Origin of the sequence: Providencia burhodogranariea DSM 19968 (assembly GCF_000314855.2) — a bacterium.
In the GTDB taxonomy this organism is placed as follows: Bacteria; Pseudomonadota; Gammaproteobacteria; order Enterobacterales; family Enterobacteriaceae; genus Providencia; species Providencia burhodogranariea.
The window spans coordinates 198292-255962 of the sequence record NZ_KB233224.1 but is presented as its reverse complement, the minus strand read 5'-3'; the positions used below and the strand labels follow the sequence as shown (position 1 = coordinate 255962).

Annotated in this window: 46 protein-coding genes and 1 pseudogene (2 of these 47 only partly in view); 19 read left to right on the top strand and 28 right to left on the bottom strand. The window is 39.1% G+C overall.

Going from position 1 to position 57671, the window contains the following annotated elements; genetic code table 11:
* Positions 1-973 carry the 5' portion of a cellulose biosynthesis protein BcsE gene (gene bcsE, locus OOA_RS15140; RefSeq protein ID WP_008913038.1) on the bottom strand. 563 nt of this gene lie to the left of the window's left edge, so the window shows 973 of its 1536 coding nt (coding positions 1-973); its start codon is at positions 971-973; the stop codon falls past the left edge of the window.
* Between the two features lie 234 nt (positions 974-1207).
* Between bcsE and bcsR the strand changes: the two genes are divergently transcribed.
* The 7 genes and pseudogenes from bcsR (at position 1208) to OOA_RS15110 (ending at position 14367) form a co-directional block, all read left to right on the top strand.
* On the top strand, positions 1208-1402 hold the full coding sequence (gene bcsR / locus OOA_RS21400) for a cellulose biosynthesis protein BcsR (RefSeq protein WP_071524244.1): 195 nt from the start codon (positions 1208-1210) through the stop codon (positions 1400-1402).
* A 5-nt stretch (positions 1403-1407) separates the two neighbouring features.
* Positions 1408-2144: pseudogene (bcsQ, locus tag OOA_RS21395) on the top strand (cellulose biosynthesis protein BcsQ).
* The gene (gene bcsA / locus OOA_RS15130; RefSeq protein ID WP_008913035.1) at positions 2145-4748 is read left to right on the top strand and encodes a UDP-forming cellulose synthase catalytic subunit; all 2604 of its coding nucleotides are present in this window, start codon (positions 2145-2147) and stop codon (positions 4746-4748) included.
* A gap of 194 nt (positions 4749-4942) precedes the next feature.
* Positions 4943-7219 carry a cellulose biosynthesis cyclic di-GMP-binding regulatory protein BcsB gene (bcsB, locus tag OOA_RS15125; protein ID WP_008913034.1) on the top strand — a complete coding sequence of 759 codons (2277 nt, stop codon included), beginning with the start codon at positions 4943-4945 and terminating at the stop codon, positions 7217-7219.
* Between the two features lie 12 nt (positions 7220-7231).
* A complete protein-coding gene (bcsZ, locus tag OOA_RS15120; RefSeq protein WP_008913033.1) occupies positions 7232-8326 on the top strand; it encodes a cellulose synthase complex periplasmic endoglucanase BcsZ in 1095 nt (364 codons plus the stop codon).
* Positions 8326-11838 (top strand): cellulose synthase complex outer membrane protein BcsC, encoded by a 3513-nt coding sequence (gene bcsC / locus OOA_RS15115; RefSeq protein ID WP_008913032.1) that lies wholly within the window; start codon positions 8326-8328, stop codon positions 11836-11838. Before bcsZ ends, bcsC begins: the two co-directional genes overlap by 1 nt.
* Positions 11839-12408: 570 nt before the next feature.
* Entirely contained in the window at positions 12409-14367 is a 1959-nt protein-coding gene (locus tag OOA_RS15110; protein WP_008913031.1) for an EAL domain-containing protein, read from the top strand.
* A gap of 299 nt (positions 14368-14666) precedes the next feature.
* Here OOA_RS15110 and paaY read toward each other — a convergent pair whose 3' ends face one another.
* The 13 genes from paaY to paaA form a co-directional block, all read right to left on the bottom strand.
* A complete protein-coding gene (gene paaY / locus OOA_RS15105) occupies positions 14667-15260 on the bottom strand; it encodes a phenylacetic acid degradation protein PaaY (protein WP_008913030.1) in 594 nt (197 codons plus the stop codon).
* 131 nt (positions 15261-15391) lie between these two features.
* A complete protein-coding gene (paaX, locus tag OOA_RS15100; RefSeq protein ID WP_008913029.1) occupies positions 15392-16330 on the bottom strand; it encodes a phenylacetic acid degradation operon negative regulatory protein PaaX in 939 nt (312 codons plus the stop codon).
* 161 nt (positions 16331-16491) lie between these two features.
* On the bottom strand, positions 16492-17790 hold the full coding sequence (gene paaK / locus OOA_RS15095) for a phenylacetate--CoA ligase PaaK (protein ID WP_008913028.1): 1299 nt from the start codon (positions 17788-17790) through the stop codon (positions 16492-16494).
* 228 nt (positions 17791-18018) lie between these two features.
* Positions 18019-19221 carry a 3-oxoadipyl-CoA thiolase gene (gene pcaF, locus OOA_RS15090; protein WP_008913027.1) on the bottom strand — a complete coding sequence of 401 codons (1203 nt, stop codon included), beginning with the start codon at positions 19219-19221 and terminating at the stop codon, positions 18019-18021.
* Entirely contained in the window at positions 19218-19658 is a 441-nt protein-coding gene (paaI, locus tag OOA_RS15085) for a hydroxyphenylacetyl-CoA thioesterase PaaI (RefSeq protein ID WP_008913026.1), read from the bottom strand. The genes pcaF and paaI overlap by 4 nt, the downstream gene beginning before the upstream one ends.
* Positions 19655-21193, bottom strand: coding sequence for a 3-hydroxyacyl-CoA dehydrogenase (locus OOA_RS15080; protein WP_008913025.1), 1539 nt, complete (start codon positions 21191-21193; stop codon positions 19655-19657). Before OOA_RS15080 ends, paaI begins: the two co-directional genes overlap by 4 nt.
* Before the next feature lies 1 nt (position 21194).
* A complete protein-coding gene (paaG, locus tag OOA_RS15075; protein WP_008913024.1) occupies positions 21195-21989 on the bottom strand; it encodes a 2-(1,2-epoxy-1,2-dihydrophenyl)acetyl-CoA isomerase PaaG in 795 nt (264 codons plus the stop codon).
* Position 21990: 1 nt separating this feature from the next.
* Complete coding sequence (paaF, locus tag OOA_RS15070; RefSeq protein ID WP_008913023.1) at positions 21991-22764, bottom strand: 2,3-dehydroadipyl-CoA hydratase PaaF; 774 nt, start codon at positions 22762-22764, stop codon at positions 21991-21993.
* A gap of 8 nt (positions 22765-22772) precedes the next feature.
* The gene (gene paaE / locus OOA_RS15065; protein ID WP_008913022.1) at positions 22773-23831 is read right to left on the bottom strand and encodes a 1,2-phenylacetyl-CoA epoxidase subunit PaaE; all 1059 of its coding nucleotides are present in this window, start codon (positions 23829-23831) and stop codon (positions 22773-22775) included.
* A gap of 10 nt (positions 23832-23841) precedes the next feature.
* On the bottom strand, positions 23842-24351 hold the full coding sequence (paaD, locus tag OOA_RS15060) for a 1,2-phenylacetyl-CoA epoxidase subunit PaaD (RefSeq protein ID WP_008913021.1): 510 nt from the start codon (positions 24349-24351) through the stop codon (positions 23842-23844).
* A 4-nt stretch (positions 24352-24355) separates the two neighbouring features.
* Complete coding sequence (gene paaC / locus OOA_RS15055; RefSeq protein WP_008913020.1) at positions 24356-25114, bottom strand: 1,2-phenylacetyl-CoA epoxidase subunit PaaC; 759 nt, start codon at positions 25112-25114, stop codon at positions 24356-24358.
* A gap of 10 nt (positions 25115-25124) precedes the next feature.
* Positions 25125-25412, bottom strand: coding sequence for a 1,2-phenylacetyl-CoA epoxidase subunit PaaB (gene paaB / locus OOA_RS15050; RefSeq protein WP_008913019.1), 288 nt, complete (start codon positions 25410-25412; stop codon positions 25125-25127).
* Between the two features lie 22 nt (positions 25413-25434).
* Positions 25435-26373: a 1,2-phenylacetyl-CoA epoxidase subunit PaaA gene (paaA, locus tag OOA_RS15045; protein ID WP_008913018.1), complete on the bottom strand. Its 939-nt coding sequence runs from the start codon at positions 26371-26373 to the stop codon at positions 25435-25437.
* 323 nt (positions 26374-26696) lie between these two features.
* On the opposite strand from paaA, the gene paaZ reads away from it, so the two are divergent.
* A complete protein-coding gene (gene paaZ, locus OOA_RS15040; protein WP_008913017.1) occupies positions 26697-28757 on the top strand; it encodes a phenylacetic acid degradation bifunctional protein PaaZ in 2061 nt (686 codons plus the stop codon).
* 106 nt (positions 28758-28863) lie between these two features.
* Complete coding sequence (locus OOA_RS15035; protein ID WP_269078053.1) at positions 28864-29652, top strand: class I SAM-dependent methyltransferase; 789 nt, start codon at positions 28864-28866, stop codon at positions 29650-29652.
* Between the two features lie 50 nt (positions 29653-29702).
* Here the strand turns inward: OOA_RS15035 and OOA_RS15030 are convergent, their stop codons facing one another.
* The 3 genes from OOA_RS15030 to proP all read right to left on the bottom strand — a co-directional run bounded on the left by OOA_RS15030 (position 29703) and on the right by proP (position 33101).
* A complete protein-coding gene (locus OOA_RS15030) occupies positions 29703-30014 on the bottom strand; it encodes a monooxygenase (RefSeq protein WP_008913015.1) in 312 nt (103 codons plus the stop codon).
* Between the two features lie 113 nt (positions 30015-30127).
* Entirely contained in the window at positions 30128-31573 is a 1446-nt protein-coding gene (gene phrB, locus OOA_RS15025; protein ID WP_008913014.1) for a deoxyribodipyrimidine photo-lyase, read from the bottom strand.
* A 25-nt stretch (positions 31574-31598) separates the two neighbouring features.
* Positions 31599-33101: a glycine betaine/L-proline transporter ProP gene (gene proP / locus OOA_RS15020; protein ID WP_008913013.1), complete on the bottom strand. Its 1503-nt coding sequence runs from the start codon at positions 33099-33101 to the stop codon at positions 31599-31601.
* 529 nt (positions 33102-33630) lie between these two features.
* On the opposite strand from proP, the gene OOA_RS15015 reads away from it, so the two are divergent.
* Together OOA_RS15015 and poxB are read left to right on the top strand one after the other, a co-directional pair.
* On the top strand, positions 33631-34065 hold the full coding sequence (locus OOA_RS15015) for a hypothetical protein (RefSeq protein ID WP_008913012.1): 435 nt from the start codon (positions 33631-33633) through the stop codon (positions 34063-34065).
* 368 nt (positions 34066-34433) lie between these two features.
* On the top strand, positions 34434-36161 hold the full coding sequence (gene poxB, locus OOA_RS15010; protein ID WP_008913011.1) for a ubiquinone-dependent pyruvate dehydrogenase: 1728 nt from the start codon (positions 34434-34436) through the stop codon (positions 36159-36161).
* Between the two features lie 1912 nt (positions 36162-38073).
* On the opposite strand, the gene OOA_RS15005 is transcribed toward poxB, so the two are convergent.
* Complete coding sequence (locus tag OOA_RS15005) at positions 38074-38973, bottom strand: DNA-3-methyladenine glycosylase family protein (protein ID WP_008913010.1); 900 nt, start codon at positions 38971-38973, stop codon at positions 38074-38076.
* 287 nt (positions 38974-39260) lie between these two features.
* Here OOA_RS15005 and OOA_RS15000 point away from each other — a divergent pair, with 287 nt between their 5' ends.
* From OOA_RS15000 to OOA_RS14980, 5 genes are all read left to right on the top strand, one after another.
* Complete coding sequence (locus OOA_RS15000; protein WP_008913009.1) at positions 39261-40298, top strand: isopenicillin N synthase family dioxygenase; 1038 nt, start codon at positions 39261-39263, stop codon at positions 40296-40298.
* Positions 40299-40318: 20 nt separating this feature from the next.
* Complete coding sequence (locus OOA_RS14995; RefSeq protein WP_008913008.1) at positions 40319-41128, top strand: MetQ/NlpA family ABC transporter substrate-binding protein; 810 nt, start codon at positions 40319-40321, stop codon at positions 41126-41128.
* Positions 41125-41916: a methionine ABC transporter ATP-binding protein gene (locus OOA_RS14990; RefSeq protein WP_008913007.1), complete on the top strand. Its 792-nt coding sequence runs from the start codon at positions 41125-41127 to the stop codon at positions 41914-41916. The genes OOA_RS14995 and OOA_RS14990 overlap by 4 nt, the downstream gene beginning before the upstream one ends.
* Positions 41913-42572 carry a methionine ABC transporter permease gene (locus OOA_RS14985; RefSeq protein ID WP_169316245.1) on the top strand — a complete coding sequence of 220 codons (660 nt, stop codon included), beginning with the start codon at positions 41913-41915 and terminating at the stop codon, positions 42570-42572. The genes OOA_RS14990 and OOA_RS14985 overlap by 4 nt, the downstream gene beginning before the upstream one ends.
* A gap of 330 nt (positions 42573-42902) precedes the next feature.
* Positions 42903-43523, top strand: coding sequence for a LysE family translocator (locus OOA_RS14980; RefSeq protein WP_008913005.1), 621 nt, complete (start codon positions 42903-42905; stop codon positions 43521-43523).
* Positions 43524-43608: 85 nt separating this feature from the next.
* On the opposite strand, the gene OOA_RS14975 is transcribed toward OOA_RS14980, so the two are convergent.
* The 4 genes from OOA_RS14975 to OOA_RS14960 all read right to left on the bottom strand — a co-directional run bounded on the left by OOA_RS14975 (position 43609) and on the right by OOA_RS14960 (position 49411).
* Positions 43609-46122, bottom strand: a complete 2514-nt coding sequence (locus OOA_RS14975) for a PEP/pyruvate-binding domain-containing protein (RefSeq protein WP_008913004.1) — start codon at positions 46120-46122, stop codon at positions 43609-43611.
* Positions 46106-46984 (bottom strand): phosphatase PAP2 family protein, encoded by an 879-nt coding sequence (locus OOA_RS14970; protein WP_008913003.1) that lies wholly within the window; start codon positions 46982-46984, stop codon positions 46106-46108. Before OOA_RS14970 ends, OOA_RS14975 begins: the two co-directional genes overlap by 17 nt.
* 1 nt (position 46985) lies before the next feature.
* Positions 46986-48047: a lysophospholipid acyltransferase family protein gene (locus OOA_RS14965; protein ID WP_008913002.1), complete on the bottom strand. Its 1062-nt coding sequence runs from the start codon at positions 48045-48047 to the stop codon at positions 46986-46988.
* Positions 48048-48166: 119 nt separating this feature from the next.
* Positions 48167-49411: a lipase/acyltransferase domain-containing protein gene (locus OOA_RS14960; RefSeq protein WP_008913001.1), complete on the bottom strand. Its 1245-nt coding sequence runs from the start codon at positions 49409-49411 to the stop codon at positions 48167-48169.
* A gap of 285 nt (positions 49412-49696) precedes the next feature.
* On the opposite strand from OOA_RS14960, the gene OOA_RS14955 reads away from it, so the two are divergent.
* The 3 genes from OOA_RS14955 to OOA_RS14945 all read left to right on the top strand — a co-directional run bounded on the left by OOA_RS14955 (position 49697) and on the right by OOA_RS14945 (position 51242).
* Entirely contained in the window at positions 49697-50251 is a 555-nt protein-coding gene (locus OOA_RS14955) for a DUF2569 domain-containing protein (protein WP_008913000.1), read from the top strand.
* A gap of 39 nt (positions 50252-50290) precedes the next feature.
* Entirely contained in the window at positions 50291-50653 is a 363-nt protein-coding gene (locus OOA_RS14950) for a DUF488 domain-containing protein (RefSeq protein WP_008912999.1), read from the top strand.
* Positions 50654-50726: 73 nt separating this feature from the next.
* Positions 50727-51242 (top strand): DUF2569 domain-containing protein, encoded by a 516-nt coding sequence (locus OOA_RS14945; protein ID WP_008912998.1) that lies wholly within the window; start codon positions 50727-50729, stop codon positions 51240-51242.
* A gap of 79 nt (positions 51243-51321) precedes the next feature.
* Here OOA_RS14945 and OOA_RS14940 read toward each other — a convergent pair whose 3' ends face one another.
* The 6 genes from OOA_RS14940 to nfuA all read right to left on the bottom strand — a co-directional run.
* Entirely contained in the window at positions 51322-52893 is a 1572-nt protein-coding gene (locus OOA_RS14940) for an ATP-binding cassette domain-containing protein (RefSeq protein ID WP_008912997.1), read from the bottom strand.
* 328 nt (positions 52894-53221) lie between these two features.
* Positions 53222-54730: a glycerol-3-phosphate dehydrogenase gene (gene glpD / locus OOA_RS14935; protein WP_008912996.1), complete on the bottom strand. Its 1509-nt coding sequence runs from the start codon at positions 54728-54730 to the stop codon at positions 53222-53224.
* Positions 54731-55056: 326 nt separating this feature from the next.
* Positions 55057-55815, bottom strand: a complete 759-nt coding sequence (locus tag OOA_RS14930; protein WP_008912995.1) for a DeoR/GlpR family transcriptional regulator — start codon at positions 55813-55815, stop codon at positions 55057-55059.
* Between the two features lie 27 nt (positions 55816-55842).
* Positions 55843-56688 carry a rhomboid family intramembrane serine protease GlpG gene (glpG, locus tag OOA_RS14925; protein WP_008912994.1) on the bottom strand — a complete coding sequence of 282 codons (846 nt, stop codon included), beginning with the start codon at positions 56686-56688 and terminating at the stop codon, positions 55843-55845.
* Positions 56689-56704: 16 nt separating this feature from the next.
* Positions 56705-57028, bottom strand: coding sequence for a thiosulfate sulfurtransferase GlpE (glpE, locus tag OOA_RS14920; RefSeq protein WP_008912993.1), 324 nt, complete (start codon positions 57026-57028; stop codon positions 56705-56707).
* A 230-nt stretch (positions 57029-57258) separates the two neighbouring features.
* On the bottom strand, positions 57259-57671 hold the 3' portion of the coding sequence (gene nfuA, locus OOA_RS14915; RefSeq protein WP_008912992.1) for a Fe-S biogenesis protein NfuA. It continues 166 nt past the right edge of the window; the window shows 413 of its 579 coding nt (coding positions 167-579); its start codon lies beyond the right edge, outside the window — the gene reads right to left on this strand; it ends in the stop codon at positions 57259-57261.

Here is a 57671-nt window from a genome sequence, read left to right as displayed (position 1 = left end):
AAGATGTTCCATTATGAACCACTAAATTTGCGCCACATGCTAATAATAGTCGTTCATCACTAAACCGAATACAAGGCTGACTCTCAATTATTGCTATTTTTAAATTGTTTCCTCTTGTTGATCGTATCAAGTGAATTTTCTCTGCTAGTTCATCGATTTCAACTATTTTATTGATAGAGAAAACCAATGTCGCAGAATAAGACTTTTCTGCAATCTCAACAAGTTCATGATTTGTATTTATTAAATTCCAATTATCTGAATGTAAAATTTTATCGTCAATAATATTTTTATGAACATAGTAAATATTTTCATCGCTACGATAAGTAATAGTATTTCTACTTTTTGTATCTAATGTGAAATTACCATGTTGATATTGAAGATTTATAGCTAAGTTTGACAATATAGACGACTGAGTCAACCAGTAGTGAATTTTATATTCATAACCTAGATCAACTGTAGATAATGAAGAAAACCCGCTTAATATTCTAAATTTACCAGATAATAATTCTGATAATTTAATTAAATTAGGGTTTTTGCTAATAAAACAAACGCTGCAATTAAATTTAATGGCAGCTAATTTAATTTTTTTTAATAATTTATGTACGTTATCATTGGTTAGGTAGTTAAGATCATTTTGAGGAATATATAAAATAGCTAATGAATTTTTTTGCGATTTTATGCAGTTAATGTACTTTTTATAATCTAGTTTTTCTTTATTAAATCGTTTAAAAAACACTTGCTTACTGTTTTTATGATATTCTTTTTCGTTATTGTTATTTATATAATTATTCAATTCACTGGAAATGTTAATCAAGTAACTTTTATTATTATTTGATTTAACTAATTGATTAACTATGTTGTTTATATCAGATTTGCTATCAATACTTAACCAGTATATTTCATTGGTCATCATATTTTGAGCAGTATCATCAAGATGGCTGATCCCTAATGTATAGGTAATGATGTTCTTCATATTTGTATATTCTTATTAAGGTGACATGATTATAATTGATCGTAATTGTAATAATATGTATCATAGTTAACAACAAATGTGTCTAAGTGTAACATTATATGTCTTAGCCTACAATTATTCGCCAATCAGCATTTTTGTTAAAATCAGTTAATGGTTAAAAAATTAACAATTAATTTACTTAAAGTTTTTATTCGAACTTTTAGGTATAGCAGGCATTTATCTAGATAAAATAAAATGAAAAACCAAAAAATTATAATAAAAAGTAATGAATTGTCACGTTATGAATATACGGATATAGAAAATCTTAAGTACGTATTTTCATTTAGTGAGTTGAGTTATCAAGATATAAGTGAAAATATCAATTTAAAGAGGCTTGCTAGTAAATGGCCGTTGTTATTAGATAGCTCTGAAACTATTTCTCGGGGATAATTAGGATGCCTATTATTTCACTTAAGGGTGTCCGTGGTGGCGTCGGGTCAACAACTTTATCTGCAGCCTTAGCATGGGAATTACATAAGCTAGGCGATAGCGTTATTATTATTGATATGTCACCTGATAATTTATTACGTCTGCATTTTAACAGCAATTTTAGTGATGCCTCTGGATGGGCAAATGCTATATTTGAAAATAAATGCTGGGAAAGTACCGCGTGGGAATACCAAGATAATCTATTGTTTATGCCCTTTGGAAATCTAGCTCGAAAAGAAAAAAAACAATATTGGAAAGTGAAAACATATTTCAATTTTGGTCTTCAAATCTAGATAAATTGAAAGATAACAGTGACTATAAGTGGATTATTATTGATCTCCCAACAAATGATGGAGACCTTTTCACTTTACTTGAAAATTATGCAGATATAGCAATTAATGTTGCTGTACCTGAAACGAATTGCCATTCTAGGATATTCCAGAATCAATCTGAATATAAAAACCATATATTGATAAATAAATTTGATATTAGAAGTGAGTTACAAAGCGATATATATCAATATTGGCTCCACTCATTACCTAATATTATCCCAGTAACTATTCATCATGATGAAGCGATGCTTGAAGCGGCAGCATCAAAATGCCCAGTTGGGCAATACCGCCCGGAGTCGCTTGGTGCAAGTGAAGCATATGCGTTAGCTATTTGGTGCTATACATTATTACAGCCAAGGGATGCATTATAAATGTCTAAGTACGGTTATGATACTTTACAAGAGGTATCCTTTTTTGCGATTAGACAACGGTATCGCATATATAGAGCTAACCAAAGCTCATTTTTTGCATCTATTATCATGTGCTTAGGTTTGTTTTTTCTTGGCATGATCTGTAATACGAATTCTGAAGCTTGGCGGAAATTAAAAGCAAAGCATCAATATTATTATGCAAATATTAACCCTATTAGCCCAAAGCCATTAGATTTTCTTCGTTACTTTACTCAATCAGTATGTCTATTGGTTTTTAAATTTCCGTCAAAGCAACACTCTAATACAGCGCTACTGAGATCATTTTTTGTGTTTTGTAATCGCTATAGAACACGCTTTCATCATTGGCTAGGAAAATTACCAAATAAATTTGAGTTAGGCGTTGGCTCTGATGAGAAAAAAATAGTCCGTTTTTCTCAATTATCATTAACCAAGAAAAGTGTATATTTATTAACTACCACATTAATAATATTGGTTGCATTATTGTGCATAACTCAACCTTTTGATCTGTTGTCGCAGTTCATTTTTGTTATTTCATTATGGTTTTTTGCCATGGTGATCCGCAGAATACCTGGTCGATTATCTTCATTAATGATGATTGTTCTTTCATTAATTATCTCCTGCCGTTATATCTGGTGGCGCTATACATCGACTCTGAATTGGGATGACCCAATAAGTTTAATTTGTGGGTTATTACTCCTTGGCGCTGAAACATATGCTTGGTTTGTACTTATTCTTGGCTTCGTACAAACTATTTGGCCTTTAAATAGAAAACCTGTTCAATTACCTGTGGAAAGTGCATCTTGGCCAACTGTGGATATTATGGTTCCTACGTACAATGAGCCATTAAGCGTTGTTAAACCGACGATTTATGCATGCTTAGGTATCGACTGGCCAAAAGACAAAATAAATATTTATATTCTTGATGATGGCGGAAGAGATGAATTTCAACAATTCGCTCAAGAGGCTGGTGTTCATTATATTGCACGACCAACTCATGAATATGCAAAAGCCGGTAATATCAACAATGCACTAAAAGTTGCCAAAGGTGAGTTTGTCACTATTTTTGACTGTGACCATATTCCAACGCGCTCATTTCTACAATTAACAATGGGTGCATTTCTTAAGGAACATCGCTTAGCTGTTGTTCAAACTCCTCATCACTTTTTTTCGCCGGATCCCTTTGAACGTAATATTGGCAATTTCCGCAAAACACCAAATGAAGGCGCTCTTTTCTATGGTTTATTGCAAGATGGTAATGATACGTGGGATGCGACTTTCTTTTGTGGCTCCTGCGCAGTTATTCGCCGTACTGCATTAGATGAAGTTGGTGGAATAGCAGTAGAAACTGTGACAGAAGATGCCCACACATCATTAAAACTTCATCGTCGAGGATGGAGTTCGGCTTATATAAGGATCCCATTAGCAGCAGGCTTAGCAACGGAAAGTTTATCTTCTCATATCGGCCAAAGAATCCGCTGGGCAAGAGGGATGGTACAAATTTTTAGGTTAGATAATCCTTTATTTGGTAAGGGTCTTAAACTTATTCAACGATTATGTTACGTAAATGCGATGATGCATTTTCTTGCAGGGATCCCGAGGATTATCTTTCTAACGGCACCTCTCGCATTTTTACTTTTTCATGCTTACATTATTTTTGCTCCAGCACTCGCAATTGCTTTATATGTGATACCTCATATGGTACTTGCAAGCCTAGCCAACTCAAAAATTCAGGGTAAATATAGGCACACCTTGTGGAGTGAAATCTATGAAACTGTCTTAGCTTGGTATATCGCAAGGCCAACAACGGTTGCTTTATTTAATCCTCATAAAGGTAAATTTAACGTAACTGCAAAAGGTGGATTAATTGACAAGGAGTATATTGATTGGACAATTAATAAGCCTTATCTCTTTTTAGCATTCTTAAATATTGTTGGGCTAATTTTTGGTATATGGCGTTTAACGGTAGGTTCCGTAGATGAAATTCCTACAGTGATAATGAGTATGCTATGGGTTGTATATAATATGATTATACTTGGTGGCGCCGTTGCTGTTTCTTTAGAAGCAAAACAAGTACGTACATCTCATCGAATTAACATTTCTATGCCGGCTATCATTATAAATTCAACCGGCCACTTATATCCTTGCGTTTTATCTGATTACTCGGAAGGTGGTGTGGGTATTAAATTATCTGTTTCTGGTGTAGTTAATGTTGAAGATAAAATTAGTTTGATATTAAAGCGAGGACAGCGTGAATTTTTATTTCCTGCTGAAGTGGTTCGACTCAACAATAATGAGGCGGGTTTACAGCTTAAATTAGAAAATCAACAACAATATATTGATTTTATTCAATGTACTTTTGCACGTGCAGATACTTGGGCATTATGGCAAGAGAACTTAAAGGAAGATAAACCTATTCAAAGTATGTGGGATGTTTTCAAATTAGGCTTTAAGGGATATCAAATTCTTTCTGAAAAGTCACCTACATTTATTAACATACCTTTTAAGGGATTTGTTGGGATGGTTAGCTGGTTAAATAGCTTCGTACCAAATTATAGTAAACAACGCACTAATTTAGATAATTGATGCTAACTATACCTAAATTAATTCGAGTTGCATGCAGGCAATAAATACAGCTATTCCTAAAACCACATTAAATATGTGGTTCTGGTCGTTGAGTGGTTTTTATTCACTGTGTACACAATACAGCTTGAAGTCTTACGGTGTAGCCGATCAGTTCAGTTATGACCTTGTATAAATTTATAATGATGATATTAAAAATGAGAAAAAAAAGTTTATTAATAATGGCTGCGATACTGAGTATGGCTAGCTCCAGTTATGCAGCTCTTGAATCAATTGGAAGCAACCTTACTCAAGATAATTTGACTCATGTTCCTGAATCGGATATTCAATCGGTTATTGTACCTACATGGGATATAGATTTATCTTTCGCAAAAATTTCGCCTATAAATGGACCTATTCATTTAAAAGGCGTTCAACCAGATGAAAATGTTCAATTTGGTGTACGTAGTGATCAAATGGTGACCAGTGCGCTTTTAAATTTAGAGTTCACGCCATCCCCTTCTTTATTACCCATAGAATCACAATTAAAAGTTTTTTTAAACGACGAGTTAATGGGTGTATTAGCAATTAAAAAAGAAGACCTTGGCAAAAAAACCAAAGCTAGCTTGCCCATAGACACACGTTATATAAAAGATTTTAACCAAATTCGGATGGAGTTTGTTGGCCACTATCGTGATATTTGTGAAAACCCTGCTAGTACAACGCTATGGTTAGATGTCAGCCAAGCAAGTAACTTGAATATGAATGTTGAAGCGCTTGCGTTGAAGAACGATCTCTCAAATTTCCCAATTCCTTTTTTTGATTCAAGAGATTTAGGTGAACTGACTTTACCTATTATTTTTAGTCAAGCTGCAAGTATTAAACAGCAAAATGCAGCAGCAATTCTGACATCGTGGCTTGGTACCAAGGCAAAATGGCGTAATCAGAATTACCCTGTATTTACAGATGAATTACCAGATCGCCATAGTGTTGTATTTATGACGAATGAAAAGCGCCCCAAATTTCTGGCTGACTTCCCTGAAGTTCAAGGGCCTATGATTGAAATGATTAGTCACCCGGATAATCCGTATATTAAATTATTGCTAGTTCAAGGTCGTAATGACGATGATTTAATACAGGCCGCCAAAGGGATTGCTCAAGGTGAGCTGTTGTTCCGTGGCTCAGCAGTAAGCGTTGATAAGATTGATATGTTGTCGCCTAGGGTTCCTTACGATGCACCAAACTGGGTAAGAACAGATAAACCAATTTCCTTTGCTGAATTAGTGAGTTACAAAGGTCAACTACAATCAACGGGGTTGAATCCTAAACCTATTTCTGTTGATTTAAGCTTGCCACCTGATTTGTTTACTTTCCGTGATTCAGGAATTGAAATGCGGTTGGACTATCGTTATACCGCGCCAAATACAGAAGATGGTTCTAAAATGTTGGTTAGCCTTAATGATCAACTGATTAAATCTCAAGCGCTTTTACCGAATCAAAAAGAGGTCTCATTATTAACGCGCCTCCCATTTGTACAGGGATTATTTTATCCTGATAACAGCTTAGATATTCCTGCATTAAAATTAGGCGAAAAGAATCAATTAAAATTTACGTTTAATTATAGTAATCCGATCGCAGGCGGTTCAGCGGAACAATGTGTTACTTATCAACCGATACCGAATACAGTCACTATTGATGAAAACTCAACTATCGACTTTTCAGGTTACCGCCATTATATGGCCATGCCCGATTTACGTGCATTTAGCCAGTCAGGATTTCCATTCTCGCGTATGGCAGATCTATCAGAAACGATTGTCTTAACATCCTCTCAAGCGTCCGCTGAACAGGTTTCCACGCTATTAAATACGATGGGAATGATTGGTGCACAAACGGGTTTCCCTGCGATCAATGTTTCACTAACAGATGATTGGAATTCAGCAAAAAATAAAGATGCCGATATTCTATTCATAGGGGAAATGTCTGATGAATTACTCAAAAATGATCAAAATTTAGAGCTATTACTAAATAAAACAAAAAGCTGGATAAAAATGCCAATGAGACCAGCACCTATTTTGGCGGTGAGTCCAAGAGCAAATGATAGTGCGGTGAATAGCCAAACTACAGTTACTTCTCAAGGAAATATTGCGGCTATTATTGGTTTTCAATCTCCGTTTAATGAGCATCGTAGTATAGTCGCCTTGCTTGCTGATAATCCTAAAGGATTCTCTTTATTAAATAATACGATAGCTGATAGCGGTCAAAGAAACTTTGTGTCAGACAGTGTTTCAGTTATTAGAGATTCTGGAGTGAATAGTGTACGCGTAGGTGAAATATACTATGTGGGTTATTTGCCATGGTGGGAAAAAGTTTGGGCTGTATTTATGACACATCCTATTTTACTTTCATTTTTAGCAGTTGCTGTCGTGATTATTTGTGGGCTTTTATTATGGAAAATCATGAGTTCAATCAGTCGACGCCGTTTATTGTCCAAATAGTAGGTTAAAAAGATGAGAATAGTTATCTCTTGCATACTATCTATTTTATTCACTGTGAGTTTAACTTCAGCTCAGGCCAGCACTCAATGGCCTGAGTGGGATTACTTTAAACAGGAATATATCAGCTCTGATGGGCGGGTAATTGATCCAAGCACTGAAAATAAAGTCACAACATCAGAAGGGCAAAGCTATGCTCTGTTTTTTGCTTTAGTTGCAAACGATAAAGAAGCCTTTCAAAATTTACTTGAGTGGACAGAAAATAATTTATCTGAAGGAGATATAACCTCAAATTTGCCTGCTTGGCTGTGGGGTAAGCAATCTAATGGCAACTGGGGGGTTATTGATAGTAACTCTGCTTCAGATTCTGATGCATGGATTGCCTACTCGTTACTAGAAGCTGGGCGTTTATGGAATATTGATAAATATAAGTCGAAAGGGCTTTTATTATTAAAACGAATCGCTAATGAAGAAACAATGGATATTCCAGGGCTTGGCTGGATGCTATTACCCGGAAAAGTTGGCTTTGTACATGGTAATGAGTGGAAGCTAAATCCAAGTTATCAGCCACCACAACTCATGGCTCGTTTTGCACAAGTTGGTAGCCCATGGAAGGAAATTGAAAAAACCAGTATACAGTTATTGCAGAAATCATCGGTTAAGGGTTTTGTACCTGACTGGATATGGTGGAAAGAAGGAAAAGGGTTGCAGAGAGTTGAAGGAACTCAAGGCATGGGAAGCTATGACTCAATACGCTCTTACTTATGGATAGGTATGTTACCGGAAAACAATGAAGAAAGAATATTATTAATAAAACAGTGGCAGCCCATGTTATCGCTTGTTTCTGATTTAGGATACCCACCAGAAAGAGTTGATGTAAGTACGGGAAAATCTCAAGGTTATGGAAATGTAGGTATGGCTTATGCGTTATTACCGATTGCGATAGGTAATACAACCGTTGCTTCTATTTTAGAAAAAAAAATCGAAACGGATATTCTTGGAGACGATGTCTATTATAGCTATGTATTGAAGTTATTTTCACAAGGTTCGACAAAGAAATATTTTACCTTTGATAAGCAAGGCCAGTTAATCCCAAATTGGAAGCAATAATGAACAAGCTCTCTTTAATCTTTAGTGTATTGGCTATTAATACACTTCTCAGTTCATCTTTATATGCTAATAATTCTCCACAGCAAATCTCGCTACTTACACAAATTAAAAATGGTGAGAATGCATTTAGGGAGGATATTGTTGAAGAGGCATTATTTAGATTAGAGCTTATTGATGCAAATAACCCTGATTTTATTGCGGCTAAAGTTCGCTATTATCTTCGCCAAGGTGAAACTGAAAAAGCAGATGAGCTAATAGTTTCATTAAAAAAGATATCTCCCAATTCTGATGCTTTGAAGGAAGCTTTAGTAGGTCAACATTTGTCTAGTACAGATGGGATTAACTTATTACAAGAAGCTAGACAAGCGGTTAAAGATGATAATCACGCACTGGCGGTTACATTATACGATAAATTATTTGAGGGTACTTACCCAACAATTAGTTTGCATATTGAGTATCTGAACGTTTATTTTTATGCGCCCAATAAGAAAGAGGAAACTTTAGAAAAATTAAAATCGCTTTATGAAGAGAATCCTGATAATGCTTTGGTTATTGAAACTTTAGCACGACGATATTTTTATTTTGGTAAAACAGAAAATTCGTTCTCACTTTTAACTCAATTATCGGGAAAAGGAAAAGAGAATGAACTTATTGCGGCTAACTTATGGTTATACGAGGTTCAAAATTGGCCAACAAGTACTAAAAGTATTTCTGCATTAGAAAGGATGATAGGGCTTTTTCCTACAGCAAAAGAGCAGCGAGAATCAGCTAAAAAGATACTTTTAAAACAACAGCAACAGATGAAGGATCCTGCTTTTTATTCTCGTGCGGAGGGAATGCGAATATTAGGTAGTAAGTCAGCTAAAGAACAAAAACTAGCTTTGCCTTTGTTACTTAAAGGATTGAAAAATAAGTCAAATGATGCTGAATTACTTGGCGAAATTGGTCTTATTTATTCACAGCAAGGGCAATATAATCAAGCCGTAAAATTTTTATCAGCAGCATTAAATGCTGATAAAAATCATAAAGATAGTATTTATTGGCGCGAGGGATTGAACTCTAATAAATATTGGTCATTAATTTCATTTGCTGACAAGGCTATTGAAGATGGCCAATATCAGAAGGCACAATCTTATTTCTTTACTGCGTTAAAAATTAATCCCAAAGGTATACAAGCACTCATTGGGTTAGGCAATACATATGCTCATGAGAAAGAGTTTCAAAAGGCTGAACAGTATTATTTATCTGCTTTCCAATTTGATGAAAAAAATATTAATGCAATTCAAAGAATAACTGAGCTATATTTTTTACAATCATCAGATAAAGCCTATCAGTTCTTAGAATCATTATCTCCAGCTCAAAAACGTCTTGTTAATGATAAAGGCCCTTATTTATACTCTAAAGTGCTTGGAGATCTTGCCGAGCAAGCAGATAAAAAGAAAGATACTGATATTGCAATTAAGGTTAGGCAGCAGATTCTACAGTTGGATCCTGATAACCTATGGAACTCATACCATCTAGCAAAAAGTTATTATACTCTTAATGATGCTCAGAAAGCTGAGAATATTATTCAAGCAGTGACCCGTAATAACCCTAATAATCCTGATGCTTTTTATATTAAGTCGTTGTATTACTTTACAAACGATCAATCGAATAATGCGTTGAAAGTCATCAATTCGTTACCTCGCAGTCAGTGGAATGAAAATATTGAAGAACTTCATCAGCAATTAGAATTTAATCAAGTTCTCGTTGATGCATTAAAGCTCAAGCAAGCAGGGCATGAGCAAGAAGCTATTTTGTTAATTCAAAAGTTGCCTGATACCGCCTCTAATAAAATTAGAAAATTATCATTACTTTCTGATTGGCATTTAGAAAATAATCAATTTCAACGAGCATTAGAAGGGTATCAGCAAATTTTAGCGACTGAGCCTGAAAATGAATCAGCTCAAGTAGGAGAAATTCAAGCGTTATTGGGCTTGAATAAATCGTATCAAGCGATGACGAAAATTAAGGCTATATCTGATTCTAGGGTATTGGAAACTTATTCAATCAATAACCAACGACAGATTGCTAATATTCTTGCTGAGAGTGGGGATATAGAACAAGCAAATAAAATATTTAATCATTTAATTGATAAAAACCCAGCATTAGCTAATGAAGACTCAGCCTTAGTATTAAGAGATTCTGCGCGAGTGCTTGGCAAAAATAATCAACGAGATGTTGCATTAGATAGATATGCGAAAGCGATGGTTGCCCTAGGAATGACAGATTCAATGCCTGAGAATCGCGAACGTTTAACTTATCTTACTAAGCATAATGAAACGGATAGTTGGTTAGAAAGTAGTATTCGTTCAGATACGGAAGACTTAGCAAAAAAAGATGATGTTCGTTTTACACTAGAGTACGACTATTGGGGCTCGAGTGGTAAAAGTGGTTATTCTAAACTTCGCGCACAAACTACAATGCTGCAAAGTGATATTCCATTAGTAGATGGTTCACTTTTTCTACGAATTGATAATGTGAACCTTAATTCGGGTCATTTGAAGAATAGCGAGGGTCAAGAGTTTGGTACTTGCTATGATGTTGCTTGTAGCGGGGATAAAAAACAGCGTTATAGCGGAAATAGTTTAGCGATAGGCTGGAAAAATGACAGCCTTCGTTTTGATATAGGTACAACACCATTAGGTTTTGAAGTTACTGACTGGGTTGGCGGTATAGAATATAGTGATAAAATTGGCGATGTTGGTTTAACATTCAATGCGCATCGCCGACCTATTGCCAGTTCATTATTAGCCTTTGGAGGCCAAAAAGATCCAAATACAAATATAACGTGGGGAGGTGTACGTCGAACTGGAATTGGATTAAGTGGCAGCCATGATCTAGGTGGTAGACATGGATTCTGGGGAGATGTGACCGGAGATGTTATAACTGGAAAAAATGTGGCTAATAACGAAAGTCTCCGCTGGATGGGGGGATATTACTATAAAGTCATTAATGACTCTGACCGTCAAGTTTCTATTGGTTTGAGTAATATGCTTTGGCATTATCAAAAAGATTTGAGTGGTTACACTTTAGGCCAAGGCGGATATTATAGCCCACAACAATATATATCTTTTGGTCTACCTATAAATTATCGCCAGCGAAATGAGGATTGGTCATGGGAGCTGGCAGGTTCGGTGTCCTGGTCTTACTCTCATACTAAAGATGAAAATAGATATCCTGTTTCACGTCTGATTGAAGCGAATAACTTAAGCGGAAGTGATAAAGATATCCTGAGAAGTTCTGGAAATAGTAAAGGAAAGTATGGACAAAGTATTGGCTATACAACGACATTTTTAGTTGAGCGTAGAATAACACCGAACTGGTTTATTGGTGCTTCTATTGATATTCAGCAAGCTAAAGATTATACACCAAGCCATGCATTATTATATTTACGATACTCTGTTGATGGGTGGTCTGGAAATTTGGATATACCACCTCAACCTTTAGTTCCGTACGCTGATTTTAAATAATGAACAATTTATCCCTACCATATATCAAATAATATGGTAGGGGTTGTTAAGATAGGTCATTATTTTTTCTAATTTAATCATATAATTAACATTAATTGTTAGATGATTTTCCATTCGACTTAAATCAACTCGAATTATTTTTAATATTATATATATAATAATTACTTAAAATGTAGTTGTAAGTAATTTTATCTTTAATATCAATAAGTTTTACTTGAAATGGCATTACATTAAGAGTTGAAATTTTCGTTAAGTATATACAGGCAAGAAAATAAAAAAAGAGACTAATATTGATAATTTTATTATTGGATCTTCTTTATACTATATTTTTTAGAAATGGATATGCAATGATGCATTGACAAACAAAGTGAGATTATTTTTGAATTCTTACGTAATATATGAGATTGATTATATTGTTAATTTTTTACATTTAGTCTACGATGAAAGCGTTGCTTTATTGTAAAATACGGATACTCCTTAACTGGTATCTGTTATTTTAGTAAATTATGTTGCATTTAGGAGCTAAATTTGCGAGTCCGTCGATCTCTGACTAGAAAGTATATTGTTATTATGTCGATTGCTTCGTCAGTTTTGATCTGTCTTTTTACGATAGTTCAATTCTATCTCTTTGTAGAACAAAGAAAAACTATCTATACCAAAAATCTAGAGAATATCTCATTTCTTGCAGTTCCTATTCTCTCAGAAGCGATAGAAAGCAATAATGATAAAAAAATCAATTCATTACTAGATGACTTAGTCAATATTACTGAGATAGAAAAATTAGAATTTATTGATAATAAAAATAATAAAAATAATGTTAAGTACTCTTTATATCTTCATAACTATACAGAATGGTATTCAAAAATAATCGATATTCAAATTTTAAAAAGAACACCTATATATTCATCTCCGGTTGAAGGTAAAAAACAAGTTATTGGGTATATAACGTTATATACAAATACTATGCATGCCTATCAGTTATTTTGGATTAGGTTTATTTCATTATTTTTAAGCTATACTATTTTATCTGCTATATTAATTTTTTGCCTAAGTTGGCAGTTAAAGAAAAGAATAATTGCACCTTTAAAATCATTAACATACCAGCTTAAAGGGGTGCCTCAAAATGATGATAAATTTCATCAACTAACATTATCATTTGAAGATGAGCATGATGAGCTAAGTATGTTGGTTCGAAGCTATAATGATAATCAAAGAGCGTTACAAAAAGCGAAAAAGTCTATTAGCCAGCTATCGACGCATGACCCGATTTCATTACTACCAAATATGACTTTGTTTCAACCCGTATTTGAGCAATATTTATTATCATCTTATGGTTCCTCAACTGGGCTGATTATTATTGTCGTTGAAACGTTACAAGAAACAATTGGCGTTTTAAATGCAGAACAGCAACAAATATTAATTAGAAAGTTAGTGACTAGAATGAAATCTGGAATAGAACAAACCGATCTCTTAGGGCAAATAGCACCTGATCGTTTTATCGTTTTATTACGTGAAACTGATAATCCTTATCAAGTTATGCGTATTGCCCAAAATTTGATGTCTGTTGTAACTGATGTTGTTTCTGTTCAAGAGATGACATTACGCTCAATAGCCCGAATTGGTATTTCTTATCAAAAAAATAATGTAGAAACAGTCACTGAGTCCCAAATATTTGCAGAAGATATGATTGCACAAGCAACATCGGCTATTAATATGGCGATGCGTGAAGGTAAAAATCAGATAGTTTTCTTTGAACCAAGCCTAACAGATAAAGCAAAAGAACGATTAGTCCAAGAAGCTCAAATTGTGAAAGCACTTGAAAATGGTGAGTTTTCCTTATATTTACAACCACAAGTAGATATTAGGACAAATAAACTCAGTGGCGCAGAAGCTCTTGTTCGTTGGACGACAGATAACGGTAACATTAATTCACCAGCTGATTTCATTCCTTTAGCAGAAGAAATGGGCGGAATAGTTCCTCTCGGAGACTGGGTATTAATGCAGTCTTTAAAAGTACTATCAAATTGGCGTATTTTAGGCATTGATATCCCAATCTCACTTAATGTATCTGGAGTTCAGCTTTCTCATGATGGGTTCATTGCATCTATTAAAGAAAAATTAATTGAGTTTGAGATACCGGGTAATAAGTTACATATAGAAATCACAGAGACTGCTTGTATATCGAATATTATTCGAACAGCAGAACAATTAAAAGAATTACGTGAACTGGGTGTTAAAATAGCCCTCGATGATTTTGGTATTGGCTATGCGGGACTAAATTACTTAAATAATTTACCTGTTGATATAATCAAAATAGATAAAAGTTTACTCGATCAAATTCATGATGATAATTCGTTAGTTAGGGTCATTGGTCTTATTGGAACTGCGTTATCTATTGATATTATTGCAGAGGGTGTTGATTCAAAAGAAAAATGTGATTGGTTGCTGGCTAACGGAATTCATTACATACAAGGGTACTGGATTTCACCTGCACTGCCCGTAGGTGATTTCAACCGTAAGTATCAGTAAGTAAAATCAATATGGTTAGGATATTTATTAATCAGGAACATTTGAACTTTAAGAGTAATTTTGGATTCAAAGTAAATAAGTGAAATATCTTTTAATTGAGCTCCTAATGTTGCTTTTAGAATAAAGTTTATTAACATATTCAAATAGCGTTTATTTTACTCATTTTTACTAGAAGCAATATAAGCATGAAAGGTTAACAGTTCTAGCATCCATGAACTTAAAGCACTCAAATATGAGTGCTTTAATCAATGAAACTAACTAAAGCACTCAAATATGAGTGCTTTAATCAATGAAACTAACTAAAGCACTGATTTGGGAATTATTCCATCAAATGCCAATTTTGGCCTGTTTCGCTCTTCTTGTGTGAGAGGCTCGACTTCTTTAAGGCTCTGCTGGCAACGAATGACTAAAGTTTGATAATCGCGTGTACCGCTACTCTTCCATGCAATTTCTTTTTCTGTGAGTGTTCTTAATGCTTTTGCGGGTGTACCAACAATCAGTGTATTATCTGCAAAAACAGCTTCCGCTTTAACAAAAGCACAAGCGCCAACAATTGAGTTCTCACCAATAATTGCGCCATCCATGATCACACTATTCATGCCAACTAAAGCGTTACGCTTAATATGGCAGCCGTGTAAAATGGCTCCGTGACCAATATGTCCATCTTCTTCAATAATAGTGTCGTACTGTGGGAAACCATGCATGACACAATTGTCTTGAACATTGGCACCATCTTTAATGATTAAGCGACCAAAATCACCTCGTAAACTGGCATTGGGGCCAATATAAACATGTTTACCAATGATCACATCACCAATAATCACGGCAGTTGGATGTACAAAACTCTCAGGACTGACAACCGGCGTGATACCATCTATTTGGTAGTAGGGCATGTTATTACTCCATTTAAAGTACTTATTCGTGATACTTATTCGTAAAACATCAAATACCCGTTATACGCCAAGTTGCATCGCTATTTTCTAAATATAATTTGAGTTATGTAAAATATCTGTCATTAAATCTATTATGCAGCTATCTCTTTTAAAACACCGCCAAAGCGTCGGAAGTAATATGCTGAGGGGTAGGGTAATTCACCCACGGTTGTCTCACAGATTTCACTGACATATCGTGTCGCTGCTTGCTCAATGCGCTGATAGATATTGGTACAGAGATGCCTCGCTATCTCTCCTTCCCACTGTACGGGTAGAAGTTCATCAGGTAATAGTGGGTCTTTTAAAACAACCCGACGATAAAAGTGAATTAACAATAAACGTAACTGGAAACATTGTTCAGGTGATATTTGTTCATCTGATAAATCTTTTAGCAATAATGCCAGTGGGCGGAATAACACAATAAACTGATGATAATGTTCAGCAACATCTTGTAGTGACCAACTGCTCGATACGAGCTCTTTTAGACTTTTTTCAGAGCGATTATAAGGATAATCGGCTCGAAAATAGACTACCGACTCTGCGGCTTTTAATTCACTTAATAATGAAGGAATATCACTTTGTGCGTTGCTGGGAGCGGCCATTAATGAGGCATTAAATTGACCAAACCCTAGCCAGCTGAGTTCTTTTTTTAGCCTAACTTTCTCATCTTTATCTGCGGCTTCAAGTAGCAATAAGTCCCATTTGCCGTCCCATTTTGATTGCTCACTTTGATAAATTTTACTTTCTGCATGGCGAAATTGATTTTGCCCACGCTCGGATATGCGGTAATAGCTGCGGCGGCCAATTTTTTCAATATCCAGCCAGCCTTCCTTCTGCAAACGAAATACCGAGGTGCGTACAAAACGGTCGCTAAATCCCATTGGTTCTAACAAATTAGTCAGACTACCAAGCCAAACTTCGCCGCCTCGGTACTGAAAGGCATCGCCATAGAGTGAAATAATCAGAGAGGTTCCACTGATTGGCTGGCTGTCTAGCGCATGTTGAATAAATTGACTGAGTTTTGTTTCCATTTTTTATTGCCTGGCAAATTTCTGTATCAAATATATTCATAAATAGTAGACATAAACATAGATGTTGTCTTCCATTTGCATTTCAAAATGAGACTTTAAAAGAAGTCAGTGATTAAGGCATACTTATCTAAATAGCGGATTGTGTGCCTTAATTTTATGTTTTATATGGTAATTCTAGTATCTACCACTCTAGCCGCTTTACCTTGTGAGCGAGGAATATCACCACAATTGACGATACTAATACGTGTGCTAACACCAACCATCGATTTGATACGATGTTTGAGGTTATGGCAGATATTACAGCGCTCATCATAAGTAAGTATTTCCGGTTGCTTTAATTCAACACGGATCGCTAAGCTATCCATGTTGCCATTACGGCTGATTTCGAGTTGGTAGTGTGGAGAAAGCTCGTTGAATTGCATGATTTGCTCTTCTATTTGTGATGGGAAGACATTAACACCACGAATAATCATCATGTCATCAGAACGACCCGTAATTTTTCCAATGCGGCGCATATGACGATTTACACCTGGCATTAGGTGAGTTAAATCGCGTGTACGATAGCGGATAACAGGCATAGCCTCTTTTGTTAGCGTAGTGAACACTAACTCACCTTTATCACCTGATGAGAGTGTTTGGAGTGTATTTGGTGAGATAATTTCAGGATAAAAGTGATCTTCCCAGATGGTTGGCCCACTTTCACCTGCATCAGCACACTCCATGGCGACACCGGGTCCCATAATTTCCGACAAGCCATAGATATCTAATGCTTTGATACCCAAACGAGTTTCAATCTCGCTTCTGAGTGCTTCTGTCCAAGGCTCAGCACCAAATACCCCTAACCGAAGTGAGCACTTGCTAGCATCTCCACCCATGATTTTTTCAAGTTCATCAATAATGCTAAGGCAATAAGATGGCGTAACCATGATGACATCAGGTTTGAAATCAGCAATCAACTGGGCTTGTTTTTCGGTCTGGCCACCTGACATGGGAATAACCGCAGCACCAAGGCGTTCAGCGCCATAATGTGCGCCCAGCCCGCCAGTAAATAGCCCGTAACCATACGCAACATGGATTTTGTCTCCTTTTGTTGCTCCCGCAGAGCGCAGGCTGCGAGCAATTAAGTCAGCCCAATTATCAATGTCTTGCTGGGTATACCCAACAACAGTTGGACGGCCTGTCGTACCCGAAGAAGCATGAATGCGAGTAATTTGCTCCATTGGAACAGCGAAAGTATCGAAGGGATAATTTTCGCGTAAATCTTGCTTGGTGGTATAAGGAAATTTTTCGATATCACTGAGTTGCTTAAAATCATCTGGGTGAATGCCTACAGCATCGAATTTTTTACGATACATTGGTACATTTTCATAGGCGTGAGTGAGTGTCCACTTCAGTCGTGATAGCTGTAATGCCTCGATTTCATCACGAGATGCGAATTCGATTGGATCAATTATGCTCATAATTGCAGTTCCTCATTATACCCGTGATATTTCGAGTGATTGCGTTGACTATACTTATGGCTCCTAGCCACGCTCGAATTATTTAGGTATATAAATTATCTTTAAATCAATGGTTTAAAGTGAGTCATCTATTAGCCTGAGCAGGTGTAGGGTATCAGGCCGTTTTTTATATTTATTCCCTTTATTCTCCAAGCTATCCTGCGGAGAATTTGAGGTGTATTTATTTTTTTAAACACGTTCAATAATCATGGCAATTCCTTGCCCGACACCTATACACATGGTGCATAGGGCATAACGCCCTTGTTGGCGATGTAACTGATTGGTCGCAGCGATGGCTAGCCTTGCGCCACTCATGCCAAGAGGATGACCTAATGAAATGGCTCCACCATTTGGGTTAATTTGAGGGGCATCATCAGATAGGCCGAGTTCTCGGAGAACCGCGAGTGCTTGAGCGGCAAAAGCTTCGTTTAGCTCAATCACATCCATTTGCTCTATGGTCAACTGTGCCATTTTGAGAACTTTTCGAATAGCTGGTAAGGGGCCGAGTCCCATGAGCCGTGGCTCAACGCCACAAGTTGCAGAGGCAATAATACGTGCTTTTGGGGTTAATCCTTGAGCTTTTGCGATTTCTTGTGAGGCGATAATTAATGCCGCTGCACCATCATTGACACCAGATGCATTACCCGCAGTGACTGAGCCATTTTCACGAAAGGGCGCTTTTAGCTTTTGTAGTTGTTCCCATGTGGTTTCTGGCCGCGGGTGTTCATCTTCAGTGACAAGCACATTACCTTTACGATGTTTGATGGTGATAGGAATAATCTCTTGTGCAAAAATACCGTCTTTACGTGCTCGCTCAGTACGTTGTTGGCTGCGTAATGCAAAGGTATCTTGATCTGCTCGGCTAACATGATATTCCTGAGCTACGTTTTCGGCTGTTTCAGGCATCGAATCCGTAGAAAACTGCTCTTCCATTAGTGGATTGATAAAACGCCAGCCAATGGTGGTATCAAATAGCTGGGATTGCCGTGAAAAGGCGGAATCCGTTTTACCCATCACAAAGGGCGCTCGGCTCATTGATTCAACTCCTCCGGCAATCATTAGCCCAGCTTCTCCAGCCTTGATGCTTCTAGACGCAAGAGCAATCGCATCTAAACCTGAACCACAGAGGCGGTTGATTGTGGTTCCAGAAACAGATAAAGGAAGCCCTGCTAATAAACCTGCCATACGCGCGACATTGCGGTTATCTTCGCCGGCTTGATTCGCACAGCCAAGGATAATGTCATCGGTTAGTGACCAGTCCAATTGAGGGTGCCTTTCCATCAGCGCTTTTAAGGGAATAACGGCGAGATCATCAGGGCGTAAAGAAGAAAGTGAGCCACCATAACGGCCGATTGGAGTTCTGATACCATCACAAATAAAGGCTTCTCTCATGATATTTCCCCTGTTAAACGATGACCTAGGCGATGCGCGCGGCCATAAAACCAAGCAACGATTTTGCCTTCTTGATTAATAATTTCTACTTCATATAAGCCAGTACGTTTGCCTTGATGCTTAACTTGAGCTGTAGCTGTAAGCTGTTCACCCTCAAAGCTAGGCCGTATAAAATCAATAGAGCAACTTGAGGCGACGGCTGCAAGGCCATGACTATTACAGGCATAAGCAAATGTGGTATCAGCAAGGCTAAACAGTTGTCCACCATGGCAAGTCTTATGGCCATTTAGCATTTGTGGTGTCACTTTCATTGAGATTTGGGCTATCCCTTCGGTCACCATTTCAATCACCATACCCATTGCTTTGGCACAGGCATCATCCTGATACATGATTTGTGCAGATTGCTGAGCCAGCGTGATTTGCGTTTGTGTGCTCATTGCAACTCCTTGTTGGGTAATGAGAGGTAACCGGCAGCAAGCTGCCGTAACAGTGGGTTTGCTCGATAACGGCCATCTGCATAAAACAAGGTTAACTGTTCAAGGGTATTAAGAATATTTTGCCAACCAATTTGCTTACCCCAAGTGAGCGGGCCTTTGGGATAGTTAACGCCATAGCGCATGGCATTATCGGTATCCTCTGGACTGGCAATGCCTTTGTTCACGACATCCAATGCTTCATTGCACAACATGGCAACCGTACGCAAAGTTAATAGGCCGGGATAGTCGGGTAACACAATCACATCCTTGTTTAGCGATTGAAAAAAGGCGATCACAGTTTGATTGTCTTGATGACTATTTTGCATGGCGCAGCTGATAGCAATGATGGTTGCTTGAGCATAATCAGCCGATAAATCAAATTGAACAACACTTTGGTTTAGCCTCTGTGCCAATACTGAAGAGAGCTCTCCGTTCGTTAACATAACAATAACATTATCAATTAGAAGTGTCGGAATACTCAGGCAATCTGATTTAGATTCTTCGAGAAGGATCTCGTTTTGCCGTAATAGTTGTGCGAATTCAGGAAAAGTTTGCCAATCGCCTCGAGCAGTTACGACCAGAGGGTTGTTTAGAATCACTTTTTCTGCAATTTTGGCACTCGACAGCGTTTTGTTTTCACCGTAATGATAAAAGCCACAACCTGTTTTTCGCCCTAAATGTCCAGCTTGAACGAGTTCCAGTTGCTCAAATGAAGTTTGAAAACGAGGGTCATAACCAGAAGCCTGAAAAATCGAGTTGGTCACCGCGTAATTAACATCATGGCCAATAAGGTCAGTGAGTTGTAATGGCCCCATGGAGAAACCGCCAGCATCACGCAAAACACTGTCGAGTGTTGCAGGATCAGCAATTTTTTCTTCAAGCGCACGCAGTGTTTCTGCATAGAAAGGCCTTGCGACTCGGTTAACAATAAAACCGGGTGTTGAGCGGCAGATAACGGGAATTTTCCCCCAAGACAAAGTGAGTGTTTTTAGCTGTTCAATCACAGCATCGGTTGTTTCTCGCCCATGGATCACCTCGACGAGTTTCATCACAGGGGCTGGGTTGAAAAAATGCAGGCCAGCAAGGCGCTCAGGGTACTTTAATTGGCTAGCTATTGCTGTGATGGATAATGAGGAAGTGTTGCTAGCAAATAGGGTATCTTGTAGGCAAATACGTTCAAGTTCGCCAAAAATCGCTTGTTTTACGGCTAATTTTTCAGCGACAGCTTCAATGACTAATTGGGCTGGAGCCAACTCGGTAAGAGTATAAACAAGCGTGATGCGTGCTAGTAGTTCGTTTGTTGATTGGGCACCAACCTTACCTTGCTGAACACGTCGATAAAGCCGTTCATTCAAGGATATTTTTGCTTTTTCAAGCGCTTGTTTATTGATATCAAACAGGAGCACTGTATGGCCAGCACTCGCTGCAACTTGCGCTATGCCGACTCCCATTGTACCCGCACCAATAACGGCAACTGTTTTGAAAGTGGAGGTCATGTTAGCGTCCTTTGAACTTGGGTTCGCGTTTATTCAAAAAAGCATCAACACCTTCGCGGTAGTCTTCACTGCGTCCGCCAAGTCGCTGTAAATCGCATTCAAGATCGAGTTGTTCATCTAATGTATTGGTTGCAGCACTGTAGATAGCTTTCTTAATTAGCCCCAAACCATAGGTTGGCTGAGTCGCTAGGTGCTGAGCTAATGTATTAACGGTTGAGGCTAATGCGTCACTTTCGGTCACTTGCCAGATCATGCCCCACTGTAAGGCTTGTTCTGCGCTGATTTTATCACCCAGTAATGCCATCCCCATGGCTCTCGCATGCCCTGCTAATTGAGGTAAAAACCAGCTACCTCCGGAGTCAGGAACGAGCCCTAAGCGGCAAAAAGATTGAATAAAATTGGCATTTTTGGCAGCAATAACAATATCGCCCGCTAAAGCAATAGCAGCACCAGCACCTGCGGCAACGCCATTTACTGAGCATATAATGGGTTTAGGCAAGGCAATTAGCCTGCGAATTAAAGGATTATAAAAAGTCTCGACGGAATAGCCTAAATCAGGTGTTTCTGTGCCGATCGAGACATTACGATCATTGAGATCTTGTCCCGCACAAAAACCACGACCTGATCCCGTAATGACTAAACAACGGACGGTATCTTCGCGTTCAGCAATTTTTAGCGCCTCACTGAGTTGTTGATGCATTTCATCATTGAAACTGTTGAGCTTATCAGGGCGATTCAATGTGATGGTGAGCACCCCATTTTCCTGCTTTGTCAGTATCATTGCGTTGTTTTGCATATTATTGTCCTGTAAATTTCGGCGGCCGTTTTTCAAAAAAAGCATTGATGCCTTCACGACGGTCATCAGTGCCAGCTAAACTGACAAAATATTGGCGCTCAAGCTGTAAGCCATCAGACAATGACATTTCTTGTGCTGCATTAATGGCAGCTTTGGCGGCTTTTATTGCTAATGGCGCATGAGCACTTATGCGATTCGCAATTTTTTGTGCATATTCCACGACTAATTTATCGACACAAATTTGATTGATTAGCCCCGCTTGTAACGCTCGCGGTGCATTTATCGCCTCTCCTGTGAGCACCATTTGCATGGCAAGGGATTTACCGACACTCCGCACTAAACGTTGTGTTCCACCCGCACCGGGTATCAGTCCTAAGGTAATTTCAGGTAAACCAAAACGAGCTGATTCCCCGGCAATCACTATGTCACTGGCAAGAACCAGTTCGAAACCTGCACCGAGGGCATAACCATTCACGGCGCTAATAATAGGTTTAGTCACCTGAGAAAAACGTCGCCAAACTTGAGGCCGTCTATCCGTTATTGCAGTCGCCACTGTCTGTTGTTGCAGCTCTTTAAGATCAGCTCCTGCCGCGAAAAAACGTGTATTACCCGTAATCACCACTGCACCAATGTCAGGGTTGATATCAGCTTGCTCAAGGTATTTAACAAGCTGTTCGAGGCAATCGGTATTTAAGGCATTACGAACCTCGGGACGGTTAAGGGTTAGCGTCAGAACACGGTTTGCTGTTTGTGCTAAAATCCAGTCTGTTTGCATATCGCCCCCTAGACGTCAAAATCCAGTACCACGCCATCACCTTTCGGCCATGCTTGGCAGCTCAGAATATAACCATCGGAAATCTGGTCTGGCTCCAGGCTGTAATTCACGCCCATTTCCACATCTCCCGCCCTTAGCTTGCATTTACAAGTTGCACAAACACCGCCTTTGCATGCGTAAGGTAGGTCAGCACCTTGGCGTAGCGCAGCATCAAGAATGCTGTCATCTTGGCTATCCATATTGATAGTCAACATGCGGCCATCGAGATGAATACTGACTTGTCGGTTATCGGTGTTCATAGTCGCTGGTGGGCGAAATTTCATAGCGGTGGTATTAAAACGTTCACTGTGTATGTGTTCCGGCTTCATGCCAGATTCAGATAAGGCAGTTTGGACATCATCCATCATCTCTTCAGGACCACAGACAAAGGCATGGTCGAATTGACTAAAATTGAGTAAGGTTTGCCCTAATGCCATTAATTGGGGCTTATTGATGCGACCGCTGAGTAGCGCGCTATCTTGCTGCTCTTGGCTGAATAAATAGAGAACTTGGAAACGTTCAGCAAATTCATTTTTAAGATCTGAAATATTCTCTTTGAACATGACTGAGCGACTATTTTTATTACCGTAAATTAAGGTGAACTTGCTGTGAGGCTCGGTTTGTAGTGTCGATTTTATAATCGATAATAAAGGTGTAATACCAGAACCCGCAGCAACAGCAAGGTAGTAGGCTTGAGTACGAATATCGGGTTGATAGCCAAATTGGCCTTGCGGCACCATCACATCGAGGCTATCGCCAACATTGAGTTGTTGGTTAATAAAATTCGAAAAACGACCTTGATCAATAGCCTTAACACCAATCGTTAATATTCCTTCATCAGGAGAGCTACAGATGGAATAACAGCGACGCAGGTTTTCTCCGTTAACGAATGCTTTTACTGTTAAATGCTGACCTGGACGGTAGTAATATTGATCGCGTAGATCATCAGGAATACAGAAGGTCACAGCAACCGCATCCGGAGTGTCACGCTCAATTGCAGAAATACTTAAACGATGAAATACAGTCATGTGTGCGCCCTTAAATACATTTAAAGTAATCAAAAGGTTCGAGGCATTCGCGGCACCGATATAAAGCTTTGCAAGCTGTTGAGCCAAATTCACTGATTTTTTCAGTGTGTTGACTGTGGCAGCGAGGACAGGAAATCGGACCTGATAGCTCTGGATGATCACAAGATTTTCCTTCAGGTGGTGCAATGCCAAACTCGCGTAAACGCTGCTTCGCATCTTGATTCATCCAATCTGTTGTCCAAGCTGGGGTTAAAACCACCTGAATTTCCACATCGAGAAAGCCTGCCTGTTTCAAAACATGTTTAATTTCGGTAATTAAAAATTCGGTCGCCGGGCAACCTGAATAGGTTGGCGTAAACATAACTTTCCAACCATTCGATGTGGCAAAAACATTGCGGATCATCCCAAGATCAGTAATCGAGAGTGCGGGTAATTCTGGATCTGGTATTTGATGCAGCTGTTGCCAGATCTGATGAATTTGTGGCGGTTGTAAGTCTCGGGTAAGCAATCTCTGCTCCATAACATCACCATTCACAATTAGGGTAAGCACGTTGAAGAAACTGCAATTCAGTTAAAATGATGCCAAGGTGCTCAGTATGGCTGCCTTGTTTCCCCCCCAAACGGTAACCATTTTGTTCAGGAAGAGTCAGTGTTGCTTGTGCAAATGTATTTTCTACAGTGATCAGCCAATGTGCTTGTAAGGTGCGAGGATCGACAGCAATACCGACTGCTGCGAGCTCAATTTCAATTTCATCAGCATGGAATAATTCTCCCGTAAATCGCCATAACTGGTTCACGGATTGTTGAATTTTTTGGTGGCTTTCTTCACTACCATCGCCCAAGCGGATCATCCAATTACGGCTAAAACGTAGGTGATAAAGTGCCTCTTTCAGGGATTTCTCGGCAATAGCCGCGAGTTGTTCATCTTTACTGTGAGTCAGCGCTTCATACAAAGGCACGTGATAAGCATCGATAAAAAATTGGCGTACTAGGGTGTCATTGAATCCACCATTAGGCTGTTCAACGAGCAGTAAATTACCAAATTCGCGCTCATCGCGTAGAAACGCAATTTGGTCTTCATCACATTCAGATCCAGCAAGGGTTGCGGCATAAGCCAGAAAGTTTCTTGCTTGACCCAGTAAGTCCAGGCCGATGTTCGACAGAGCGAGATCAATTTCGAGTTCAGGTGCATGACCGCACCATTCGCATAGACGTTGAGCCAGAATTAACGGGGTATCCCCTTGTCTTAAAACATAGTGTTTGAGAGCGTCATGTTGATTCATTGTTATCACCTCACATGTTTTTGATGCCATCAGGAATGGTATAAAAAGTAGGATGGCGATAAACCTTGGTATCGGCGGGATCAAAGAATGAACTCTTATCATCTGGCTGAGAGGCAATCAGGTCAGTTGCTTTAACCACCCAAACCGAGCAACCTTCACTGCGGCGGGTGTAGGCATCACGGGCATTTTCTAGCGCCATTTTGTCATCAGCCGCATGGAGGCTTCCCACATGACGATGGGCAAGTCCTTGCTTGCTACGGACAAAAACTTCATACAGTGGCCAGTCTTGATTGCTCATTGTTATTTCCTCTTATTCAGCGCTAAGCCGCAGATTTGACAGTTTTTTGTTTCTGGCTATGCGCCATGGCACCTGTACGTACCCATTCGCCGTCTTCCCAAGCTTTTCGTTTAGCATTTAAACGTTCGTAATTACAGATGCCTTCACCTTTAAGTACTTGATAAAACTCTTTCCAATCAATTTCACCGAAACGGTAATGCCCCAGAGATTGATCCCACTGGAGATCAACATCAGGAATAGTCATGCCGAGCGCTTCAACCTGTGGCACTGTGTTATCAACAAATTTTTGGCGTAGCTCGTCATTACTGAATCTTTTAATTTTCCACGCCATGCTTTGAGCGCTATGTGGAGAATCGCTGTCATTTGGGCCGAACATCATCAAAACAGGCCACCAAAAGCGATTAATCGCATCTTGTAGCATGGCTTTTTGTTCGGGAGTTCCCTTCGCGAGTACTGTTACAGCTTCATAGCCTTGGCGCTGATGGAAGCTTTCTTCTTTACAGATTTTCACCATGGCACGTGCATAGGGGCCATAAGAGGCTCGGCATAGAGCGACTTGATTAACAATGGCTGCACCATCAACCAGCCAGCCAATGACACCAATATCTGCCCAACTGAGTGAGGGATAATTGAAGATGGAGGAGTATTTCATTTTTCCATCAAGAAGCTTTTGATAGACGTCTTGTCGTGAACAACCTAGCGTTTCTGCGGCGCTATAAAGATAAAGCCCGTGCCCAGCTTCATCTTGAATTTTTGCCAATAATATCGCTTTGCGCTTGAGTGTTGGTGCCCTCGTCAACCAGTTGGCTTCAGGCAACATGCCAATGACTTCCGAATGAGCATGTTGGCTCACTTGGCGGATTAGGTTCTGCCTGTAGGCGTCGGGCATCCAGTCTTTTGGTTCAATCTGGATATCGGCTTCGATTTTGGCCTCGAAGTTTGCCTGATTTTGCTCATTCATTTTACCTACCGATTATTTGATTCGATTTAAATTATTTAAAATAAAATATGAATCATATTTAATTAACATTAATGCTAGGAATTATTAACAATAAAATCAATGTTGGTTAATTGAGTTTTGCGATGAGCCTCACATTCATCATTGAACAATTATTGAAAATCAATATATTGCATTAGCATTATTAATGTTCTTACTTATGCGTTGGTTGCTTAATGAATAAATTGTTTTATATTTGTTAATTGTGGTCTATGGTCTATGATTATTTTTATGATACATGTTTTCCCATTAAGTCTGGTTTTGTGATTTTATTTTGGAGAGGTGTTATGCAGCAATTAAAAAGTTATATAACAGGGAAGTGGTTATACGGTGAAGGGGAAGCTCGGAAAATCTATCATGCGTTGACAGAAGAGGCCTTGTATGAAGTGACAACAGAGGGTTTACCTTTAATTGATAGTCTTGATTATGGGCGGCAAAAAGGTGGAGATGTACTCGCTGCAATGACATTCCAGCAACGTGGGCAAATGCTCAAGTCATTAGCTAAACACTTGCTCGAAAATAAAGCCTATCTTTATGATATATCGGCGCAAACAGGCGCTACTAAAGCGGATAGTTGGGTGGATATTGAAGGTGGAATTGCGACACTATTTTCTTTCTCTGGGTTGGCAAATCGTGAGCTACCCGATGATACTATTTGGCCAGAAGATGAAATGATCCCGCTATCTAAACAAGGGCAGTTCATTGCTCGTCATATTTTAACTTCCCGTCGTGGTGTGGCTTTACACATCAATGCATTTAACTTTCCTTGTTGGGGAATGTTAGAAAAAATAGCCCCGACTTGGCTAGCAGGAATGCCAGCCATTATTAAACCGGCAACTGCTTCGGCTCAGGTAACGCAAGCCATGGTATGCTTAATTGTTGAGAGTGGGATTGTACCGGAGGGGGCAATACAGTTGATTTGTGGTGGTGTGGGTGACATGTTTGAACATCTCGATTATGAGGATGTAGTGACATTTACGGGATCTGCTGAGACAGGACACAAATTAAAATCCCATCCACGGCTACGTGAAAAATCCATTCCCTTTACCATGGAAGCTGACTCTCTCAATTGTGCTATTTTAGGCATCGATATCACACCTGAACAGCCTGAATTTTCATTGTTTATTAAAGAAATTACGCGTGAAATGACTGCAAAAGCAGGGCAAAAATGTACTGCTATCCGGCGTATTATTGTACCTGAATCTCAGTTAGATAGTGTCAAACATGCACTACTTAAGCGGCTCTCAGGGGTGACAATTGGCAACCCAGCCGTTGAAGGGGTTCGCATGGGGTCCCTGATTAACCAAGAACAACGTGCTGATGTCCAAGATAAAGTTAGTTTTTTGCAGCAAAATGGCTGTGAAATACTGTGTGGAGGCACGACCAAAGATCTTGATGTGATAGGCGCTGACAGCCAAAAAGGGGCTTTTTACCCCCCGACCTTATTATATTGTGCTGATCCTTATATTCATCGAGCTGTTCATGAAATTGAGGCATTTGGTCCTGTGGCAACATTGATGAGTTATCAAACAACAGAGCAAGCGATTGAACTAGCAATTATGGGGGGTGGAAGTCTTGTAGGGACATTAGTGACAGCAGATGCATTGATTGCTCAAGAGGTGATCCGCAAAACAGCAAGAGCCCATGGCAGGATATTAATTCTCAATGAAGCCTCAGCCGTAGAATCTACAGGCCATGGTTCACCTTTGCCATTATTAGTACATGGTGGCCCCGGTCGTGCTGGTGGCGGTGAGGAACTAGGCGGGTTACGTGCAGTGAAGCACTATATGCAACGTACAGCAATTCAAGGTAGCCCATCAATGTTAACCTCCGTGACTAAACAGTGGGTACGGGGAGCAGATGTTATTGAAGACCCAGTACACCCATTTAGAAAATATTTCGAAGATTTATTAATAGGCGATACCTTACTGACTGCAAGACGTACAGTGACAGAAGCTGATTTAGTGAATTTTGCCTGTTTAAGTGGTGACCATTTCTATGCCCATATGGATAAAATCGGTGCTGCGCAGTCATTATTTGGTGAGCGTGTTGCACATGGTTATTTTGTGGTTTCAGCCGCTGCAGGTTTGTTTGTTGATGCAGCCGTTGGTCCTGTTATTGCGAATTATGGTATGGAAAATCTGCGTTTTATTGAACCCGTAAAAATCGGAGACACTATTCAAGTTCGCTTAACTTGTAAGAAGAAGATCAAAAAAACACAGAAAACAATAGAGGATAAGCCAAACGGTGTAGTCGAGTGGGATGTGCAAGTATTTAACCAAGAAGATATTGCTGTTGCTCTGTATAGCATTCTGACATTGGTTGAACGTCGTGAAGGGGATTTTTAATGTTGTTTACGACCTAAAACTTAAATATATTTTTACATATTTTACCGATGTAAAAGATGCCTTTTTAATCATTTTCTGTTTTGATGGAAAAACATCCAATATAAAGATTTTATATAAAACAGAAGAGAACAACATGAAAACACACCATCAATCGGTTTATCAACAATTTGATGAACAAGCCAATTCCTATTTGACTAGTCAAGTTCATGCTCAAGGGGAGGATTTACTCGCCTTGCAACATGCACTAAAAGGGAATTTAGAGGCTAAGGTACTTGACCTTGGTTGCGGTGCAGGTCATGCAAGTTTTATGGCCGCGTCTTTGGTTAGTTCTGTGACGGCTTATGATTTATCGGACTCAATGTTAGCTGTCGTAGCGTCAACCGCCGTAGAGCGTGAACTCAATAATATTGAAACATATAAAGGTGCTGCGGAGTCTTTGCCTTTTGAGAATAACAGTTTTGATATCGTGATAAGTCGCTATTCAGCACATCATTGGCACGATGTAGGCAGGGCACTCCGAGAAGTTCAACGGGTATTAAAACCGGGTGGTCGTGGTATTTTTATCGATGTGGTTTCACCTGGTCATCCGTTGCTTGATATCTATCTGCAGACGGTAGAGGTTCTGCGTGATACCTCGCATATTCGAGACTATTCCGCAGGGGAGTGGTCAAGCATGTTTAATGGTGCTGGGCTATTTGTGCGAGAGGTAAAAAGTTTTCGCCTACAGCTGGAATTTAGTAGCTGGGTTGAGCGAATGAGAACGCCAAAGCCTTTAGTTGATGCTATTCGCCAATATCAAACTACGCTAAGTTATGAAGCGAAAAATCATTTTGCAGTACAGGAAGATGGTTCCTTTACCTCCGATGTGATGTTGTTTGAGTTTTTGCGCCAATAAAAGTAGTTCTGGCTGAGCCGTAAAATATCTCTTTTACGGCTCAGAATAGGTTAATTTGCTAGAAATTGAGCTTGGTTTAATTGGCTAAGAGGGGCATTAACAGCAAAAATTTCGCCGATAACTTCAGGGATACCAAAGGATTTTAAACGAGCACTGTGCATTTCTAAGTAGGCTTGGGCTTGTTTCTCTGAAGCAAACAGGTAGATACCACCCGCTTTCTGAGTTGATTGGTTTTCTGTCCATATCTTCCAGATAAAACCAGGCTCATGGTTAATAGACTCGGCTAAGGCTTCCATGGCTTTAGCCATGTCTTCGCCCCAAGGACCTTGGTAAGGGAAGTGTACTTGTAAAATGACTTGCATGATAACGCATCCTGTTTATAGCGATTTTATCCGCTGGAACCAGTAATAAAACGCATTATTTTAGGTAATTATGAGCTAAATATAATCGTTAATTCAAATCATTACTGTGCTAATCATTCAGTTTTTAAGCTATGGTTTTTCCCCGTCTCGAACGCTTCTAAGGTCATTAAACGTGCTTGTTTATGATCAACAATCGGTGTTGGGTAATCTAAAATTACGCGAGTAGATTCTGCCCATTCATGAGGCGTGTGGATATATTGGTCTGGCACAGTACGCAATTCGGGTAGCCAGTGACGCACAAACTTACCATCGGGATCAAACTTTTTGCCCTGAGTGGTTGGATTAAAAATTCGAAACCAAGGTGAAGCATCTATTCCAGTTGAGGCCGACCATTGCCAGCCACCATTGTTGGCGGCTAATGTGCCATCAATTAATTGTTGTATAAAATATTGCTCGCCACGGCGCCAATCAATTAATAAATCTTTTACCAAAAAGCTGGCTGTGATCATCCGTAAACGGTTGTGCATCCAACCTGTTGTATTGAGCTGACGCATGGCTGCATCAACAATTGGATAACCCGTTAAGCCATTTTTCCAAGCATTGAAGTCAGTATCAGAGGAATTCCATTGAATGTGCTTTGTCCACTCAATAAACGGCTGATGGCGGCATAGGTGCGGAAATGCAACTAATAGATGATGATAGAACTCTCGCCAAATAAGCTCATTCAACCAAGTAAATGAACCGCTATCAGGGGAATCGAAAGTATGGGGATTCTCAGTAAGTAGACGATTAAGGCATTGGCGTGGTGATAAAACACCAACTGCTAAGTAAGGTGATAACTGGCTTGTTCCGTCAAGAGACGGGATATCTCGATTTTGCTGGTAATCTTGCGCTCTCTCACGACAAAACAACCTGAGTCGCTGTAATGCAGCTACTTCTCCAGAAGGAAAATGAGCAGCAATCTCGACAGCATCATGTTCGAATAACAGTTGTTGCTTTTCAATTGAGAGAATTGCGCCTCGCGATTTAGGTGCGGGCACAGAACGAAAATCGGTAACAGTAAGTTGCGTAACAAAGGCACGACGGAATGGCGTATAGACTTGATACATTTCGCCTTTTTGGTTACTGACTGATTTTGGTGGTAATAACAGTGCATCGTCAAAGGCATGAACACGAAATGAAGGTTGTTGTTTTATCAGCCATTCATCACGGTTTCGTTCATTCAATTCATATTGATGATTAAAAAAGAGAGCATCTGCTTGCTGCTGCTCGGCAAAGTCTAGTACCCACTGCGCAGCACTTAAAAAATCAGGAGTAGTTTGGCAGATTAACGGAATACCCAATTTTGCCAATGAATCACGCAGCTCAATCAGGTTTTGATGTAAAAAAGTGATTTGGCGCGGGGAAACATCATGTGCTCGCCACTGTTCAGGTGTTGCTGTAAACAGGGCGAGTACTTTTGCTTGTGGATCAGAGCAAGCAGAAGATAGCGCTTTATTGTCCATGACCCTAAGGTCGTTACGAAACCAGACTAAGTGACAAGCCTGTTCTTGCGCCATCGTTCTACTCCTTGCCTACATAGGCTTAATCCAATTTAGGATGCTGATTGATCAATGATTGACGTTTTTTCTCAAGTTCAGCAATCTGCTCATCAATATCTTCAACTTTTTGCTCAATATTGTCGTAGTGCTCACTTAAGATTTCTTTCGCTTCGGCTTTATCGGATGCCGCAGGCGTTGCCCCTCTCAGTGGCTTATTAGCCGTTTCTGGCATTTTAATACCAGTGTACAAGCCAATTAATGCAATCACCATTAAATAATATGCAGGCATATATAAGTTGTTAGTTGATTCAACCAACCAAGCAGCCACCGTTGGTGTTGCACCTGCAATCAAGACTGAAATATTAAAGGCAATCGCTAATGCACTATACCGAATATGGGTTGGGAAAATTGATGGCAAGATAGAGGCCATTACACCAGTAAAGCAGTTAAGCAGAACCGCGAGGATCAGTAAGCCCACGAAAATGAGACCAACAGAACCACTGGTAATTAGCATAAAGGCTGGATACGCTAATATAATCAGACCCACGCTCCCAGCAATAACGAATGGTCTGCGACCAATTTTATCACTGGTTAAACCAATAATTGGTTGAACAAATAGCATACCAATCATGATAGCAATAATGATAAGTACACCATGGTCAGCTGAGTAATTTAGATTGTGTGACAGATAGCTTGGCATATAAGTCAGCAGCATATAATAAGTTACGTTAGTAGCGATAACTAACCCAACGCAGACCATCAAGCTTTTCCAATATTTAGAGACCACTTCACGGAAAGAGACTTTCGGTGGATTTTGGATATTCGCTTTATCTTGTTTTTCAAGCGTTTCAATATGCTGTTGGAATGCGGGTGTTTCTTCAAGAGCATGACGTAAATACAGGCCAATGATACCCAGTGGTAATGCTAAGAAGAATGGAATTCTCCAGCCCCAATCATGGAAGCTTTCTTCACCGACAAGGCTTGAAATAAGAACTACAACTCCAGCACCTAACACGAAGCCTGCGATAGAACCAAAGTCTAACCAACTTCCCATAAAGCCACGTTTACGGTCAGGTGAGTACTCTGCAACGAATATGGCAGCGCCTGAATATTCACCACCTACGGAGAAACCTTGTGCTAGTTTTGCTAATAACAGCAAGATTGGAGCCCAAATACCAATGCTGGCGTATGATGGAATTAAACCAATACAGAAGGTACTGACCGACATAATGATGATAGTAACTGACAAGACTTTTTGTCGGCCATATTTATCACCCAAGATCCCAAAGACTACGCCCCCAAGTGGTCGTACTAAGAAAGGCACAGAGAATGTTGCTAGTGCAGCAATCATCTGAACGCTCGGTGATGCGTCTGGGAAGAAGACCTGACCCAGTACATAAGCAAGGAAGCCGTATACACCAAAGTCAAACCACTCCATCGCATTACCCAGCGAAGCAGCAGTGATCGCTTTTTTCAATTTACCATCATCAATAATAGTTATATCATTAATATTTAATGGTTTTTCTTTTTTCTTTCTGAATTTCATGGAACCATCCTCTTATCTGAATTCAAAAAACGTAATGAACTGCATTCATGATATATGCGTGTGGCGTTCATATCTCGCTTACGCCAGATAAAAATAGAGACTGTTATATTAGAATAGTCGTTATCTATAGAATGCATAAAAAATTTATATGTTATCGGCAAAAATCATCAGCATGAATAATATTGATGCTATTTCATGACTGATTTGCTATTGCAATTTAGGTGAGAAAACCACCACTAACAACGACGAAGGGCAATGCAAAAGGAAGGGAAAAATAATGCGTGTCTTGGTTGTAAAAGAAGCAAAATGGGTACCTTTAAATGACCTAACATTTGATTGATAATACAATAATATCGATTAAATGTAAAATATAGGCTATTTATACTGGTTTATAACTAGATGATGTTGCTTTGCTCTTGTTACTTGTTTTATGGTGGATTTTAATGACATAACGACTAGGTTGATTTTTTTTGTGTGATATTGATATGATATTTTTTGCGGACCTTAAATTTATAATTATGGAATAATCATGACTGTTGGTAAATTTAGCCAATCATGGAATGTGAATAAACTTCATCGCTTACCATTTCTGGGTTATAGCATTGCTTGGTATTTTATTAGTAACATTGTGATTCAGCTTTTGGCAATAAATACATCGTATGATCCAGTAGCAGATATTCAAAATACTGAGATTTTTAATCCTTTTTTATATCCAGACGGAAGCATTGATTTTAGTTTTGTATTATTTTTTTTACTCAATTTATATGTTCTAAGTTTGCTAACAGTTCAGCGGCTAAGAGATATGGGTGTTAAAATAGCGAAACCATTAGGAATTTCATTTACGCTTTTTGTAACAATAGGTTACGATATTTCCATCTTAATGTTAAATTTCAACATAGCTGTTATGGGGATGTTTTTTATCGCTATTTGTTATTTGATTTTATTATTTTCACCACCAAGATAATCAATAAATAACATATTGAATTGGATTATATTTTATCGATATTCCAATTCAGAATGGTCGTTGAATACGGGGAGTATATTTTTTTGTATGAACTTATGTTTGGTATGAATATATTTACTTATCCTGCATTTCACATCATCTTTGGATATTAATAGCGGATTATACTATTCTAGAATGTTATTTTTTTGATTGATAGGAACAGGAAGATTAATTAGCTAAACTAAGCTCAGTAATAAGGAATTAGTTTAATACTGAGGAAGTATCGTACCAAAATATACTTGTCTAGTACAAGTAGCACAAAGTTTGTGTTATCAGAATTATTCTTTGTGAATAATTTAAACCTTATCAGACTTAGAAAGAGTGCCATTATGAAAAAACAGACTGTTGCAACCTATATTGCGAAATTACTGGATAATGCAGGTGTCGAGCGTATCTGGGGGGTTACTGGTGATTCACTGAATGGTTTGAGTGATAGCTTACGCCGTCTTGGTACTATCGAATGGTTAGGAACTCGTCATGAAGAAGTAGCTGCTTTTGCAGCGGGAGCAGAAGCTCAAATAACCGGTAATCTTGCCGTCTGTGCAGGTTCTTGTGGTCCAGGTAATATGCACCTCATCAACGGTCTGTATGATTGTCATCGTAATCGTGTACCCGTCTTAGCAATTGCAGCTCATATTCCATCCAGTGAAATCGGTAGTAATTATTTTCAGGAAACGCATCCTACTGAATTATTTCGCGGATGTAGCCACTATTGTGAAATGATTTCTAATCCTGAACAATTGCCGCAAGTCCTCGGTATTGCAATGCGTAAGGCGATTCTCGAAAGAGGGGTTTCAGTAATTGTTCTGCCAGGCGATATTGCATTAAGCGAAGCGCCAGACACTGCTAATGAGAATAAATGGTATCAGCCGCAAGCACCACTTATCATGCCTCAGCCCACTGAAATCGCTAAACTGGCAGAAGCACTCAATGAATCGGAGAATATTACTCTGTTTTGTGGTGCTGGCTGTGCGGGCGCTCATGATGAAGTCATCAAATTGGCTGAAACATTGAAAGCACCGATTGTGCATGCACTTCGCGGTAAAGAGCATATTGAGTGGGACAACCCATATACGGTAGGAATGACTGGACTTATTGGTTTCTCATCGGGTTATCAGGCGATGATGAACGCAGATACTGTCGTTCTATTGGGAACACAATTTCCATATCGTGCATTTTATCCTACGGATGCAAAAATTATTCAAATTGATATCAATGCGGGTAGTTTGGGATCGCATTGCCAGCTAGATATGGGCATGATTGGTGATATTAAAGCGACACTCACCGCATTACAGCCTCATTTAGAGACTAAACAAAATCAGAAACACTTAGATAATGCTTTAAAAGATTATGCTAAAGCTCGTGAAGGTTTAGATGATTTGGCGAAGCCGGGTAAAGAAGGTGTTATTCATCCTCAATATCTGGCTAGCCGAATCAGTGAGCTAGCGAATGACGATGCGGTCTTTACTTGTGATGTAGGAACACCAACAGTCTGGTCGGCACGCTATTTGAAAATGAATGGTAAACGTCGTTTGATCGGCTCATTCAATCATGGCTCCATGGCAAATGCGATGCCACAGGCAATGGGTATCCAGTCTGTAGATAAAAAACGCCAAGTAGTCACGCTGAGTGGTGATGGTGGCTTCAGTATGTTGATGGGCGATCTATTATCACTGGTTCAATTAAATTTACCCGTCAAGGTCGTTATCTTCAATAACAGCGTACTGGGTTTTGTGGCGATGGAAATGAAGGCTGCAGGTTTCTTAACTGAAGGCACAGATTTGCATAATCCTAACTTTGCGGCAGTTGCTAATGCAGCGGGTATCAAAGGGATCCGTGTTGAGCACAGTGATGACGTTGATGCAGCATTGAAAGAAGCATTTGCTCATGATGGCCCGGTAGTGGTTGATGTTGTGACGGCAAAACAAGAGCTTTCTATGCCACCAACAATAAATGTTGAAGAGGCTAAAGGCTTCAGTCTGTATATGATGAAAGCCATTCTGAGTGGTCGTGGTGATGAAGTTGTCGAGTTAGCGAAAACTAACTGGTTACGTTAATGTGGAAATCCAATTCGGCGTTATGCCGAATTGGGTTTTTCTAAGAAACTCTCAATTAAGTAAAATTGTGTAGGGTGATATTTTCTTAGAAATCTTTATATCAAAATGATAAAAGCCCTGACATTAAGTATTGTCAGGGCTTTTAAGGTACTGCAAATTGTATTTTTAACATTAAGAACTTATTAACTTAATACTACCTTGATACTGCATTTAAAATGTACACGCTTATTACAATATGGATACTACTAACTTACTGACTTTTCTCCATATAATTTTGGTCGTAAAAATTGTCATCATATCGATGAACTAAACTAGTACACTCCCCTCGCGATATAGACTCTTGATGCGTTGCTTTACTCGTTTTGCTAACTATTGCAGTTGCAAATTAACTCGTGATTCAAAGCGTTACATCATCGCGTTTAAACATTACTACTTTAACTTGATACAAAATTTAAAATATACACACCTGTAAAAATATAGGTACTGATTGGTCTCCATATAATATTCGTTATAAAAACGGTCATCATAAAGATTATCTAAATTAGTACAGCTCCCCTCGCGATATAGACTCTTGATACGTTGCTTTACTCAATTTCCTAACCATTGCAGTTAGAATTCAACTCATGATTCAAAGCCTTACATCATCGCGTTTAAACATTACTACTTTAACTTGATACTAAATTTAAAATGTACACACTTGTAAAAATATAGGTACTGATTGGTCTCCATATAATATTCGTTATAAAAACGGTCATCATAAAGATTATCTAAACAAGTATACTCCCCACGCGATATAGACTTTTAATACGTTGCTTTACTCGTTTGCTAACTATTAAAATTGCAACTCAACTCGTATTTCGAAGCCTTACATCATCGCGTTTATTTCTATATTAGCGGCAGCTTATTGAAGCTCTCGCTTTACTGCTTATAACAGCTTGCATTCTGCTGTTACATACGAATCTACAGCGTTTAAATTTTATGTCAATACTGTTTTTATTTACATAATCTAATTGTTAAAATAATGATTTTAGTATGTGGCAAACTCGTTATTTATATAATCACTAAAATACAAAACAATGCTTATTCAATATGAAAATATTTAAATATAAGAGTAGGTTATCATTGTTACTGGTTGCTTTACCATCATTGACAGAGCATCTGTGATACAAGGATAAGTCATCATTCTCATTATTTTCCTATATTATTCAATAACTAAAGTTAGTGATTCTTTGGTTTTTATTATTTTTGAAAGTCTAATGTGGTTAATGCAATAAATCTTGATGATGCTAATATTGTCGCAAAATAAATTTTGTTATTCTTATTCTTACTTTTGTAATGTAAATAATAAAAAGCCCCGACGTTAATACGTTCAGGGCTTTTAAGATATAACTAATTTTATATTTAACATTAAAGAATCAATAACATTTTAATATAGCATTTAAAATGTACACGCTTATTCTACAATATGGGTACTGATGGTCTCCATATAATATTCGTTATAAAAACGGTCATCATAAAGATGATCTAAACAAGTACACTCCCCACGCGATATATATTCTTGATGCGTTGCTTTATTCAAGTTGCTGACCATTGGAGTCACAACTAACTCAATAAATCGTAGCTTTACATCATCGCGCTTAACTCTATTTAGCTACAGCCTAATCGTGGCTTTCGCTTTACAAGTAACAGCATATGTATTGCTGTTACTTATGAATGTACAGCTTTTAAAACCTATGTCAATACTGTTTTTAATTACATAGCTTTATTATTAGAATAATTATTCCGAAGCAGGATTATTATTTTACCGAAATAACGAAATAATCCTTATTTAATATATCGTTAAACTATTATGAGTTCAGCTAAGTAGTAGCAAAGGATATCACAGACCAAGTTATTTTGAATAAAAGCTTGATTAATAACCGGCAGCAGATTGGCTGCGCCATAAATGTGCGGCAACTAGGGCTCGCCAAGGTGAAAATGCTTCAAGCCATTTTTCAGTTTCTTTGGCGGTTGGTTGAATTTCTATGCCCAAAAGTGGTTGTAAGTTGCGTCTTACTGCAACATCGCCATGTAAAGATCCATCGAGGTAGTTAAAGCCGCGCAAAAGTGCATAACTTACAGTCCAAGGCCCAATACCTTTTAGACGGATTAGCTGATCTGTCAGCTCCTGTGCATTGTGGTGATCGATTCGAGCCGATAAATCGATTTGTTTATTTAAAATAGCATCACAAAGTGCACGGATAGCGACAATTTTTCCCATTGAAAATCCTGTTTTCCGTAAAGTATCATCATCAACTGCGCTGACATGCTGCGCATCTGGAAAGCACCAAATACCGGATGAATGAACTGAGCCTGTCGCTTGAATAAAGCGTCGGCGTATTGCAATTGCTGCGGTAACACTGATTTGTTGACCAATAATTGCCCACACTAATGCTTCAAAAGCGCTAGCAGATTGGTAGATACGCAGCCCTCGCTGGTGGCTAATCAATTGACCAATAACGGGATGGGATAAGTATTGAACTTCAAATTTCTCGATATCTTGTTGTAAACCCAACATATGTTTGCCGAGTTCAACTACTTTCTGTTCGCAAGGAATAGCTTTTTGATCGTCAATATCAAGTGAAATTGTCGCGTTGCATTCACCGATAGCTATCACTAGTTGAGCAGAGGAACCTTCCCATAAAATGCCTTTGTGTAATAAGTTGCCTTCAACAATCTCTGCGATATTTTGTTGATCTCTTAAATGAAAGGCAAAAAAATCATTAGCTCGAAAATGAGGGGGCAGGGAAAGTTGAGCGGTAATAGTTGGCATTATGTTGACCTTTTTTAATGGATAGCCGTCATATCGTTAATATTATTCTGTCAGTTATTAATTTGATAGAACCTTTTGATTGTTAATTTCTTTTTTTTATTATCATTAAATATATATATATTAGAATTAAATAATATTTATTAACGTAATTGTTTTTAAGTAGCTTAGGCATTGTTATCCATTAGCAATGAGATGGGAGTTGTGGTGCTGTTTGACAGATAACTACATTGCTCTAAATCCTCAACTATTTATTTGATAAATAAGTATTTAATAAATATAGGTGCCCAATGACAACAATAGCGACTCCCTCATTACCTATTCTTAACCTAGAACACCTTAATGGGACAGCCGAAGAATATAATAATTTTCTTAATACACTGCGCCATGCTGCTCGAGATATTGGTTTCTTTTATCTGATCAATCATGGAATTGATAATTCGCTACAAGCTAATTTACAGCAAGAAGCTCGTCAATTTTTTGCTTTACCTGACGAAGCGAAACAAAAAGTAGGCATGATTAATTCACCGCATTTTCGTGGATATAACCGTGCTGCGGCTGAACTTACACGCGGTCAACCGGATTGGCGAGAGCAATTTGATATTGGGGCAGAGCGTCCGGCTCGAGTATTAAATGCAGATGATCCTCTTTGGTATCGGCTTCAAGGGCCAAATTTATGGCCAGAAGCACTGCCATCATTGAAATCAACATTACTAACTTGGCAAGACGCAATGACGCAGATGTCTTTAAGATTATTACAGGCTTTTGCTGAGGCACTCAGTCTGCCTAAGGATGCCTTTGATGTTTTGTACGGCGACAAGCCGAATGAACATATCAAATTGATCCGTTATCCGGGAAGAGATCCGATTCAAGGTGATCAAGGTGTCGGTGCCCATAAAGATGCTGGTTTCCTTAGCTTTCTATTACAAGACACACAACGTGGCTTGCAAGTTGAAGTAAGCCCTAATGAATGGATTGATGCAACGCCGATCCCTAATAGCTTTGTCGTTAATATTGGTGAGTTATTAGAGCTAGCAACTAATGGTTATCTGCGAGCAACGGTACACCGTGTGGTTTCTCCTCCAGCGGATAGCGACCGACTGTCAATTGCATTCTTTTTAGGTGCAAAGCTAGATGCTGTGGTTCCTATTTATGAACTGCCCAAAGAGCTGGCAAGTGAGGCTCTTGGCCCAGAAAGTGATCCACTCAACCCATTACTGCGTGATGTTGGTTGGAATTATCTCAAAGGACGTTTGCGTTCTCACCCTGATGTGGCCGAGCGTCATTATTCTGATGCCATACGTACTGAACGTGAACTGACTCTCTAAGAAATAGAATAGGAAAATTAATGATGAAAAAAATGATTACTGCATTAACAGGCATCGCATTATCTGTTTCTTTTGCTCTGAGTGCACAAGCGGCACCATTACGTGTTGCGGCCGACCCAGTACCGCATGCAGAAATTTTAGCGTATGTGAATAAAATAGACCCATCATTAGATCTGAAAATCGTGGAACTGAGTCCAGGCCTTAATGCTAATGAGCTTGTCGTAAATGGTGATGTTGATGCCAACTTCTTCCAACATTTGCCTTATTTGAAAAATCAGGAACAAGCACTCGGCAAAACGTTTACTGTCGTCGCGACCGTTCATCTTGAGCCATTAGGTATTTATTCAAGCAAACATAAAGATCTGAAATCTATTCCCGATGGTGCGAAAGTGGCCGTGCCTAACAATCCAACTAACTTAAGCCGTGCGCTATTCTTGCTACAGAATAATGGTTTGATCACGCTGAAAGAAGGTTTTAATGATCCGGCAACTAACCTCGCCACACCGAAAGACATTGCCGCAAATCCAAAAAAATTAAAAATATTGGAAGTTGATGCACCACAAATTATTCGTTCACTTGATGATGTCGATCTAGGCGTTATCAATGGCAACTTGGTTTTAGATGCGGGTTTATCTCCTGCGAAAGATTCACTGGCTCTCGAAGCGGTTGCCAACAACCCTTACGCAAATATTCTAGTCACAACGCCTGAACTAGCGAAAGACCCACGAATTGAAAAATTAGCCAAAGATCTTGAATCGCCAGAAGTCGCTAAATTTATTCTTGAAAAATACCAAGGATCAGTGATCCCTGTCACTGCCGTTAAACCATGATAGTCATTGACAGGCTGAGTAAGGTTTATACCGGAGAAGGCCGACCGGCATTGAACGATATTTCTCTCACCATTCCAACAGGTGCCATTTATGGCATCTTGGGACACAGTGGCGCGGGGAAAAGCACACTTATTCGCTGTCTTAATTTGTTGGAACGGCCTACTTCAGGCCGTATCACCGTGAGTGGACAAGAAATAACGAATCTTAGCGGGAGAAAACTGAATAAACATCGCCAGCGTACTGGAATGATTTTTCAGCATTTTAACTTGTTACATTCTCGTTCTGTTGCTGACAATATTGCCGTGCCATTGGAGATAATTGGTGTACCCGCTGCTCTGCGGAAGAAACGTGTTGCAGAGTTATTAGAATTGGTTGAATTAAGTGATAAAGCAAATGCTTTTCCATCACAACTGTCTGGTGGTCAGAAACAACGCGTTGGTATTGCTAGAGCGCTTGCTGCTGAGCCGGACTATTTGCTGTGTGATGAAGCAACAAGTGCGCTTGATCCCGAAATAACCCTGTCAATTTTGAATCTACTTAGCAATATCCATCGCCAGCTAGGGCTGACGATTGTACTAATAACGCATGAACTGGAAGTCGTAAAAAATATATGTGACCACGCTGCTTTACTCGAAAAGGGCGAGGTTCGTGAAAGTGGCAAGATTAGTGATCTTCTCCGCCAACCTGAGTCAATTTTACGCAAATTTTTATTATTTGATCACGAAACTGAACGTGCCTTTTTGCGCCGTCATGGTTTGGAAAAGGGGATATTATGCGCAGTAGCATGAGCTGGGAAGACTTATATCCCATTTTATTAAATGGGACTTTAGAAACGCTATATATGGTTCTGTTTGCTGCCTTATTTACTGTGCTGATTGGCTTGCCAGTGGGGATCGTATTATTTATTACTCGCCCAACTGGCGTATTTGCAATGCCTAAATTTAATGCATTGCTGGGAACTATCATCAACATTGGGCGTTCATTACCCTTTATTGTGTTACTGATTGCGCTTATTCCCTTTACGCGATTATTAATAGGAACAACCTTAGGAAGTACAGCGGCGATTGTTCCCATTACTATTGGTGCTTTTCCATTTTTCTCTCGGGTTGTTGAAAATGCACTCGATGAAGTTGATAAAGGGCGTATTGAAGCCATCTTATCGATGGGGGGAAATGTGTGGCATGTTATTAGTAAAGCCTTGTTGCCTGAAGCACTTCCTTCAATTTTAGCGGGAATTACCTTAACGATTGTATTGCTGATTGGTTTTTCTGCTATGGCTGGCGTTATTGGTGGCGGTGGATTAGGAGATTTAGCGATACGTTATGGTTATCTGCGTTTTAATGATCAAATTATGTTTGGTACGGTGTTATTACTGATTGTGATGGTACAAGGCGTCCAATCATTCGGTGATTATTTAGTACGGCGATTAGCCCACCGGCGTTAGATAAAAATATTGGAAGATAAAATATGATAACAGTGAAAGTAAAAATAAATCTTTTATTCAATAAGAATGAGCAACTCTGCAATGCCGCCAAAATATTTTCCTGTAATTATCCTTTTAACTGAAGGGATTAAAAATAAAAAATACTCGAGCAGAAAGATCTACGAAAAGATCTATGCATGCTAAGCTCAACCATTTTAAAAATGTATTAAATTAATAACAGATAAACAATTGCTTGAACTGACTTGGTGTGGGTTATACCCATACTGATTTTCCCGTTAAATATGCTAAAGGCGGGATTTTTAGTGGTTGCGCGGTTTCGGAGAAATAAAGATGTCCATTACAGATTTACTGCTCGCTTATTCCGTAAGCGCGTTATTTCTAACGCTTACCCCAGGACTCGATACTGCACTTGTGTTGCGAACAGCGATGGCGGAAGGCGGGAAAAAAGCATTTCAAGCGACACTGGGTATTGATACGGGTTGTTTTATTTGGGGCGCATTGGTTGCTTTTGGTTTAGCCGCATTACTCGCGTCATCTGAGCTAGCTTACAATATATTAAAATGGTGTGGGGCGTTATATCTATGTTGGTTAGGTTTTCAGCTAATTACGCGACCTCGTCGGGAATTTGACACCAGTAAAATCGAAAATGGCTCATCGAGCAATTGGTTTGTAAGAGGGATGTTGGGTAACGTTTTAAATCCTAAAATGGGCGTGTTTTACATTTCATTTTTACCGCAATTTATCCCATCAGGGCATTCACCCGTTATTTGGACATTTTTACTTGTTTCTATTCATGTTGTTATGGGGACAATTTGGTGTTTAACTTTAATTTTTGCTACTAAATACACATCGAGATTATTAAAAAAATCGGGTTTCATTAAGTGGATGGATCGCTCAACTGGCGGTGTATTTATGTTATTTGCAGCCAAATTAGCACTAAGTAGCCGATAAAAGATTGCTGAATAATATATTGAGGATAAAGCAAATGCCTACCAATTTTATGGACGGGCATTTGCACTATTATAATCTACGCGGTTTAAAGTAATTCAATGATGCCAGTTTGGCCATTAACTTTGACTTTTTGGCCATTAATTAAAGTATCCATAACGCGATATACCCCCATAACCGCAGGAAGTCCTAACTCACGAGCGGTCACGGCACCATGAGATAATGGGCCACCACTTTCTGTAATGATGCCAGATGCACGATAAAACAACGCGGTCCAAGCAGGGTTAGTCGTACGAGCAACTAATATTGCGCCCTGAGGGAAGTCAGCAAAATCTTCAGGTCCATGTACAAGGAATACCTCACCTTCAATAATGCCAGCACTTCCAGCGAGGCCTTTCAGTGAGTTTACATTTTTATCAATATCATCAGTGTGCATTTGTCCATAAATCCACTCTGGTGTTGATGCTTTAGCCTGTTGATAACCTTCTTTATTAGCGTAAATATGTTGACGTAATTCGCTAAATTGTTGAGGTGTTGGGTTCGATATTGCTTGTGCGAGATTCGCTTCATTGGCAAAGTAAACATCAGATGCGGTATCAATCACCTCCCTAATCACTAAACGCTCACCTAAAGCCTTTAAACCTCGACGCATTGGTAAAGCTAAACGAGTTGTTTGATAGTGCTCTAAATCGTCTAATGCAGTATAGCTACGAGCAAGGCGAATAATTTCTTGTAAGAAATAACGTAACTCTTCAGGGGCGTTAGCAATAAGTGAAAATTCAGTTTTTGATTGCTCAATCTTTTTGCTTAATGCACTTTCGGATTGCTTATTTTCTTCAAGTTCAGCCATGACTCTGATTTGTACTAAGACAATATGAGGCGCATCTAGCCATGTTGGATGATAGGCATCAAAGTCTAATTCGCGATGACCGTGATTGGTCAAGAATGTGCTAAATTTGGTGAAGAATTCTGGATGTTCTAGCTTTAACACCTGCATGATGGTTTCAGCATCAGGCTTATTTAAAAGCTCAAATAACTCCGGTACTACACGAACATCACGAGATAACTCCCAAAGCTCAAGGTTGACTTGCCCTGTCTTAGTTTCAGACATCCCAATTAAACTATCTAAAGTTTGGTGTGCTTGCTGTTCATTGCCATTAAAGAACATTTTCAATAGAGCAATTAATGCTGCATAAAGGGAACGCTGGGTGAGGGAAATAGCAATGTTGGGTAAAAAGTAATCGGAGCCAAGATTATTAATTCTTTGCACATAGTCCCATAACTGTTGCAGGTTTTTTTCCTGTAAGGGTTCGTTATATAACGCGCCTATGCCGATTAAATATTTATCTAAATCACGCATCCAGGTAATAGGGAGTTCTTGCACCCAAGCAAATTTACGGGCAATTTCCGGCAATGAGGCCAATAGTGTAGGTAAATCATTCATCAAAGACGTTGGTAGACGGTTATGGTAAAGCGCAACCGCATTTTGATTACCATAAATATAGTAATCTTTCATTCCAAACCATTTACCATTGAAAGACGGTAACCCCATCAAATTTAAGCTATAGTTGAGTGAGGCATGAAAACCAGCTTCACACATATCCCAAGTTAGCGGGGTGATAGGGTTAGGAAAACGTTCAGCCGATTCATCTCGAGTCCATACTGCCGCTATTTGGGTTACATTGCGTGATTGTAATAACCAAAGGTGTCCATCATGAAATGCCCATTCAATATCCTGTGGAAAATCAAAATATTGTTCAGCTTGTATCGCTAATTTGGCGACTAATTTGCATTGCTCATCATTTAATGTGCTCTGCGATTGAGCTGTGATATCAAGGGAAACTGTTTCGGTTCCAGTTGCTGTCATAATAATCGCTTGATGTTTATCAGCAATAACTTTATCTGTGACCTGCAAGCTTTCTCGTGCAACTTGATATTCATCGATAGGATCTTCACCACCGACAACAGTTTCACCGAGGCCAAATGCAGCATTAATTAGTACAGATGATAAATCACCTTGAACGGGATTAATTGAAAATGCAACACCCGCGGCTTCATTTGCTCTCACATCTACCATGCGTTGTAATACAATTGCCATTGCCGCTTGTGAATGTTCGAGTTGTAGGTGCTGGCGATAAAGCATCACATGGGTATGCCAAAGGGATGCATAACATTGGCGTATAGCATCATGTAAATCCGTTAAAGTACGAACCCCTAAAATGGTATCGTGTTGACCAGCAAAGGCGGCACCTGGCATATCTTCAAGTGTTCCTGATGACCGCACAGCTAAAGGGGTAGACGTGAGTTTAGCTTCTGCTAAATAGGTGTTGATTGCTTGAATTAATGAATTAGGAAGTGGAGTAGATAATATTAACTCACGAATGAAGTCGCTGGCATTTTGCTCATTACCAGCATGCTGCACTAATAAGGTATTAATTTTTGATAATAGCGGAGTAATAAACTGTTGGTATGCTAAACAAGAAATAATTAATCCATCAGGTACAGGTAAAGCCTGAATAGTTTTAACTAAACTTGCGCCTTTTCCTCCGCTTATAGCCGTAGCCGCAGCGTTAATATCATTAATTTTATAAATAAGATCCATGGGAAATTTTCTCTTGTTTCACGGTGAATGACAGAACGAAAATAGCGAGAACTGCACCTAGAATGACATCCACACCATAGTGATAATGTAAATAAACAGTTGCGACAATAAGCCCAATAGCGAATGGTAATAAACACAAGGCTGTTCGTTTATAGCCGGTAATAAATAGAAACCCTAAAATATAAAGAGTAATGCCACTATGAAGACTTGGAAAAACATCCATTCCGGTAATACCTTTTGCCACCATATCGGTTAGGAATAATGTCATGGGTCCATCATTTACGGGGTAAGAAAATAATTCAGGGTAAGCCGCATAAGGCCCCGCAGCAGGCAATATAAAATAACCAATAAAACCAATTAGGTACATGAGCATTAGCCCAAAGAAATAAGCTTTAGTATGGGGATTCTTTCGCTGTAAAAAGAAGAAAAGTACGCTACCAATAATCAGAAAGTAGAAACTAAAATAGCAAAAGGAAATAAACTCACTTAACCAAGGTGAATGCAGCTGAACCGCTCTGAGAGGTAAACTTTTACCATACCAAAAAGTAGTATCCCATTTGAATAGTAAGGCATCAGCACTCCAAGAATAAAAAGCTAAACGTATCGCTTTAAATAAAGGAAAAACTGCCCAACAAGTTGCTAATTGTAATAAACCGAACCAATATCGTCTTGAAGTATGTTGATTACGCTTTTTTCCCATAAAAATCATTAGACACCAAAGTATTGCACCAATGATTATTGATGATAGGAAAGAATCCATTAATCCGGTAATAAAAGTTCCTACTGTTCCCATTAACCAAATAATAAATAATTCTAGGCTAAATAGTGTATTGAGATAACGAGGTAACTGAATGTTGTTCATATTAATGAGTCTTGATTATGAATAAATAGCCTATTAGAGCACTCGCTAGGCTAATTAAAATAAATTTTGGCCATATGAATAGTGAAATAGCAATGATAGGTAACCAAATTAAACCTGCGAGGCTTCCACCCAATATTTTAAAAAAGGAAATGGTATTACGCGCATCCGCGTAGCGTGATGTAAACAATGCTGCAAGTAGAATCGGTAATAGGATAAACATTAAACAAAACCCCAACCAACGTACAGCATGATTTTTTTTAATAGGTTCAGATTTAATCGCCGGAAAATTCTCGGGGGTTTGTTGATAATCAAGAAATGCTGTTGCATATGAATTACCTTGATGATTCTCATACGCAGCATGGTGAGTCGCATCATTAAATATCTGTTCATTTAGGCAATTTACAGAAACAGCGTCGAGTGCATCACTGATTTGTGTATGTATATTTTTTTCCCATTCACGTTCACTCTGTTCTTGTTGAGAGATGATTTCAATCGGCTTACCAATAAATATTTCTGCTTTACTGGCAAATTTATCAGGTTCGCTATAGAACAAGCCAACAGGAATAACATTAAAATCGACCTTCAAAGAGATCAATGTTCGAATTATTCTTGCAGCTCCACGTTGATAAGGTAAAGGCTTATAACCCCATTCACTACTTCCCTCTGGAAATAACATCAGGGAGCCACCTGCTGATATATGTGCTACTCCAGCATCAACAGGGCTATCAAAACTATTTGCAGTTATATTAAAGCGCATTTTGTCTTTTTTACGTACCACGGGAATACCCGTAAAAAATAATCGCATAACAGCGCTATTTAGTAATTGAATAGAGGCTAATGCTTGAGCTAAGGGAAAAGCTTTTAATATAAGGTAGCCATCAAATGCGCTATTTCGATGACTACATAAAATAAGTGTTGGTTTGTTCGTTGAGAGGCTATCAATATTCCCCTGTAGAGTACATCCAGGATAATAAATGCTTCTTATAACGCTTGAGATAAGCCGATAATAGGAAGAAAGTGGTGCACCTGCGATTAGTAAAGGTTGTTTTTCTTTATGTTCCATTGTTATCTCAATAGCACCTCAGAATACGGTTCAATTAACTCTACATATCCGATAATAAATCAGTTTCGTAGTGGCAATTTGATTTTTCAGACGAAACTGATCATTGTAGTGAAACCTTTTTATTCTTTTTTACGCCCTAACATGGCGATATCAAATATAAGGCTACGTATATTTGGCGTATAATTAACTAATTTTCGATGCGTTTTTGCTTGGCTGATGAAAGCAAATTCATTCCCCCAAGGATGCTGGTTTTTATCTCGAATAACTGGTCCTTCCCATTCTTGTAGTAGTTCATCTACAGGTAAATGGTCATCACCGGGAGATAGTGCTTGTGAGGCAAGATGGGGATAATGACGAAGTATATCTTTGGATCGTAAATACCAATGACCCTTATCATAAATCGCTTTTTTTACTGCTTGATGATTGTCACTAAGATACCAAACTTGTGGTACAGCTCTATCTGCTGGCGTTCTTCTTGCCGTACTTTCTGCAAAAGATTTCGCACTACTTAAATTTTCAACGAGTTGATTCCTATTTCGCTGACACTGTGGGGATATCGTTTTCATTCCCTGACGGTATGGACCCATATGAAAGGATTTCCAACACTCAGGATCATAAATATTAAACTCTTTTATTTCATTACCTTTACCATCAATAACTTGAGGTGAATAAGGCAGTAACTGATAGGCGCTCGGATATCCTGCAATATCATCAGGAGTAAACCCGTTAAATAGGCGACTTCCAGCATAATAACCAGTTTGAAACATAGATAAAGCCTGAAAGGTACCAGACCAAGGCGGTCCAAATGCATACCATTTAGCGATAGAATCACGAGTTTGTGGGGTTGTTGATTGCAAAAAATAGCGAATAGCGCAATTAGAGGCAGATTGAGCAATTAAAATGATTTTTTGTTGTTCGCCATAGATTTGCCGTATACGCTTGATTTCATTATCAAGCATAGAGGCTAATAAACGATGATCTGCTCGCCAATCGTGCGCGAGAAAAAATAAATCTACGCCTTCACGGTAGTTTAATACTCGCTCTAGCGACATTTTCAAATCCATCGTAATAAAAATATCAGCTATTCCAGGAATAATCGTAAATGAATGAAGTTGTTTTGCACTGTTTGCTGCGAGAATTTGCGATTGTTTATCGAGGGGATATTCATAATCATTTTTACGAAATATTCCTTTATGATTACCCCAAATAATCGACTGATTTTTGAGGTCATATAGCTTACTCCCTAATATACCGGGGAGATAAATAATCGGTAGATTATGTTGTTGCCCTGCCAGTCCTGCATGTTGCAGATTTTGTGCAATGATTTGCGCTTTAATTGCGGCATATCCCCAGTTCAAAAACATGTTTGTTGCCTCTCCATGGTGTGAAAAACATCTAGGGGGGTATTGATTGATTTTTATCCAGTTAATGGCATTTTAATAACTAGAATTATTTTGTGTTTATTGTACGCAGGTTTTACATAATATTTTTATTGTGATTAATCTTAGTTTGAGATTTTAAATTTGAATTTCAAAGGTGATATCTTAATCAAAAAGAGTTAAATTTAAATCTGATGAATGCGAACGTAGTATTCACTCTTTAGCGGGTTTCATTAAAGTGGTTAATTGAGACAAAGCAAGGATGTGATGATGAATAATTCAGAAGATCGCTCTGTACTTGGCGGTAATCATGATACACCTTCGATGAAGGCACCTAATGCAATGCCAGTTGCATCGAATTATCAGCCTGCGCCCAAACTCGAAGGGCTAGGCGGATGGTTAATTCTGCCAATGTTAGGGTTAATTATCTCTGTTTTCTATCTACCTTTCAGTTTTTGGATGACATATCCCGATATATTTGAATATTGGGATGAGTTGACGGATCCTGTATCATCCGCGTTCATTCCATTATTCAAAGAGTTAATCTATTTTGAAGTGCTCGGAAACGTTATTCTTTATGGCACGCTATTATTTCTTTGCTATCTCTTTTTTACCAAAAAAAGACTGACCGTTAGAGTGAGTATTTTCTTTTATCTATTTTCTTTAACGTTAATTATTGCAGACGTTATCCTTGCTAAACAGCTACTTACATTACCCGTTGAATCAACGGATATTCGAGATATTTTACGAGGTGTGGTTGCTTGCATTATTTGGATTCCTTATTTTTTAAAATCTGTTCGAGTGAAGAATACGTTTGTTAATTAGCCAATAAACCGACTTTGTGGTGACCAAAAGGAGGGGAATATGATTTACTGTAAAAGAGTCTATGAGTCCGTATCACCCGAAGATGGGTATCGCGTTCTGGTTGATCGACTATGGCCAAGAGGAATTAAAAAAACGGATTTACAGTACCGAGAGTGGAATAAAGAGGTTGCGCCTTCTAATGAGTTACGCAAATGGTTTCACCAAAACACTGATCAATTTAGCGCGTTTATTGAACGTTATTATCAAGAGTTGAATAATAACCCTCAGTCGTGGGTAGCTCTCATCGAAAAAGCTCAGCAAGGTAATCTCACTTTACTCTACAGCGCGAAAGATGCAGAACATAATCAGGCTCAGGTATTAAAAGCGTTTATTGAGGAAAACATTCAGTCATTAGACAAATAAGTATTGTTACTATAAATAAAACTGATCATGAAGATTACTGAACCCTAATTTGTTTATTAGAAGGTTATGACGAATGGATGTAAATCAACCCGTAGTTTCTCCGGAACAATCTACTTTAGCGACGAATACCCAAAAAGCACCACTTAAAGGAATTGGTGGATGGCTTATTTTACCCGTCGTTGGGTTATTTTATATGTTGTATCAGACTGTGATGATGGTGCTATTCGATATTAACCAAGTCAAAACAGTATGGCCTCTTGCGACAAATGTAGATTCTGACTTTTATGTATCTGGATTTTCAGGTGCATTCTATACATTACAAGTAAGTCATAGTTTATTGATTGCTTTACTCATATGGACCTTTATCGCCGCGTTGAAATGGCAAAAAAAGGCAAAGCACTTATTTATTATTACCATGGTGTTTTACGTATTAATGGTGGTTTTTTCACGCTTTGTTTTCCCAAATATATTTGGGATTGAAATTAAATATAGCTATATGACGACGTTGGCAAATAGCGTTTTTTATTGTTTTATTTGGCTCCCCTATTTCTTCTTATCAGATAGAGTTAAACAAACATTTGTTCGCTAACTTATTGAAAATAGGCTATCCATCGATAGCCTATTAGATTAACGCATCCGCTATATCCATCAAACTTCAAGTTGCCGAGTTATATTGAGGAAAGTTTCAGTTCGTGAGTGATCTGGCAATGTTCCACAAAGGTTTCATCATGTGAAACGAGAAATAATGTTCCTTGATAGCCCTTTAGCAATTCTTCCAGTAGTGCTTTCGAATCGAGGTCTAGGTGGTTATCTGGCTCATCCAGCAATAATATTGCTGGTGGATTTGGGCTGTGTGTTAGCGCCAATAAAGTGGCTTTTAACTGCTCACCTCCGCTGAGTTGATTGAGAGATTGAAGTGATTTATCACCTCGAATTCTTAACATGCCCAGCTGCGTTCGCCATTGTTCCACGGTAAATGCAGGTTGATAGCGTTGTAATGCTTCTGCGACAGGCAGTGTTTTATCTAATAGGTTGAGATGTTGGTCAAGATAACAAAACGTCGAGCTTATTCGATATTCACCGGATACTGCTTGGATTTCACCTGCTAATATTTTTAATAAAGTGGACTTTCCACAGCCATTACGCCCTTTAATATGCCAATGTTCCCCTGTATAGGCAGTGAAAGAAAGTGGCAGTGAGTGGCCGTAAGGTAATCGTAGTTGAGAGGCAAAAATTGTGATTTTGCAACCCTCGGGCTGGTAGTTCAGCGCCATTTTTTGTTGTTTAGTGTGAATTTGTTTATCTTGTGTTGCTTGTCGTTGGGCTTGTATGTCATTCATCACACGCTGATGGCGTTCAGCAATATTGGATTGCCTTTTTTGTGCACGATTAGTTTTCATATCCAGTAATAGCAGCGATTGAGAACCACTATAGCGAACTTTTTCACCTTGTTTACGTCGTTTTTCAGCCTTTTGTAAGGTTACTTGTTGCTGGCGTTTTTCTTGACGAAGCTCGTTATCTAAACGTTCAGCTTGTGCTTCAATCGACGCCATCGCAAAATTCTTTTGCTCCTCATAGAGACTATAGTTACCGCCATATTCGTGTAAACCTTTATCGGTGAGTTCGAAAATCATCTGCATCTGTGAAAGCAGCGCACGGTTATGAGTGATTATCAATGAGCCTGAGTGATGCTGCGCTAGTTTATCTGTAAGCCATTGTTGACCTTCATGGTCTAGATGATTATCGGGTTCGTCCAACAACAAGAAATGATCTTTATGTAGAAAGGCTCGGCATAACGCGAGGCGCGTGCGTTGTCCGCCACTTAGACTCTCAATTGGCGTTTCAATTGAGACAGGCAATTTTGCTGAATCTAGTAACCGTTCCCAAGTTGCGGGTAAGTGCCATTTATCTTCCAACAGTTCGAAATCGTCCATCGCGGCATTGCCTGAATCAACACGTTCAAAGGCTTGTACGAGTATGCTAATACCTAAAGCATCTGCAATTGAGAGTCCCTGTAAACGCGTTAGCTGATCGACATGGATAAAGGGCATCATCCAATCGATAGAACCGGATGTGGGGGATAATAGGCCTGCTAGTAGGCGCATTAACACCGATTTTCCCCTACCATTGTGACCAATCAAGGCATTTTTTTGGCGTACGAATGTTCCACTGAGTGGTGGGAAAAGATTGGTTTGGTTAAATTCGATATTGAGTTGTGAAAAATGACAAGCGACAGTCATATGTACCTCCTGAAAACAGAGGCAGACAACCTAGAGCTATCTTTCATAGAAAGAGGATATTGACGACGATTGCCTGCCAGGAACAGAAAAAGGGATACCACATAAAGGCATCTGTAAGCATTTTCTGGCAGTACTTAGTTCATCGTCGGGGGATACCTTTCAATAAGGTTAAAGGAAATAGTGCTGATATTATAAGCAAACTTAATTAAATCACGCAACTATAATGTGGTTTGAATATTTTGGTTATATGTAAATTAAAAAGCCAGTCAATTAATGAAGTGACTGGCTTTAATCTATAAATAACGAGATTTTATGACTATTTTTACAACTAAATGGCAGCAGGCGTAGTCACTTTAGTATGCTCTACTAACCATTGTGCGATGCGCTGTTTTTCATCGTCATTCAGCCACATGCCCAATTTGGTACGGCGCCAAATAGCATCATCTAATTCAGTTACCCATTCATATTTGACTAAGTAACGTAACTCAGCTTCATAAACGTTATGACCGAATGTGTCACCGAGATCACTCAATGAGTTCGCTCCATCAAGGATCAATTTGCTTTGGCTGCCATAGGTTCGAGCAAAACGTAGTGCAAGCCCTTCAGGTAGCCAGTTATAACGCTGACGTAGCAAGCGTGAATAACCATCACGGTCACAGCCTTCGAGATCTCCACCAGGAAGCTGACCATTTTTGGTCCATGCCGCACCTGCATTTTGGTAATAAGGAGTGAGCTTACTGACAGCAGCTTCTGCTAATTTACGGTAAGTAGTTAATTTACCACCGAAAACAGAAAGCAATGGTGCTTTACCATTTTCATCATGAATATCTAATGTGTAATCACGGGTGATAGCTTGTGGTGAGTCTGATTCATCATCACACAGCGGGCGCACACCTGAGTAATCCCAAACAACGTCATCTTTGCCTAACTGTTTTTTGAAGTGGTCGTTGTAGACTTTCAACAGATAGTTCACTTCATTGTCATCGATGCGAACATCTTTTGGATCACCTTTGTATTCAACATCAGTAGTCCCAATGATAGAGAATTCATCCATCCAAGGGATTACGAAAACAATACGGTTGTCTTCGTTTTGTAAAATGTAGGCTTGTGGTTCGTCATGTGCACGAGGGACCACAATATGGCTACCTTTGATTAGACGAATGCCATAAGGTGATTTTAACTTCAAACCATCATCAAAGAACTCTTTGACCCATGGGCCTGTTGCATTAACTAAGCCTTTTGCTTTCCAAGTCTCTTTTTCACCAGTACGCAGGTCTTCGGCTTCAACTACCCATAAACCATCTTCGCGATAAGCACGAGTAACTTTAGTACGAGTACGAACTTCACCGTTTTTGCGTACCACTTCTTGAGCGTTTAACACAACTAAACGCGCATCATCGACCCAGCAGTCTGAATATTCGAAACCTTTATTAAGCTCTGGTTTTAATACCGAATTTTGGCCAAACTTTAATCCTTTACTGCTCGGTAGGCTGGTACGTTTTCCTAAATGGTCATAGAGGAACAGACCAATACGGATCATCCAAGCTGGACGTAAGTGTGGTTGATGCGGTAAACGAAAGCGCATTGGAAACGCAATATGTGGTGCAAGCTGGAGTAATACCTCACGTTCAGCGAGCGCTTCGCTGACAAGGCGGAATTCATAATGTTCAAGATAACGTAAACCACCATGGATCAATTTCGAACTCGCAGATGACGTTGCACTTGCTAAGTCTTGACCCTCAAGCAGCAATACCGATAGTCCACGGCCAGCGGCGTCTGCCGCAATACCAGCGCCGTTAATACCACCGCCGATTACAATCAAGTCTTTAATTTCCATGCATCCCCCTGAGATGTTCGAAACGCTTTCAAAAATGTTCGTTTTCGCTCATTTGATTGTAATCAAAATCGATTTATATGCCAACTATTAATCAAAAAAAAACAACAACTGCGTGATAAAGGTAACAATTTATTTTCAATAACCACACTTATCGTATGTTTATTTATACAAATGATCATGTTCGAGCATTAACGAAAGATTATAGAGAAAAGGATTGCTGGCAAAGGGAGAAAGAAAGCAGAGTGGGAGCGGGTGATAATAATTGAGGAAAATAGCATGATGGTAGCCGATGCTACCATCATGGAATGTCTATGAATTGTATATCGTTAGCACAGTTCTAATTGGACATTGTGTTGTTCAATGACTTTTTGAATACTGTCTGGTGGTTGTTTATCCGTAAATAAGTAATCAATAAGGTTCATATTACCTAGATTAACCATGGCATTTCGGCCAAATTTTGAATGGTCAGTCACTAGCATTACGCAGCGCGAGTTTTCGATAATTGCACGTTTGGTACGGACTTCATGGTAATCGAATTCAAGTAAAGAACCATCCATATCAATGCCACTGATACCCAAAATGCCATAATCTAATCGGAATTGAGAGATAAAATCGAGCGTCGCTTCACCAACAATACCACCATCGCGTGAACGTACTTCGCCACCCGCCAAAATCAATCGAAAATCTTCTTTTGCCATTAAAAGCGTTGCGACATTCAGGTTGTTGGTAACGACACGAAGGTTTTTATGATTAACTAACGCGTGGGCAACTGCTTCTGGCGTTGTCCCGATATCAATGAATAGTGTCGCACCATCAGGTATTTGGCTTGCAACACGTTGTGCAATACGCGCTTTTTCATCTGACCACATGATTTTACGGTCATGGTAGGCGGCATTGACAGAACTAGAAGGAAGAGCCGCACCACCATGATGACGTTGGATCTTGTTTTGTTCTGCAAGATCATTGAGGTCACGACGAATAGTTTGAGGGCTAACCTCGAAATGCTCCACAAGTTCTTCAGTACTCACATAGCCCTGAAGGCGAACGAGTTCAATGATTGCATCATGTCTCTGGGTTTGTTTCACGCTGTTAGCCTCTAATGATAAAATATTCTATTTGGAGCTTGGGTGTTTAAAGCTATGTCGATTATCCCATAATCCCATCAATAAGCCGATAATTAACCCCGAAGTATGTGCGGCATTAGCAATATCATTCCCTAAAATATCGAAGTAACCCAAAAAGAGCCAGATAATTACGAAAATCATTAAACCACGTGGGGCTGTAATTCCTTTTTCTGGTTGCCGTTCGCCAGTTAACCAAACGTAACCAATAAGTGCGTAAACTACGCCAGACAACCCACCAAAGTTAGACCCGCTATACAGTGATTGTCCCCAATTAGAAAATAACGCAGCGACTAAAAATATAGTGAGCAGTTTGGCTGTTCCCAGTCGACGTTCAACTTGGCTGGCTAAGAACCACCATAAAACGAGATTAAAGCCGATATGTGAGAGCGAAAAGTGGATAAATGAAGGGCTAAACCAGCGCCACAATTCAAGCTGTTGCCCTTCTCTAGGCCATGCAAGATAGCTTAGAACATTTAAAGACTGCGTCATTGATAGCCACAGATAAACAGCCGCACAAATGAATATGACAGCGATGGTTACTGGGCCGGAACGTTGTTTTAAACTGTTAAGGGTGAGAAAGTTGCGGTATTTAAATGCAGTATGGGTCGTTCCTGTTTGCCAACTTGCATCGGTATAACGTGGATTTGATGGATCCTGCAAAAATAGGTCAAGTTCTTGGCGCACTTTTTCTAGGTGTTGTTCGTCATTTAGCCAAAGCTCAACTTGCTGCTGCTGTGGAATAGAACGTATTTCTAATTGAATATATTGGCTTGCCATATAATCGACAAATGCTTGGGCCATTCTCGGATTTGCAAATGAAACAACATGGGTCATGGATGGTTTTTCTCACTCAAAGAGCCGTAACGGCTTGTGGATATTCCCTTAACCAAGCTTCAAAGCCACCGTTTATGCTATAAACCGATTCGAAGCCAATATTAATTAAATATTGTGCAGCCCCTTGGCTGCTATGACCGTGATAACACATCACCATGATGGTTTGTTCATAGTCTGTTTGCTCTAAAAACGTGCTCAGTGTTTCATTCGTCAAATGGTAGGCACCACTAGCGTGGCCTGCACGAAAGCTTTGAGGGTCACGGACATCCACTAATATAGCAGTGCCATCAATCCAGTGTTGGTATGCCTCTGAAGGCGCTAGCTTCTCAAATTGTTCCATAAAATACCGAATGTTGAAGGTTATTAAGTCCTAAATAATTCAAGATGCATGAAGGAGACAAGTGAAAACATCCTGATAAGGGTCTAGGGCGCTATGTATTGTACTCTATTGACAACATACGTCATGCAACTTGAAATATGACGGGGTTAGTTTAGATAGTAAAAAACACCCGTAGCAAGATACGGGCGTCTGATGAATTAGCAAAAATGTTCGCTAAATCGGGCGTTCTATTAGTAAAACGAGTGCTCACCACGTTGGTGTTCAGTCAGGTCTTTAACCCCTTTTAACTCGCCTTCAAACATTTTCAGAAGTTCTTTTTCAATACCTTCTTTCAATGTTACATCTACCATTGAACAACCGTTACAACCACCACCGAATTGCAAAATAGCAAAGCCGTCGTCAGTAATTTCCATCAGTGATACACGACCACCATGGCCAGCTAACTGCGGGTTAATTTGTGATTGTAAAACATACTCAACGCGTTCGATCAGCGGAGCATCACCTGAGACTTTACGCATTTTAGCGTTAGGTGCTTTAAGCGTGAGCTGTGAACCTAATTGGTCAGTCACAAAATCAATTTCAGCGTCATCTAAGAACGGCGCACTGATTTCATCTACATAAGCAGATAAAAGTTCAAATTTTA

Bases quoted from the DNA above. Each gene is read 5' to 3' on its own strand.
- OOA_RS14970 (WP_008913003.1), bottom strand. From the start codon at position 46,984: ATGAACAACATTCAGTTACCTCGTTATCTCAATACACTATTTAGCCTA.
- OOA_RS14950 (WP_008912999.1), top strand. From the start codon at position 50,291: ATGATTTACTGTAAAAGAGTCTATGAGTCCGTATCACCCGAAGATGGG.
- OOA_RS14975 (WP_008913004.1), bottom strand. From the start codon at position 46,122: ATGGATCTTATTTATAAAATTAATGATATTAACGCTGCGGCTACGGCT.
- OOA_RS14955 (WP_008913000.1), top strand. From the start codon at position 49,697: ATGAATAATTCAGAAGATCGCTCTGTACTTGGCGGTAATCATGATACA.
- bcsR (WP_071524244.1), top strand. From the start codon at position 1,208: ATGAAAAACCAAAAAATTATAATAAAAAGTAATGAATTGTCACGTTAT.
- paaA (WP_008913018.1), bottom strand. From the start codon at position 26,373: ATGAATGAGCAAAATCAGGCAAACTTCGAGGCCAAAATCGAAGCCGAT.
- paaE (WP_008913022.1), bottom strand. From the start codon at position 23,831: ATGACTGTATTTCATCGTTTAAGTATTTCTGCAATTGAGCGTGACACT.
- proP (WP_008913013.1), bottom strand. From the start codon at position 33,101: ATGAAATTCAGAAAGAAAAAAGAAAAACCATTAAATATTAATGATATA.
- paaI (WP_008913026.1), bottom strand. From the start codon at position 19,658: ATGAGCACACAAACGCAAATCACGCTGGCTCAGCAATCTGCACAAATC.
- poxB (WP_008913011.1), top strand. From the start codon at position 34,434: ATGAAAAAACAGACTGTTGCAACCTATATTGCGAAATTACTGGATAAT.
- paaC (WP_008913020.1), bottom strand. From the start codon at position 25,114: ATGAATCAACATGACGCTCTCAAACACTATGTTTTAAGACAAGGGGAT.
- bcsC (WP_008913032.1), top strand. From the start codon at position 8,326: ATGAACAAGCTCTCTTTAATCTTTAGTGTATTGGCTATTAATACACTT.
- phrB (WP_008913014.1), bottom strand. From the start codon at position 31,573: ATGGCGCAAGAACAGGCTTGTCACTTAGTCTGGTTTCGTAACGACCTT.
- paaD (WP_008913021.1), bottom strand. From the start codon at position 24,351: ATGGAGCAGAGATTGCTTACCCGAGACTTACAACCGCCACAAATTCAT.
- bcsZ (WP_008913033.1), top strand. From the start codon at position 7,232: ATGAGAATAGTTATCTCTTGCATACTATCTATTTTATTCACTGTGAGT.
- OOA_RS15000 (WP_008913009.1), top strand. From the start codon at position 39,261: ATGACAACAATAGCGACTCCCTCATTACCTATTCTTAACCTAGAACAC.
- OOA_RS14985 (WP_169316245.1), top strand. From the start codon at position 41,913: ATGAGCTGGGAAGACTTATATCCCATTTTATTAAATGGGACTTTAGAA.
- paaX (WP_008913029.1), bottom strand. From the start codon at position 16,330: ATGGAAACAAAACTCAGTCAATTTATTCAACATGCGCTAGACAGCCAG.
- bcsB (WP_008913034.1), top strand. From the start codon at position 4,943: ATGAGAAAAAAAAGTTTATTAATAATGGCTGCGATACTGAGTATGGCT.
- paaB (WP_008913019.1), bottom strand. From the start codon at position 25,412: ATGAGCAATCAAGACTGGCCACTGTATGAAGTTTTTGTCCGTAGCAAG.
- OOA_RS15015 (WP_008913012.1), top strand. From the start codon at position 33,631: ATGACTGTTGGTAAATTTAGCCAATCATGGAATGTGAATAAACTTCAT.
- OOA_RS14965 (WP_008913002.1), bottom strand. From the start codon at position 48,047: ATGGAACATAAAGAAAAACAACCTTTACTAATCGCAGGTGCACCACTT.
- OOA_RS14995 (WP_008913008.1), top strand. From the start codon at position 40,319: ATGATGAAAAAAATGATTACTGCATTAACAGGCATCGCATTATCTGTT.
- OOA_RS14990 (WP_008913007.1), top strand. From the start codon at position 41,125: ATGATAGTCATTGACAGGCTGAGTAAGGTTTATACCGGAGAAGGCCGA.
- paaG (WP_008913024.1), bottom strand. From the start codon at position 21,989: ATGCAAAACAACGCAATGATACTGACAAAGCAGGAAAATGGGGTGCTC.
- OOA_RS15030 (WP_008913015.1), bottom strand. From the start codon at position 30,014: ATGCAAGTCATTTTACAAGTACACTTCCCTTACCAAGGTCCTTGGGGC.
- paaY (WP_008913030.1), bottom strand. From the start codon at position 15,260: ATGCCCTACTACCAAATAGATGGTATCACGCCGGTTGTCAGTCCTGAG.
- glpD (WP_008912996.1), bottom strand. From the start codon at position 54,730: ATGGAAATTAAAGACTTGATTGTAATCGGCGGTGGTATTAACGGCGCT.
- pcaF (WP_008913027.1), bottom strand. From the start codon at position 19,221: ATGAGAGAAGCCTTTATTTGTGATGGTATCAGAACTCCAATCGGCCGT.
- OOA_RS14945 (WP_008912998.1), top strand. From the start codon at position 50,727: ATGGATGTAAATCAACCCGTAGTTTCTCCGGAACAATCTACTTTAGCG.
- bcsA (WP_008913035.1), top strand. From the start codon at position 2,145: ATGTCTAAGTACGGTTATGATACTTTACAAGAGGTATCCTTTTTTGCG.
- paaF (WP_008913023.1), bottom strand. From the start codon at position 22,764: ATGCAAACAGACTGGATTTTAGCACAAACAGCAAACCGTGTTCTGACG.
- OOA_RS14960 (WP_008913001.1), bottom strand. From the start codon at position 49,411: ATGTTTTTGAACTGGGGATATGCCGCAATTAAAGCGCAAATCATTGCA.
- glpE (WP_008912993.1), bottom strand. From the start codon at position 57,028: ATGGAACAATTTGAGAAGCTAGCGCCTTCAGAGGCATACCAACACTGG.
- OOA_RS14940 (WP_008912997.1), bottom strand. From the start codon at position 52,893: ATGACTGTCGCTTGTCATTTTTCACAACTCAATATCGAATTTAACCAA.
- OOA_RS15110 (WP_008913031.1), top strand. From the start codon at position 12,409: ATGTCGATTGCTTCGTCAGTTTTGATCTGTCTTTTTACGATAGTTCAA.
- OOA_RS15005 (WP_008913010.1), bottom strand. From the start codon at position 38,973: ATGCCAACTATTACCGCTCAACTTTCCCTGCCCCCTCATTTTCGAGCT.
- OOA_RS14980 (WP_008913005.1), top strand. From the start codon at position 42,903: ATGTCCATTACAGATTTACTGCTCGCTTATTCCGTAAGCGCGTTATTT.
- paaK (WP_008913028.1), bottom strand. From the start codon at position 17,790: ATGAGCATAATTGATCCAATCGAATTCGCATCTCGTGATGAAATCGAG.
- glpG (WP_008912994.1), bottom strand. From the start codon at position 56,688: ATGACCCATGTTGTTTCATTTGCAAATCCGAGAATGGCCCAAGCATTT.
- paaZ (WP_008913017.1), top strand. From the start codon at position 26,697: ATGCAGCAATTAAAAAGTTATATAACAGGGAAGTGGTTATACGGTGAA.
- OOA_RS15080 (WP_008913025.1), bottom strand. From the start codon at position 21,193: ATGACCTCCACTTTCAAAACAGTTGCCGTTATTGGTGCGGGTACAATG.